The sequence below is a fragment of the Hyphomicrobiales bacterium genome, assembly GCA_017642935.1.
GTDB lineage: Bacteria > Pseudomonadota > Alphaproteobacteria > Rhizobiales > MH13 > MH13.
The window spans coordinates 1,033,477-1,091,147 of the sequence record JAEPOK010000001.1 but is presented as its reverse complement, the minus strand read 5'-3'; the positions used below and the strand labels follow the sequence as shown (position 1 = coordinate 1,091,147).

At 59.5% G+C, this 57,671-nt stretch carries 55 protein-coding genes and 1 tRNA gene (2 of these 56 only partly in view); all 56 read left to right on the top strand.

Going from position 1 to position 57,671, the window contains the following annotated elements:
• Positions 1 to 527, top strand: the 3' portion of a protein-coding gene (cybH, locus tag JJ917_05200; protein MBO6698211.1) for a Ni/Fe-hydrogenase, b-type cytochrome subunit. Its footprint begins 223 nt before the window's first position; only the last 527 of its 750 coding nucleotides appear in the window; its start codon lies beyond the left edge, outside the window; the stop codon is at positions 525 to 527.
• Between the two features lie 287 nt (positions 528 to 814).
• On the top strand, positions 815 to 1,456 hold the full coding sequence (locus tag JJ917_05195; protein ID MBO6698210.1) for a HyaD/HybD family hydrogenase maturation endopeptidase: 642 nt from the start codon (positions 815 to 817) through the stop codon (positions 1,454 to 1,456).
• 3 nt (positions 1,457 to 1,459) lie between these two features.
• Entirely contained in the window at positions 1,460 to 1,816 is a 357-nt protein-coding gene (locus JJ917_05190) for a HypC/HybG/HupF family hydrogenase formation chaperone (GenBank protein MBO6698209.1), read from the top strand.
• On the top strand, positions 1,813 to 2,310 hold the full coding sequence (locus tag JJ917_05185) for a hydrogenase-1 expression HyaE (GenBank protein ID MBO6698208.1): 498 nt from the start codon (positions 1,813 to 1,815) through the stop codon (positions 2,308 to 2,310). Before JJ917_05190 ends, JJ917_05185 begins: the two co-directional genes overlap by 4 nt.
• Positions 2,311 to 2,365: 55 nt before the next feature.
• The gene (locus JJ917_05180; GenBank protein ID MBO6698207.1) at positions 2,366 to 3,211 is read left to right on the top strand and encodes a hydrogenase expression/formation protein; all 846 of its coding nucleotides are present in this window, start codon (positions 2,366 to 2,368) and stop codon (positions 3,209 to 3,211) included.
• On the top strand, positions 3,211 to 3,450 hold the full coding sequence (locus JJ917_05175; GenBank protein MBO6698206.1) for a rubredoxin: 240 nt from the start codon (positions 3,211 to 3,213) through the stop codon (positions 3,448 to 3,450). Before JJ917_05180 ends, JJ917_05175 begins: the two co-directional genes overlap by 1 nt.
• A gap of 2 nt (positions 3,451 to 3,452) precedes the next feature.
• On the top strand, positions 3,453 to 4,046 hold the full coding sequence (gene hybE / locus JJ917_05170; GenBank protein MBO6698205.1) for a [NiFe]-hydrogenase assembly chaperone HybE: 594 nt from the start codon (positions 3,453 to 3,455) through the stop codon (positions 4,044 to 4,046).
• Positions 4,043 to 4,960: a hypothetical protein gene (locus tag JJ917_05165; GenBank protein MBO6698204.1), complete on the top strand. Its 918-nt coding sequence runs from the start codon at positions 4,043 to 4,045 to the stop codon at positions 4,958 to 4,960. The genes hybE and JJ917_05165 overlap by 4 nt, the downstream gene beginning before the upstream one ends.
• Complete coding sequence (gene hypA / locus JJ917_05160; GenBank protein ID MBO6698203.1) at positions 4,953 to 5,294, top strand: hydrogenase maturation nickel metallochaperone HypA; 342 nt, start codon at positions 4,953 to 4,955, stop codon at positions 5,292 to 5,294. Before JJ917_05165 ends, hypA begins: the two co-directional genes overlap by 8 nt.
• Positions 5,294 to 6,148: a hydrogenase nickel incorporation protein HypB gene (gene hypB / locus JJ917_05155; protein MBO6698202.1), complete on the top strand. Its 855-nt coding sequence runs from the start codon at positions 5,294 to 5,296 to the stop codon at positions 6,146 to 6,148. Before hypA ends, hypB begins: the two co-directional genes overlap by 1 nt.
• A 9-nt stretch (positions 6,149 to 6,157) precedes the next feature.
• Entirely contained in the window at positions 6,158 to 6,418 is a 261-nt protein-coding gene (locus JJ917_05150; protein MBO6698201.1) for a HypC/HybG/HupF family hydrogenase formation chaperone, read from the top strand.
• Entirely contained in the window at positions 6,415 to 7,611 is a 1,197-nt protein-coding gene (gene hypD, locus JJ917_05145; GenBank protein MBO6698200.1) for a hydrogenase formation protein HypD, read from the top strand. The genes JJ917_05150 and hypD overlap by 4 nt, the downstream gene beginning before the upstream one ends.
• Positions 7,608 to 8,660, top strand: coding sequence for a hydrogenase expression/formation protein HypE (hypE, locus tag JJ917_05140; protein MBO6698199.1), 1,053 nt, complete (start codon positions 7,608 to 7,610; stop codon positions 8,658 to 8,660). Before hypD ends, hypE begins: the two co-directional genes overlap by 4 nt.
• 3 nt (positions 8,661 to 8,663) lie before the next feature.
• The gene (locus JJ917_05135; protein MBO6698198.1) at positions 8,664 to 10,352 is read left to right on the top strand and encodes a hydrogenase maturation protein; all 1,689 of its coding nucleotides are present in this window, start codon (positions 8,664 to 8,666) and stop codon (positions 10,350 to 10,352) included.
• On the top strand, positions 10,349 to 11,809 hold the full coding sequence (locus JJ917_05130; GenBank protein ID MBO6698197.1) for a sigma-54-dependent Fis family transcriptional regulator: 1,461 nt from the start codon (positions 10,349 to 10,351) through the stop codon (positions 11,807 to 11,809). The genes JJ917_05135 and JJ917_05130 overlap by 4 nt, the downstream gene beginning before the upstream one ends.
• Positions 11,809 to 14,220, top strand: a complete 2,412-nt coding sequence (hypF, locus tag JJ917_05125) for a carbamoyltransferase HypF (GenBank protein ID MBO6698196.1) — start codon at positions 11,809 to 11,811, stop codon at positions 14,218 to 14,220. Before JJ917_05130 ends, hypF begins: the two co-directional genes overlap by 1 nt.
• Before the next feature lie 9 nt (positions 14,221 to 14,229).
• The gene (locus JJ917_05120; GenBank protein ID MBO6698195.1) at positions 14,230 to 15,558 is read left to right on the top strand and encodes a DUF3422 domain-containing protein; all 1,329 of its coding nucleotides are present in this window, start codon (positions 14,230 to 14,232) and stop codon (positions 15,556 to 15,558) included.
• A 118-nt stretch (positions 15,559 to 15,676) separates the two neighbouring features.
• Positions 15,677 to 15,753, top strand: a tRNA-Asp gene (locus JJ917_05115).
• A gap of 170 nt (positions 15,754 to 15,923) precedes the next feature.
• Complete coding sequence (locus tag JJ917_05110) at positions 15,924 to 16,289, top strand: NADH-quinone oxidoreductase subunit A (protein ID MBO6698194.1); 366 nt, start codon at positions 15,924 to 15,926, stop codon at positions 16,287 to 16,289.
• A complete protein-coding gene (locus JJ917_05105; GenBank protein MBO6698193.1) occupies positions 16,280 to 16,891 on the top strand; it encodes an NADH-quinone oxidoreductase subunit B in 612 nt (203 codons plus the stop codon). Before JJ917_05110 ends, JJ917_05105 begins: the two co-directional genes overlap by 10 nt.
• Before the next feature lie 41 nt (positions 16,892 to 16,932).
• Entirely contained in the window at positions 16,933 to 17,568 is a 636-nt protein-coding gene (locus JJ917_05100) for an NADH-quinone oxidoreductase subunit C (protein ID MBO6698192.1), read from the top strand.
• Positions 17,569 to 17,578: 10 nt separating this feature from the next.
• Complete coding sequence (locus JJ917_05095; protein MBO6698191.1) at positions 17,579 to 18,784, top strand: NADH-quinone oxidoreductase subunit D; 1,206 nt, start codon at positions 17,579 to 17,581, stop codon at positions 18,782 to 18,784.
• A 62-nt stretch (positions 18,785 to 18,846) separates the two neighbouring features.
• A complete protein-coding gene (gene nuoE, locus JJ917_05090; protein ID MBO6698190.1) occupies positions 18,847 to 19,986 on the top strand; it encodes an NADH-quinone oxidoreductase subunit NuoE in 1,140 nt (379 codons plus the stop codon).
• Positions 19,987 to 19,991: 5 nt separating this feature from the next.
• Positions 19,992 to 21,293, top strand: a complete 1,302-nt coding sequence (gene nuoF, locus JJ917_05085; protein ID MBO6698189.1) for an NADH-quinone oxidoreductase subunit NuoF — start codon at positions 19,992 to 19,994, stop codon at positions 21,291 to 21,293.
• 57 nt (positions 21,294 to 21,350) lie between these two features.
• Complete coding sequence (locus JJ917_05080; GenBank protein MBO6698188.1) at positions 21,351 to 22,049, top strand: NADH-ubiquinone dehydrogenase; 699 nt, start codon at positions 21,351 to 21,353, stop codon at positions 22,047 to 22,049.
• Positions 22,050 to 22,053: 4 nt separating this feature from the next.
• Positions 22,054 to 22,518, top strand: a complete 465-nt coding sequence (locus tag JJ917_05075) for a DUF3291 domain-containing protein (protein ID MBO6698187.1) — start codon at positions 22,054 to 22,056, stop codon at positions 22,516 to 22,518.
• A gap of 31 nt (positions 22,519 to 22,549) precedes the next feature.
• Positions 22,550 to 24,622 (top strand): NADH-quinone oxidoreductase subunit G, encoded by a 2,073-nt coding sequence (locus tag JJ917_05070; GenBank protein MBO6698186.1) that lies wholly within the window; start codon positions 22,550 to 22,552, stop codon positions 24,620 to 24,622.
• Between the two features lie 5 nt (positions 24,623 to 24,627).
• Complete coding sequence (gene nuoH, locus JJ917_05065; protein ID MBO6698185.1) at positions 24,628 to 25,674, top strand: NADH-quinone oxidoreductase subunit NuoH; 1,047 nt, start codon at positions 24,628 to 24,630, stop codon at positions 25,672 to 25,674.
• A 22-nt stretch (positions 25,675 to 25,696) separates the two neighbouring features.
• Positions 25,697 to 26,185 (top strand): NADH-quinone oxidoreductase subunit NuoI, encoded by a 489-nt coding sequence (nuoI, locus tag JJ917_05060; protein MBO6698184.1) that lies wholly within the window; start codon positions 25,697 to 25,699, stop codon positions 26,183 to 26,185.
• A 226-nt stretch (positions 26,186 to 26,411) separates the two neighbouring features.
• On the top strand, positions 26,412 to 27,026 hold the full coding sequence (locus JJ917_05055; GenBank protein ID MBO6698183.1) for an NADH-quinone oxidoreductase subunit J: 615 nt from the start codon (positions 26,412 to 26,414) through the stop codon (positions 27,024 to 27,026).
• A 51-nt stretch (positions 27,027 to 27,077) separates the two neighbouring features.
• The gene (gene nuoK / locus JJ917_05050; protein MBO6698182.1) at positions 27,078 to 27,386 is read left to right on the top strand and encodes an NADH-quinone oxidoreductase subunit NuoK; all 309 of its coding nucleotides are present in this window, start codon (positions 27,078 to 27,080) and stop codon (positions 27,384 to 27,386) included.
• 6 nt (positions 27,387 to 27,392) lie between these two features.
• A complete protein-coding gene (nuoL, locus tag JJ917_05045) occupies positions 27,393 to 29,333 on the top strand; it encodes an NADH-quinone oxidoreductase subunit L (GenBank protein MBO6698181.1) in 1,941 nt (646 codons plus the stop codon).
• A 3-nt stretch (positions 29,334 to 29,336) separates the two neighbouring features.
• On the top strand, positions 29,337 to 30,848 hold the full coding sequence (locus JJ917_05040; protein MBO6698180.1) for an NADH-quinone oxidoreductase subunit M: 1,512 nt from the start codon (positions 29,337 to 29,339) through the stop codon (positions 30,846 to 30,848).
• Between the two features lie 15 nt (positions 30,849 to 30,863).
• Positions 30,864 to 32,297: an NADH-quinone oxidoreductase subunit NuoN gene (gene nuoN / locus JJ917_05035; protein MBO6698179.1), complete on the top strand. Its 1,434-nt coding sequence runs from the start codon at positions 30,864 to 30,866 to the stop codon at positions 32,295 to 32,297.
• Between the two features lie 16 nt (positions 32,298 to 32,313).
• Positions 32,314 to 33,042 carry a biotin--[acetyl-CoA-carboxylase] ligase gene (locus JJ917_05030; protein ID MBO6698178.1) on the top strand — a complete coding sequence of 243 codons (729 nt, stop codon included), beginning with the start codon at positions 32,314 to 32,316 and terminating at the stop codon, positions 33,040 to 33,042.
• A gap of 41 nt (positions 33,043 to 33,083) precedes the next feature.
• Positions 33,084 to 34,763 (top strand): ribonuclease J, encoded by a 1,680-nt coding sequence (locus JJ917_05025; GenBank protein ID MBO6698177.1) that lies wholly within the window; start codon positions 33,084 to 33,086, stop codon positions 34,761 to 34,763.
• Complete coding sequence (mce, locus tag JJ917_05020; GenBank protein ID MBO6698176.1) at positions 34,763 to 35,167, top strand: methylmalonyl-CoA epimerase; 405 nt, start codon at positions 34,763 to 34,765, stop codon at positions 35,165 to 35,167. Before JJ917_05025 ends, mce begins: the two co-directional genes overlap by 1 nt.
• 3 nt (positions 35,168 to 35,170) lie before the next feature.
• Positions 35,171 to 35,431, top strand: a complete 261-nt coding sequence (locus JJ917_05015) for a DUF1467 family protein (protein MBO6698175.1) — start codon at positions 35,171 to 35,173, stop codon at positions 35,429 to 35,431.
• A 471-nt stretch (positions 35,432 to 35,902) separates the two neighbouring features.
• Positions 35,903 to 36,229 carry a hypothetical protein gene (locus JJ917_05010; protein ID MBO6698174.1) on the top strand — a complete coding sequence of 109 codons (327 nt, stop codon included), beginning with the start codon at positions 35,903 to 35,905 and terminating at the stop codon, positions 36,227 to 36,229.
• Between the two features lie 115 nt (positions 36,230 to 36,344).
• Positions 36,345 to 37,667: a proline--tRNA ligase gene (locus JJ917_05005; protein MBO6698173.1), complete on the top strand. Its 1,323-nt coding sequence runs from the start codon at positions 36,345 to 36,347 to the stop codon at positions 37,665 to 37,667.
• 221 nt (positions 37,668 to 37,888) lie between these two features.
• Positions 37,889 to 39,127, top strand: coding sequence for a lipoprotein-releasing ABC transporter permease subunit (locus JJ917_05000; GenBank protein MBO6698172.1), 1,239 nt, complete (start codon positions 37,889 to 37,891; stop codon positions 39,125 to 39,127).
• Positions 39,120 to 39,824: an ABC transporter ATP-binding protein gene (locus JJ917_04995; protein ID MBO6698171.1), complete on the top strand. Its 705-nt coding sequence runs from the start codon at positions 39,120 to 39,122 to the stop codon at positions 39,822 to 39,824. The genes JJ917_05000 and JJ917_04995 overlap by 8 nt, the downstream gene beginning before the upstream one ends.
• A 330-nt stretch (positions 39,825 to 40,154) precedes the next feature.
• On the top strand, positions 40,155 to 43,694 hold the full coding sequence (gene dnaE, locus JJ917_04990) for a DNA polymerase III subunit alpha (protein MBO6698170.1): 3,540 nt from the start codon (positions 40,155 to 40,157) through the stop codon (positions 43,692 to 43,694).
• A 199-nt stretch (positions 43,695 to 43,893) separates the two neighbouring features.
• Positions 43,894 to 44,766, top strand: a complete 873-nt coding sequence (gene rpsB / locus JJ917_04985) for a 30S ribosomal protein S2 (protein MBO6698169.1) — start codon at positions 43,894 to 43,896, stop codon at positions 44,764 to 44,766.
• Positions 44,767 to 45,012: 246 nt separating this feature from the next.
• On the top strand, positions 45,013 to 45,939 hold the full coding sequence (locus JJ917_04980; protein MBO6698168.1) for an elongation factor Ts: 927 nt from the start codon (positions 45,013 to 45,015) through the stop codon (positions 45,937 to 45,939).
• Between the two features lie 105 nt (positions 45,940 to 46,044).
• Positions 46,045 to 46,761, top strand: a complete 717-nt coding sequence (locus tag JJ917_04975; GenBank protein ID MBO6698167.1) for a UMP kinase — start codon at positions 46,045 to 46,047, stop codon at positions 46,759 to 46,761.
• A gap of 98 nt (positions 46,762 to 46,859) precedes the next feature.
• Entirely contained in the window at positions 46,860 to 47,411 is a 552-nt protein-coding gene (gene frr / locus JJ917_04970) for a ribosome recycling factor (GenBank protein ID MBO6698166.1), read from the top strand.
• A gap of 35 nt (positions 47,412 to 47,446) precedes the next feature.
• A complete protein-coding gene (locus tag JJ917_04965; protein ID MBO6698165.1) occupies positions 47,447 to 48,253 on the top strand; it encodes an isoprenyl transferase in 807 nt (268 codons plus the stop codon).
• A gap of 113 nt (positions 48,254 to 48,366) precedes the next feature.
• The gene (locus tag JJ917_04960; protein ID MBO6698164.1) at positions 48,367 to 49,224 is read left to right on the top strand and encodes a phosphatidate cytidylyltransferase; all 858 of its coding nucleotides are present in this window, start codon (positions 48,367 to 48,369) and stop codon (positions 49,222 to 49,224) included.
• Positions 49,225 to 49,226: 2 nt separating this feature from the next.
• On the top strand, positions 49,227 to 50,435 hold the full coding sequence (locus JJ917_04955) for a 1-deoxy-D-xylulose-5-phosphate reductoisomerase (protein MBO6698163.1): 1,209 nt from the start codon (positions 49,227 to 49,229) through the stop codon (positions 50,433 to 50,435).
• 29 nt (positions 50,436 to 50,464) lie between these two features.
• Positions 50,465 to 51,598 (top strand): RIP metalloprotease RseP, encoded by a 1,134-nt coding sequence (gene rseP, locus JJ917_04950; GenBank protein ID MBO6698162.1) that lies wholly within the window; start codon positions 50,465 to 50,467, stop codon positions 51,596 to 51,598.
• A 184-nt stretch (positions 51,599 to 51,782) separates the two neighbouring features.
• Positions 51,783 to 54,167, top strand: coding sequence for an outer membrane protein assembly factor BamA (bamA, locus tag JJ917_04945; protein MBO6698161.1), 2,385 nt, complete (start codon positions 51,783 to 51,785; stop codon positions 54,165 to 54,167).
• A 204-nt stretch (positions 54,168 to 54,371) separates the two neighbouring features.
• Entirely contained in the window at positions 54,372 to 55,427 is a 1,056-nt protein-coding gene (lpxD, locus tag JJ917_04940; GenBank protein ID MBO6698160.1) for a UDP-3-O-(3-hydroxymyristoyl)glucosamine N-acyltransferase, read from the top strand.
• Between the two features lie 116 nt (positions 55,428 to 55,543).
• On the top strand, positions 55,544 to 56,017 hold the full coding sequence (gene fabZ, locus JJ917_04935) for a 3-hydroxyacyl-ACP dehydratase FabZ (GenBank protein ID MBO6698159.1): 474 nt from the start codon (positions 55,544 to 55,546) through the stop codon (positions 56,015 to 56,017).
• A complete protein-coding gene (gene lpxA / locus JJ917_04930) occupies positions 56,014 to 56,811 on the top strand; it encodes an acyl-ACP--UDP-N-acetylglucosamine O-acyltransferase (GenBank protein ID MBO6698158.1) in 798 nt (265 codons plus the stop codon). Before fabZ ends, lpxA begins: the two co-directional genes overlap by 4 nt.
• A 10-nt stretch (positions 56,812 to 56,821) precedes the next feature.
• On the top strand, positions 56,822 to 57,671 hold the 5' portion of the coding sequence (gene lpxI / locus JJ917_04925; GenBank protein ID MBO6698157.1) for a UDP-2,3-diacylglucosamine diphosphatase LpxI. It continues 41 nt past the right edge of the window; only the first 850 of its 891 coding nucleotides appear in the window; it begins with the start codon at positions 56,822 to 56,824; the stop codon falls past the right edge of the window.

Sequence of the window (57,671 nt, the reverse complement as noted above, 5' to 3'; positions counted from 1 at the left end):
TGGGCTATATTCGTTTTGCCCATTTTGCCGCGGGCTATGTGCTCGCCATCGCGTTCCTCGGCCGCATCTATTGGGCCTTCGTCGGCAACCACCATGCGCGCGAAATCTTCCTGCCGCGCGTCTGGTCCGGTGAGTGGTGGATGGGCGTCGTGCATGAGCTGCGCTGGTATCTGTTCCTCGCCAAAGAGCCGAAAAAGTATGAGGGTCATAACCCGTTAGCGGTACTCGCGATGCACATCATGCTCGTCTGGGGCACGATCTTCATGATCGTCACCGGCATGGCGCTCTACGGCGAAGGCACTGGGATGGACAGCTGGCAATTCCAGGTCTTCACATCCTGGGTCATGCCGCTCTTCGGCAACTCCCAGAACGTCCACACCTATCATCACCTGGTGATGTGGCTGATCATCGTGTTCATCATCGTGCATGTCTATGCGGCCATTCGCGAGGACATCATGTCCCGCCAAACCATCGTTTCTTCGATGATTTCCGGGTGGCGCTCTTTCCGCGATGGGCGCAATGACTGATGGGAAAAGGGCCTAGCCTGCCCGCGAAAGCACGTAAGTAAAAACGGCGTATTTCCTGACCGGGATTACGCCGTTTTTCTGCGCACGATAGGTATTAAGGCTCTGAAAAATATCAAATATTAGCCGGTAATCATAATCGATAGGGCAGGCCAGATACCCACTAAGTCTAGTTAAGTGGTAATACGCTTTCCAGCACCGGCACTGCGCTGGTTAGCTTGCTTCCAACTCTCCAGATCAACGCGCAGCGCCGCCAACCAAGAGCCGCGCACGCAGGGCAGGAAACCGGTATGGAAGACGCCAAATCTCCCAGCATCCTCGTGCTTGGCATCGGCAATCTGCTCTGGGCCGATGAAGGCTTTGGCGTGCGGGTCGTGGAAGAGTTTCATCGCCATTACGAGGTCCCGGAGAACGTCCGTGTCCTCGATGGCGGCACACAAGGCGTCTACCTTGTCCAGCATGTGCGCGAGGCCGATGTGCTCATCGTATTCGACGCGATCGATTACGGACTGGAACCGGGCACGATGAAACGCGTGGAAGGCGACGACGTCCCACGCTTCCTGGGTTGCCGCAAAGTTTCCCTGCATCAGACCGGGTTTCAAGAAGTCATCATGATGGCTGAGATGATGGGCGACCTGCCGCACACTATGGTGCTGATCGGGGTCCAACCGGTTGAGCTGGATGACTTCGGTGGCAGTTTGCGACCAGAGGTGCGTAGCCAGATCGAACCGGCCATCGCGATGGGCATCAAAGAGCTTGAAAAGCTTGGTGTATCCGTTGTGCGTCGTGCTGAACCGCTGCCCGAAGAGCATGGGCTTGCCGGCGAAGAGATGCGTCTCTCGCGCTATGAGGGCGAGCGTCCTGACGAACGCGAAGCCTACCGCCACGGCGATCCGCGCATTGTTTTCTCCCACGCACCAGAATCGGCCTGAACGATGTGCGTCGGCGTCCCCATGCGGGTCCTTGCCCATCAAACTGAAGCACTCATGGCGCCATGCGTGACACGCGAGGGTACGGTTCGCTCCATTGACCTGGCCTTGGTTGGTCCGCAAGGCGAGGGCGCCTGGGTGCTGACCCACCAAGGCGCTGCGCGTGAGGTGATTGACGCGACAATTGCCGATGCCATCGCCGACGCGCTTCAAGCTGTTGAACTGGCGATGCGCGGCGGGCCAGTCGATGCGGCATCCATTGACGATCTCTTCCCCGACCTTGCTGGGCGCGAGCCTGAGCTTCCACCGCATTTGCGCGCGCAACTGAATGCCACCGATCCGTCCTCTGGAGATGCCTCATGATTCAACCTGAACCCGTCGCCGCTCCGCTCATCGAGCGCTTGATCACCCATTATGGCTATGACGAGTTGAAGGCGGACACGCTCGAAGCCTTCGTCAAAGCGCCAGGCGATGCGGTGATCTTCGCTGCGGGTGACTTCAATCGGTTGGACGAGACTGCCGATGTGGCGGTCGTGTTGCCTGAGTTGATCTCGGCCTTTCCTGATACCTTCCGCGTTGGCGTGACACGCGACCGTGAAACCGAGATGGCGGTGCAGCGCATGTACCGGTTCAATGCCTTCCCAGCGCTGGTCTTCACCCGCGACGGTGGCTGGCTCGGCACCATTCAGCGCATGCAGGACTGGTCGGACTATCTGCGCGATGTTCGGGGATTCCTGGCGAGCGAACCACAGGAGCCGCCGCGCTTCGAGTTTCCCGATGGCTGCAATGTGGCGGCGCCAACGCTGGTCAGCGCGCCTGATCCCAATGACACCGCGGCCATCCAGGCGCGAAACTGAATCAAGGACTTTTGCCATGAGCGATGATGCAAACGACGACCGCGAGCACGCCTTGATGTTTCCAGGCCCGGTCGTCGGACCAGGCAGTCAGCCCGAGGAAGATGACGGTGCAGAGCTTGATTACATGGTCATGCCAGAAGGCATGAGCGTCTACTCAGCGCCCTATTTGCCCGAGCCGGACGAGCTGGCCGGGCGCACGGCAACCATGGAGGTTCTCAATCGTGTTGCGGAAGGCCTTGCGGCCTTCAAGGTCGGAGACAAGCCAATCGCCTATGATGTCTCTGACCTGGACGCAGCCAACCGCGAACTGCTGGATCAGATCCTTGGCGAGGGCGAGGTTTCGATGATCGCCGGTGGTTTGGCGCAAGCGCAGGAATCGGTGCTCGCGGGTGTTTGGCGTGTGCGATTGACGAACCCGGATGGCGCGCTGGTCTCCGATAGCATCGAAATTGGCCCATTCCCCAACACGGTGCTGCAATTGGCCTTTCGCGGCGCACGCGATCGCTTGGCGACCGACGCCGAGGTTCTTGAGGGCGTGGCCAACGCGCCGGCGCTGGTCACCGAGATCAATGCTGAATTGGCCGAGCGCGAGCAGGTGTCCAAGGACGAGCCGCATGTGATCAACCTCTCGCTGCTGCCCTTAAGCGAGCAAGATGTGACCTATCTCGGATCACTCCTCGGCTATGGACCGGTCACCGTGCTGTCGCGCGGCTATGGCAATTGTCGCATCCAATCGACCGCCACGCGTGGGGTTTGGGCTGTACAGTTCTTCAACAGCCAGGACACGCTCATCCTCAACACCATCGAAGTGACAGACGTGCCGCTGATGGCCTGCGCCGCGCAGGAGGATATCGACGACAGCGCGCAGCGCCTGGTCGAAATCCTGAAGGTCTATCAGTGATGGACGATGTGCGCGGCCAGAACTTCTTTGCTGGGTCCTACGGCGGCAACGCTGACAAGATTGGCCCGACAACGAAGCTGGAATGCAAGATCTGCTGGCATGTCTACGACCCGGCGATCGGCGATGATTATTGGCAGATTCCGGCCGGTACACCGTTTTCCGCGCTGCCCGACAGCTGGAGCTGCCCCAACTGCGATGGCAAGCGCGAGGAGTTTCTGGTGCTTGAGGACGGCGCCTGAGAATGGAGGAAGTCGCCGCCCTTTACGCTCTGGTCGAAGAAACCTTCGAACACATCCAAAAAGACCGCATGCAGGATGTACCGATCCTCAACACTGACCTATCGGTGGCCGCGGTTGGCTTCCGTGAGCACGTCATGGGCGGGAAACCGGCTTTTGTTGGATGCCTGGTCACGCCCTGGTTCATCAACCTGTTTGCCATTGCGGCAAGCCCTCAGGCCGATGGCGTAACGGGGGATGCGGCGGTGACCGAGACGGTGGAACATCTTTTCCCGTCTGGCAGCTATCCCTTTCTTGTCTGCGAAGAAAAAGCGCTTGGACGTTTTGCCATGTGCTCGCTTTTCTCTCCGGTCCACGAACTTGAGGATCAAGATGCTGCGCTCGCCGTCGCTGAAGCAGCGCTAGACGAACTCTTCGATGGCGATGGGCGAACAGAGCCGTCCAAGGAGGAGGCTGCCGTTGCCACAATGTGGCGCGAAGGGCGCTGGGTGACGCCGCCAGAACCTGAGGCGGCCGGCGTGACTCCGAATAAGGATCCCGTGCCAAGCAGACGGGCGGTCATCACCGCCGGTCTGGCATCCGGCGAGGCAGGCGAATGAACGCGCCAGTTTCCTCCATTGAAGGGTTCATCGAGATCGCGCTCTCGCGCGACATTGATGGCCGGTGTGTTCCCACCATCACCTCGACACGCCCGTTCAATCTCCCGCGCACATTTGTCGGCAAATCGGCGGAGACGGTTGCTGCAAGCGTTGGTTTGCTTTTCAGCCTTTGCGGGCAAGCGCAGCGCGCCGCAAGCCTCGGCGCCCTTGAGGCGGCGATGGGCCTACCCGTGGCCGAAGATGTCTTGAAGACGCGCGCGCAAGCCGTTCGCGCTGAGGCCATCCGCGAAGCCGTCCTGCGCAGCAATCCTGATTTCGGAAGCGCCGTCCGCAAGGTCGTGCAGCAAGCCCATCGCGTCGCTGAAGCGGCAAAACCTGCCTTTGTGCTGGGTAGCCAGACCTCCATCGACCTTTCCGGCGACCTTGATGCCCTGGCCGATTTGGCTCGACCGCTGGTCGGCAGGCGAACAGGCCTGCTCAGTGATCACGGCATCGCCGAACTGACGCCGGACAGCCTCGCCGATGCAGATTTGCTGCCCAACGGCTTGGACGATAGCGGTTTGGCAGACATGCCAACCGTCAATGGCGAGCCTCGCTGGACGCGCGGGGCCATCTCGCAAGGAGACACACCGCTTTATGCCTACCGTCTCGGCGCATTTGGCTGGGGCGTTGCGAGCGTCCTGACCGCGCGTGGGCTGCTGACGCATGCGGCGCGAGTCAACGATGGCGTCGTTACCGCGTATCGCATCACCGCGCCGACGGAATGGAATTTTCACCCCAAGGGTATCGTTGCCAAGGCGCTGGCAATGCTCCCGACTAACACGGATTGGGTCGCCGGCGCGCGCGTGATTGTTGATGCCATCGATCCATGCGTGGAAGCGCATATCCGCTTTGAGGAGCCTAGCCATGCATGAAATGGCGCTCTGCGAGGCGATTGTTCAAACCCTGGAAGACCAAGCGGCGACGCACGCCTACACCAAAGTGAAGCGTGTGCGCCTGTCGGTCGGACCGCTCTCTTGCGTTGAGCCAGAAGCGCTGAAGTTCTCCTTCGATGCCTGCTCACGCGGCACGCTCGCCGACGGCGCGGCGCTCGAAATCCTTCCCGCTGAAGGGGCCGCCTGGTGCTTTGGCTGCTCAGAAAGCTTTCCTGTAACCGCCCACGGCGAAGCCTGCCCAAAATGCGGCGGTCATCAGGTTCAGGTCACCGCGGGCGATGAGTTCAAAATCAAAGACATGGAGGTCGTCTGATGTGCGGCGTATGCGGCTGCGGAAGCGGCCAGAAAACCCTGGATGGCAAGGCGCTGGATCACGACCATGGCGACCATCACCACCATGAACATGGCCACGATCATGTTCATCATCACGCGCATGACCAGCATGGCCATTCCCACGCGCCGGGGCTCGATGGCGCGCGCATGGTGCAGATCGAAATGGACATCATGGCTAAGAATGATGGCTATGCGGCTCAAAACCGCGCCCGCTTCGCCGAGCGTGGTCAATTGGTCCTGAACCTCGTTTCCTCACCGGGGTCCGGCAAGACATCGCTGCTCGTTCGCACCTTGAACGATCTGAAAAACGACATGGCCGTTGGCGTCATCGAAGGCGACCAACAGACGGCCAACGACGCGGACCGCATCCGCGCCACCGGCGTGCCAGCGGTGCAGCTCAACACCGGCAAAGGCTGTCATCTGGATGCGCACATGATCGGTCACGCGCTGGATGATTTGCCGCTGGCTGACGGTGGCGTGCTCTTCATTGAGAATGTCGGCAATCTGGTCTGCCCGGCAGGTTTCGATTTGGGCGAAGCGCACAAAGTCGTCGTGCTCTCGGTCACCGAGGGCGAAGACAAGCCGCTTAAATATCCTGACATGTTTGCCGCAGCCGATCTGATGCTGCTCAACAAGATCGATCTTCTGCCGCATCTGGATTTCGATGTGGACGATGCCATCGCCAACGCCAAGAAAATCAATCCACGAATCCGCGTGCTCCAGGTTTCAGCCCGCTCCTGCGAAGGCATGGACGATTGGTACGCTTTCCTCCGTGCAGCTTCGCAACTCGCCGGCATTGGTCACCACACCCACGCCACCCAGGCAGCTGAATAGGAGCATCCCATGTGCCTTGCCCTGCCTGCTGAAGTGATCACCACCGATGCCGACCAGGAGACCGCGATTGTCTCGCTCGGCGGCGTCAAGAAGACGATCTCCACCGCACTGCTCGATACAGTCGCACCAGGCCAGTTCGTGCTCGTTCATGTGGGATACGCGCTCAACCTGGTCTCGCAGGAAGAGGCCGATGCGACGCTCAAAGCCATGCAGGAAGCGGGGCTGATGGACGAGGCCATCGCCGGAAATCTTCAGGAGGCTCCGCGATGAAATATGTCGACGAATATCGCGACAAAGACACCGCCGCCGCGCTCGCTCGCACCATTGCGTCCGAGGCCGACACGGGCCGCGACTATGCGATCATGGAGTTTTGCGGTGGCCATACGCACGCGATCTTCCGCTATGGCGTGCAGGATCTCATGCCGCAGAATGTCGCGTTCATCCACGGTCCAGGCTGCCCGGTATGCGTGCTGCCCAAGGGGCGCATCGACAATGCCATTGAACTTGCCCGCGACCATGGCGTGATCCTCTGTACCTATGGCGACATGATGCGCGTGCCGGCGACCAAGCGCGTCTCGCTGCTCAAAGCCAAGGCCGAGGGCGCGGACATCCGCATGGTCTATTCCAGCCAGGACGCCCTTCGTATTGCCCGTGAGAACCCGACTCGCGAGGTGGTGTTCTTCGCCATCGGGTTCGAGACCACGACGCCGCCAACAGCAGTCGCCCTGCGTGATGGCAAGCGCGAAAATCTGAAGAACTTCAAGGTGTTCTGCAATCACGTGCTGACCCCTTCGGCCATCCAGCACATTTTGAACTCGCCGGAAGTGCGCACGATGGGCGCGGTCACCATCGACGCGTTTTTGGGGCCAAGTCACGTCTCATCGGTCATTGGCTCGGCGCCGTATGAATACTTCGCGCAAGAGTTTCAGAAGCCTGTTGTGATCGCCGGATTCGAGCCACTCGACGTCATGCAGTCGGCCTTGATGGCGATCCGCCAGCTCAACGAGGGCAGGGCGGAGGTGGAAAACCAATACACCCGCGTCGTCACCCGCGAGGGCAACCTCAAGGCACAAGAGCTGGTGTCGGAAACCTTTGAACTGCGGCCCAGCTTTGAATGGCGCGGCCTGGGTTCGGTCCCATACTCCGCGCTGCGCATCCGCGATGCCTTCGCCGATTTCGATGCCGAGCGTGTCTACGCCATCGAAACCAAACCGACCGCCGATGTGAAGGGGTGCGAGTGTCCATCCATCTTGCGCGGCGCGAAAAAGCCCACCGATTGCAAACTGTTCGGCACGGTTTGCACACCGGAAAATCCAATTGGGTCCTGCATGGTGTCCTCCGAAGGTGCCTGCGCCGCCTATTGGAGCTATGGCCGCTTCCGCGCACCGGAGCATGACGAGACGTGGGAAGTGACACAAGAAGAACTAGCCGAAGAGCTCTCCGAGATGGAGGCCGCCGAATGAACCAGATGAACCAGCCTCAGTTCACGGTCCCGCTCAACCGGCGCAAGGGCACGATTGAGATGAACCATGGCGCCGGTGGCCGGGCGATGGTGCAACTCATCCAGGAACTGTTCCAGACCCACCTGTCCTCGCCGGAGCTGTTGGCCGGCAATGATGGGGCATCACTGGCGATGCCCGCCGGTCGGATGGTCATGGCGTGCGATGCCCATGTGGTCTCGCCGTTGATCTTTCCCGGTGGCGATATTGGCGCGCTCTCGGTTCACGGCACGATCAATGACGTCGCCATGATGGGCGCCAAACCGCTCTATCTATCGGCGGCTTTCATCCTGGAAGAGGGTTTTCCGCTTGCTGACCTTGAAACGATTGTCGCCTCCATGGGTCGCGCGGCACGCGAGGCGGGCGTACCCATCGTCACCGGCGACACCAAGGTCGTTGAACGTGGCAAAGGCGATGGGGTTTTCATCACGACCACCGGCGTCGGCGTTGTGCCGGACGGTATCAACCCTTCCGGCGACAAAGCGCACCCGGGTGATGCTGTCATCGTGTCTGGCACCATTGGCGATCACGGCATTGCCATTCTCTCCAAGCGTGAGAACCTCGATTTTGAGACCGAAATTCGATCCGACAGCGCCGCCCTTCATACTATGGTTTCGGACATCATCGCGACCGGTGCCGAGCTTCACGTCATGCGTGATCCGACGCGTGGCGGCGTGGCAACCACACTGAACGAGATTGCCCAACAGTCCGCCGTTGGTATTCAAATCCGCGAAGCCGATATCCCAGTAAAACCGGAAGTCGCGGCGGCCTGCGAACTGCTTGGCATTGACCCACTGACCATTGCCAACGAAGGCAAGATGCTCGTCCTTTGCCCGGCTGTGGGCGCGGACAAGGTGCTCACCGCGATGCGCGCCCATCCTCTGGGTCAGGATGCGGCAATTATCGGCTCAGTTAGCGATGATCCGCACCATTTCGTCCAAATGGAAACGACTTTTGGCGGCAGCCGCATGATCGATTGGCTCACCGGCGAACAGCTGCCGAGGATCTGCTGAGCGATGCGCATTCTGCTCCTCATTCACGGCTTCAATGCGCTCTCGCAGCGGCTTTATGTCGAGCTGCGCGAGGCTGGCCATGAGGTGACCATCGAGTTTGATGTCAGCGATGCCTCGACCCTTGAGGCTGTTCGGCTCGCCGCGCCCGATCTCATTCTTGCGCCCTATCTGAAGCGCAAAATCCCGGCAGCCGTCTGGAGACACCATCTCTGTTTGGTGCTTCATCCCGGTCCGCCTGGTGATGCGGGTCCAGCGGCGCTCGACTGGGCGATTTTGGACGGTGCGCGCGATTGGGGCGTCACCCTGTTCGAAGCCACTGACGAATATGATTCCGGCCCCATCTGGGCAACGCGGTCTTTCCCGATCCGTGCGGCCACCAAGGCCAGCCTCTATCGCCATGAAGTGACCGAGGCGGCCATCGCCTGTTTCTTCGAGGCCATCGATGTGATCGATGCCGGTCAGCGCTTGCCGCCTCAACAATTGCCCCAAACACAGCGGTTCCGCCACACACCGCGCCAACGTGACCGCGCCATAGACTGGCAGGCTGACACGACCGATGATGTTTTGCGTAAGCTGTACGCATCGGACGGCACACCAGGCGTTCGATCGGTCATAGGCACCGGCATGGTGCATCTGCACGACGGCCACCGGGCCATCGGATTGACCGGTAGACCGGGTGCCATGATCGCGCGTTCTGGGTCAGCCGTGGCAATCGCCACCCGCGATGGGGCGGTTTGGATCGGGCACATGCGCAACGCCGCCAGCAACCATCCGTTTAAGTTGCCTGCCGCTCAAATCGTTGATGCCAGCCATCTGCCCGAGGTGCGGGGGTATGACGACATCACCTATCGCGAAGCCGGTCCGATAGGCTTTTTGAGCTTCGCTTTTCTCAATGGCGCGATGGGGACGCAGGCCTGCGAACGTCTGCTTTACGCCTACGAAAAGGCGTTGGCCCGGCCGACCAAGGTTCTTGTATTGGAAGGTGGGCAAGACGTCTGGTCCAACGGCATGGATCTCAACCTCATCGAGGCCGCACCCAATCCCGGTGATGAATCCTGGCACAACATCAACGCCATGGATGATTTGGCCGAAGCGGTGCTGCGCACCGACGACAAGCTGACGGTCGCTGCTGTGGGTGGAAACGCCGGCGCCGGCGGCGTCTTTCTGGCCCGTGCCTGCGATAAAGTTTGGCTGCGCGCAGGTGTCGTGCTGAACCCGCATTACAAAGATATGGGCAACCTTTTTGGCTCCGAGTTTTGGACCTATTCGTTGCCGCGATTCACCTCACCTGAACAGGCCGATGCCATCGCTTCCAACCGTTTGCCGATGGGCGCGCGTGAGGCGGAGCGTCTAGGACTTGCCGATCTCGTCATCGACGGTTCCCGCGCCGACTTCCACGAAGCCGTCGCACGCCGGGCCGAGCAACTGGCAGGTGGCAAGTGGTCTGACAGGATCGAGGAGAAGAGCGCTTGCCGGAACGATGATGAGGCCGACAAACCGCTTGCGGCCTACCGCGCTGAAGAACTGGCGAAAATGCGCCAAAACTTCTTTGGCTTTGACCCAAGTTACCACATCGCCCGCTCCAACTTCGTGCGCAAAGTGCCCAAGGCCCGAACGCCGCTTAACTTGGCGCAGCATCGCAACATCAATGGTTCCTGGAACACCGGCAGTTCGCTTGAGGAAGCATCATGAGCGATCCGGCGCTGGTCCTGTTTGTCTGCAACCAAGACACCCTGCATGTCCGGTTTCAGACGCTTGCCGCTGGATTGGCGGTCATCGCAACGGCCGCCTCGCTGAACGAGGCCGAGGCATGCCTCGATGAGGAATGGGTGCGGGTGGTCGTCATCGACCGACGTCACGCGCAGGCCGATAAGGTCCGACAGCTGATCGCAGCTCGCTGGCCCGATGTGATCTGCCTTTATGTGCAGCCTCAGGGAACAGCTTTTTCCACCGCTTCATCGCACAACGAGCCAGTACTCGCGCTTCCCTTAAGGCGAACGGCTGTGCGGTCGGCACTGTCTCAAGCGCTCGACGATTATGATACGGACCGCAAGGCCAGCGTCGCCAAGGCACAGGACCTGGTGGAAGCTGCCGCAAGGTCGAAAACGCCAGAAGGATTGCAGGATGACGGGATCGTGCGGGCAGCCGACAGCCCGATGGCCGATGTGTGCGAAAAGCTCGCGCAGATCGCCCATTACGACATTCCCGTTCTCTTGATGGGCGAATCGGGTACCGGCAAAGAACTGGCCGCCCGAGCATTGCACGCGCGCTCGCTGCGCTGGAACAAACCCATCGTCGTTGAGAACTGCGCGGCGCTGCCTGATGAGCTGCTGGAAAGCGAATTGTTCGGCCATGTGCGCGGGGCGTTTACCGGCGCTCTCAATGACCATGAAGGCATGTTTGCGCGCGCCGATGGTGGCACGATCTTCTTGGATGAGATCGGCGAGATCTCACCGGCATTTCAGGTTAAGCTCCTGCGTGTGCTGCAAGAGGGAGAGGTTCGTAAGCTTGGCGGCCAGGAAACCGAGCGTGTGGATGTGCGGGTCATCGCCGCCACCAATCGTGATTTGGAAGAAGATGTGAAAGCCGGACGGTTTCGCGAGGATCTTTACTACCGCCTGACGACCGTCACCATGGCGCTACCGGCGCTGCGCGAACGGGTGATGGACATTCCGGTGCTCGCCAACGCTTTCCTGAAGCAATGCGAGGAGGATTTCGGCAAGTCGCTGGCGGGCTTCTCGCAAACCACAATGGACGCCTTGGAAGCCTATGAGTGGCCCGGCAATGTGCGCGAGCTTCACAATGAAATCAAACACATGGTCGTTATGGCCAAGCCTGAATCCGCCATTGATTCGGAGGCACTTTCGCCGCGCCTGGTAAGCCGGCTGGCCCAAGAAACGGCGATGGAAACGCCAGAACTGCCAAACGCCGAAATTGCCCATTCATTCATGAGCGCTGACGAGGGTAGCCTCAAAGAGCGCATCGAAGCGTTGGAAGCGCGCATCCTTTCCGAGACGCTTGATCGCCATCGCTGGAACAAAAGCCGCGCGGCTCGTGAGTTGGGCCTGTCGCGGGTGGGACTGCGAGCAAAGCTAGACCGCTACGGCATCGCGCCCGCAACGTTGCGGGAAACCGCCAGCGCCTTCTGATGGACGTGCGCTCATCCTTCGCCGCCGAGCGCATCCGGGTGAGGGGCCTTGTGCAGGGCGTTGGGTTTCGCCCGTATGTGTGGCGGCTGGCTTGCGGTCTGGGGTTGGTTGGAACAGTGCGCAACGACAGCGACGGCGTCCTGATCACCGTCGCTGGTGAGCGCGAGGCGATCGAAATCTTCCATGCGCGGCTGCGCGAGGAAGCACCAAAGCTGGCGCGGATCGATGCGGTGGAGGCAAGTCCCTGGCTGCCCGAGACATTTCCCAGCGATTTATCAATCGTTGCCAGCGCTGACGGCATCACCGCCACGGGTATTGTTCCCGATGCCGCGACATGTCCAGAATGCCTGGCAGAAAGTCGCGACTATCGCCCAGTTAGTCGCGACTTTTGGCCCATTGGTCGCGACAAACAGCCCCTTAGTCGCGACAAACAGCCCCTTAGTCGCGACAAACCGACCAGACGGTCTGGCTACCCCTTCACCAATTGCACCCATTGCGGCCCGCGCCTGACGATCGTCAGATCGGTGCCCTATGATCGCGCCACGACCTCCATGGCACCCTTCGAAATGTGTGAGGCCTGCGCAGCGGAGTATGCCGATCCCGCCGACCGACGGTTCCACGCTCAGCCGATCGCATGCCCAAATTGTGGGCCACATTGCTGGGTCGAGTACGCCGATGGCACACACCACCCCACCGACACCCCGATCGAGCATATCGCGACACGCCTGAAGGCAGGCGAGATTGTCGCGATCAAAGGGCTGGGCGGCTTTCACCTCAGCTGCGATGCCGCCAACGCAGAGGCCGTGGATCGCCTGCGCGCGCGCAAACGCCGCGATTCCAAACCGCTGGCCGTGATGGTGCGTGACCTCGACATGGCGAGAAGCTTTGCATCGGTCAACGAACTTGAAGCCGAAGCCCTAGCAAGTTCCGCTGCGCCCATCGTTTTGCTGAAACCCAAGGGCAAATTGCTGGCCAAAAACGTGGCAATGGGTCAGCCAACGATCGGCATTATGCTCGCCTACACGCCATTGCATCACCTGCTGCTCGACGCCTTCAGCGGCCCGTTGGTCATGACCTCGGGCAATGCCAGCGATGAGCCGCAGGCTATCGACAATCAGGAAGCGCGCGACCGGCTTTGCGGCATCGCCGATGCTTTTTTGATGCACAATCGGGATATCGTGAACCGGGTCGATGACAGTGTGGGCCGGGTCGAGCGTGGAGCTTTCCGGATCATCCGGCGGGCGCGGGGGTATGCGCCAGCGCCGCTGCCCTATCCGCCCGGTTTCCCGCAGAATCGCAGGATCCTGGCGATGGGCAGCGAGCTGAAAAACACGTTCGCGCTGACGACGCCCGCCGGCGTCGTGCTCTCACCGCACTGCGGCGATCTCGACCATCCCTTGGCGGCCGGCGCTTATCGCCAGATGATTGCGCTCTTTGAGCAACTTTTTGACGTTGAACCGGACGCCATCGCTGTCGATGCCCATCCTGACTATTTGTCCACGCAGACCGGCCTCAGCAAAGCCGCTGACCTTGGGATTCCGGTCAAAACCACCGATCACCACCACGCCCACATTGCCTCGGCGCTTGGCGAGAACAGGGTCCCGCTTGACACGCAGCCAGTCCTTGGCATCGCGCTGGATGGGTTGGGTCTTGGACCTGACGGCGGCCTGTGGGGTGGAGAGTTCCTTGTTGCCGACTATCGAACCGCGACGAGGGTCGCAGGCCTGCCAGCGGTCGCCATGCCGGGCGGCGAGCGTGCGGCCAAAGAGCCTTGGCGCAACTTGGTCGCCCATCTCCATGCGGCCTGTATCGATCCTCTTGAGAGCGGCGCCGACCCATCCTCGGTGAAGACGCTGGTGGGCATGATCGAGAAGGGTTTGAACGCGCCGCTGGCGTCGTCCGCCGGTCGGCTGTTTGATGCCTTTGCGGCGCTTCTCGGGCTCCATGCGAAACGTGTTGGGTTTGAAGGTCAGGCGGCCATGGCCGTGGAAGCGCTCGCGTCAGAGGCGCTAGCCACCCGGGCAAGTGAACAGCAAACGCCATACCCCATCGCCGTCCAAACCTATGGCGAAAACATCAACACCGATTCGCAGCTATTGGGTCACACCGGCCTTTGGCAGGCGGCACTGCGCGATAGAGCCAAGGGAACCGACCCGGCAGTCATGGCGTGGCGTTTTCACGCAGGCTTGGCCGAGGCCGTGGCGGCGACCACGGTGACACTGGCCAAGAACCGGGGCCTGCAAACGGTTGCGTTTTCCGGCGGCGTTTTTCTCAACCGCCTGCTTAGCGAGATGATCGAAGGCAAGCTCCGGCGCGCCGGGCTCCAGGTGCTTTCCCATCAAGCCGTTCCCTGCAATGATGGCGGCCTCTCCCTGGGACAGGCTCTCATCGCGCTTGCCCGCAGCAAATGATGCACGCACATGGCTGAACCGGCGACCGCCTTGAAAAAACATCCGCAGTTCGAGGCGGCCATGCGGGCGACGCACTCGCGCCCGGCTTTGCCTGTCAAGGCGCCTGCCGAGATCAACCATGCCATCGTGCTGGCCGGAGAGGCCGACCAGGGCAATGATCGCCGCCGTTTTGTCGACGCCGTGGAGGCCATCGGCTGGGAGGTGATTCAGGAAAGCACCGGCGAGGTGCTGGCCGTCAAAGACCGCAGCACGATGAAATGGGAACGGCACACCGAGTTCATCTCGTTGACGGCGGTCGCTGGCGAAAAGCTCGGCAACACCGAAACCTCGCAGGCCTTTGAATCGACGCTGCAAGAACTCGCCGAGGACTATCAGCCAGAAGAGGATCGCGAGGTCGGCATTCTGTCGCGAACCCGCGTCCTGGTCGGCATGCCTGGCGACAGTTTGGCGATCAAGCGCGCGGATACGCCGGTGCAGCGGGTATTGGTCGTTGGCGACAACATTCAGGTCGAAACCACGTTGCTGCACGACAGCGCGAAAATGGTGGAGTACCGCGCGACCCTCATCAACGACGATGCCGCGCCGATGAGTCCGCGCCGCGTTGGGCGTTTTGTACAACGGCTGATTGAAATCGAAGGCTATCGGTTGCTCGCCTATTTGGCGGTTCCGATGATGCAGCGCATCGGCCCTAGAGTCTCCGCACTGGAAGCCCGGGTCAACGAAATTGCCCAACGGGCAGCGCTTGATCCCAAGCCTGATGAAGAAGCGGCCATTTTGACCGAACTCACCAACCTGTCGGCTGAGCTGCAATCCATTGGCTCAGCTTCTGAGTTTCGCTTCGCCGCCTCGCTTGCCTATGCCGCCATTGTCGATGAGCGCCTGGAATCCCTGCGTGAACAACGCATTGAGGGCTCGCAGCGTATATCCACGGCCATCAAGCGCCGGCTTGATCCGGCGATGCGCAGCTGCAATGCGCTGCTCCGCCGCCAGCAAAAAATCGCCGAACGCATTGGCTATGTGACCGAGCTCTTGCGCACACGCGTCGATCTGGCGCTGCAGGACCAGAATGCGGCGGTACTGCAAAGCATAGATCAGCGCGCCCGCGCCCAGCTACGCCTGCAACAGGCGGTGGAAGGCCTGTCGGTCGCGGCCATCACCTATTACACGCTCGGCATCATCTATTATCTGGTGAAGGGCATCCCGATCGAATATGGCGCTCTCTCGAAGGACGCGGTACAGTCCCTGTTCGTGGTACCGGTCGGATTGCTGGTTTACTTCGGTCTGCGCCGGGTTCGTGCGCGCAATGAGGCGGCCGATCGCGATGCGAACGAGGGCTGAAAACTGGCCTGATTTCCCCAAGTCGCTGATGGTGCGAAAAAGGCGGCGCGATCCTGCTTGACTTGCCCCATGCCCTGCCTTATCCCGGCGCATCTCTAACGCATTCACAGCGTTTCGCGCGGCTGTAGCTCAGTTGGTTAGAGTGCCGGCCTGTCACGCCGGAGGTCGCGGGTTCGAGCCCCGTCAGCCGCGCCATTTTCCCGCACCCTGCCGAAACGACCCGGAACCGGTTTCGCCGGCTCGCGTGATGCGCTAGCTTAGATCAGCTCCGCAGATCGACTTTTACAAAAGGCGGGATTGACCTCATCCGCCAGTTGGATAAGCACGGGGCTTGAGGAATAGCGAAGACTCAAAGGAGGCGCGCTGTGGAAGCGTTGCTCGCGGAATACCTGCCGATTCTTGTGTTTTTCGGGCTGTGTTTGGTGATCGGCCTAGCCCTTTTAGTGGCACCTTTCGTGGTCGCCTACAAAAACCCTGATCCGGAAAAACTCTCCGCGTATGAGTGCGGCTTCAACGCCTTTGACGATGCCCGTATGAAGTTCGACGTGCGCTTCTATCTGGTCGCTATTCTCTTCATCATATTCGACCTTGAAGTTGCCTTCCTTTTCCCCTGGGCCGCGACGTTCGGCGACCTTGGCTTGTTCGGTTTCTGGTCCATGATGGTGTTCCTGGCCGTGCTGACCATCGGCTTCATCTATGAGTGGAAGAAGGGTGCGCTGGAATGGGATTGATCGACCAAAAAGGTGAACCTCTTCGCGCTGCCGCTGAAGGTGGCGGCACACTTGTTGCGCCCAAACCGGTCGGCGCCACCGATGCGTCCGGCAAGCCTGTTGGCTGGGATGATCCCTTTTACACCGGCGTGAACGACGAACTGGCCGACAAGGGCTTTCTGGTTACCTCCACCGACAACCTTATTCAGTGGGCGCGCCAAGGCTCGCTGATGTGGATGACGTTCGGCCTTGCCTGCTGCGCCGTTGAAATGATGCAGATGTCGATGCCGCGCTATGATGCGGAACGTTTCGGCTTTGCACCGCGCGCTAGCCCGCGTCAGTCCGATGTGATGATCGTCGCCGGCACGTTGACCAACAAAATGGCACCGGCGCTGCGCAAGGTTTACGACCAGATGCCGGAACCGCGTTATGTGATTTCCATGGGCTCCTGCGCCAATGGCGGCGGCTATTATCACTACTCCTATTCGGTGGTGCGCGGCTGCGACCGCGTGGTGCCAGTGGATATTTATGTGCCGGGCTGCCCACCGACCGCAGAGGCACTGCTCTACGGCGTGTTGCTTTTGCAGAAAAAGCTTCGCCGCACCGGCACCATTGAGCGCTGACCCAGCGCGAACGCGACCCGATAACCGCACCTGAGACCCAAATGGCTGATGTGAATAGCGAACAGGATGATGCGCTCGGCGAACTGGCCGAGACGCTGGCCGCGAGCCTCGACATGGAGGCCGATGAGGTCGGTATCGCCCACGGCCATCTGACGGTGCGCGTCGGGATCAACGATCTGTTTCAGGCGATCCGCACCCTGCGCGATGATCCAAAACTTGCCTTCGTCAACATCATCGACATTTGCGGCGTGGATTACCCGGCCCGCGAGCGCCGTTTCGACGTCGTCTACCATTTCCTGTCGCCGACCCAGAACGCCCGTGCCCGTGTGATCGTCGAGACCGATGAGCGCACGCCCGTGCCCTCGATCACAGAGCTCTTTCCCGGAGCTGAATGGTTCGAGCGCGAGGCTTATGATCTTTATGGCATTCTGTTCTCCGGCCACCCGGATTTGCGTCGCCTGCTGACTGATTATGGGTTTGACGGCCATCCGCTGCGCAAGGACTTCCCGCTGACGGGATTTGTCGAGGTGCGCTACGACGACGAACAGAAGCGCGTTCTTTACGAGCCGGTGCGTCTCAACCAGGAATTTCGCGACTTCGACTTTCTCTCACCCTGGGAGGGCACAGATTACGTGATCCCGGGCGATGAGAAGGCGACCGAAGAGAAGGCTGGCTGATATGAATGTGATGCCAACCAACACGACCGGCGAAACGCAGGTCCGCCAGTTCAACATCAACTTTGGCCCGCAGCATCCTGCGGCCCACGGCGTGCTGCGCCTTGTGTTGGAGTTGGACGGTGAGATCGTTGAGCGCGTTGATCCGCATATCGGGCTGCTCCATCGCGGCACCGAAAAACTGATTGAGCACAAGACCTATCTGCAGGCGATCCCGTATTTCGACCGCCTCGATTACGTTGCGCCAATGAACCAGGAGCACGCATTTGCCCTGGCCGTTGAGCGTCTGATGGGCATTGAAGTGCCGCGCCGCGGTCAGCTGATCCGTGTGCTTTACTCCGAGATCGGCCGCATCCTTTCGCATCTCCTCAACATCACCACGCAGGCGCTCGACGTTGGCGCGCTGACGCCGCCGCTTTGGGGCTTTGAAGAGCGCGAAAAGCTGATGGTGTTTTATGAGCGCGCCTGCGGGGCCCGCCTGCACGCTGCCTATTTCCGCCCTGGCGGTGTGCACCAGGACCTACCGCAGGATTTGATCGACGATATCGACACCTGGTGCGATGAGTTCTTGCCGGTTGTCGACGATATCGATCAACTGCTGACCGGCAACCGCATTTTTAAGCAGCGCAATGTCGATATCGGCGTTGTGACGCTCGATGAATGCTGGGCCTGGGGCTTCTCCGGCGTCATGGTGCGCGGCTCGGGCGCCGCTTGGGATTTGCGCAAAAGCCAGCCTTACGAGAACTATGACGAGTTCGAGTTCGACGTCCCCATCGGTAAGAACGGCGATTGTTACGACCGTTATCTGATCCGTATGGAAGAGATGCGCCAATCAACCTCAATCATGAAGCAGGCGATTGCCAAGCTGAATGCCCCAGAGGGCAAAGGTCCGGTCGCCAACACAGACAACAAGGTGGTGCCGCCCAAGCGCGCCGAGATGAAGAAGTCGATGGAAGCGCTTATCCATCACTTCAAGCTCTACACCGAAGGCTATCACGTGCCCGAGGGCGAAATTTACGCCGCCGTTGAAGCGCCAAAAGGCGAGTTCGGCGTCTATCTCGTCTCTGATGGCTCAAACAAACCTTATCGCTGCAAAATCCGCGCGCCAGGCTTTGCGCATTTGCAGGCGATGGACTTCATCTGCCGTGGGCACCAGCTGGCTGACGTTTCGGCCATTCTTGGCTCGCTCGACATCGTGTTTGGGGAAGTGGACCGCTAGGCCGCTTCACAAGGAATAGGGGCAGGCGCGCGGCGCGTGCCCATCAAGGAAAGACTGACTTCATGGCTGTTCGCCGCCTCCACGAAGAACAACCCGAAAGCTTTGCTTTCACGCCCGACAATGAGAATTGGGCCAAAGAGCAAATCGGCAAGTACCCGGAAGGCCGCCAGGCTTCGGCGGTGATCCCGCTGCTATGGCGTGCGCAGGAGCAGCATGAGGGCTGGCTGCCGGAACCGGCGATCCGTGCCGTCGCTGAAATGCTGGAGATGCCCTATATCCGCGTGCTCGAAGTTGCGACCTTCTACACCATGTTTCAGCTGCAACCGGTGGGCAAAAAGGCCCACATTCAAGTCTGCGGCACGACACCCTGCATGCTGCGCGGGGCCAATGATCTGAAGGATGTGTGCCGCCGCAAGATCGCTGAAAACCAGTTTGAGTTGTCGGAAGACGGCAACTTCTCTTGGGAGGAGATGGAGTGTTTGGGCGCCTGCGTGAACGCGCCGATGCTGCAGATCTTCAAGGACACCTATGAGGATCTGACACCAGAAAAGCTGGAGCAGCTGATCGACGATATTGCGGCGGGCAAACCGATCACGCCCGGGCCGCAAAACGGACGCCATTTCTCGGTGCCGGAAGGTGGATTGACGACGCTGGTTGATTTCGACGGTGGGCCCGAAGGCGGCGTTCCGCAGCCGCAGGTGGTCAATGGCGCGACGGAAACCATTGATTCGGTTGCAGGTTTCGCGCTGAACGGCGGTGGCGACAAACCAGCAGCGGCGAAAAAGGCGCAGCCGAAAGCGCCCGCAAAGTCCGCCAAAGCAACTTCAAAAGCGGCAGCCTCCAAGGCCGCGATGCCGCAAGCCAAGGCGGAAAAAGCCGCCAAGCCGAAACCGACAGGCTCGGCAAGCGAAGCCGCAGCGCGATCGCAACCGGAAGATGCCAGCGACGGCGCGGCCAAAAAGCCGAAAATGCTGAAAAAGGCGCGTGCCGCCGGCGCCGATGATCTGAAACAGATCAAGGGTATCGGCAAAGTCTTGGAAGACAAACTCAACGGGCTCGGCGTCTTCCATTTCGACCAGATCGCCGCCTGGACAATCGAAGAAGTGAACTGGGTGAACGACCACCTGTCCTTTAAGGGGCGCATCCAGCGCGAAGAGTGGATTCCGCAGGCTAAAACGCTTGCTGAGGAGAGCAAAGCATGACCGCCATGCTCGAAGACAAAGATCGCATCTTCACCAACATCTACGGCTTTCACGACTGGGGTCTGGAAGGCGCGATGAAGCGTGGCCATTGGGATGGCACCAAGAGCATCATTGAAAAGGGCCGCGACTGGATCATCGATGAGATGAAAGCCTCCGGTCTGCGTGGTCGTGGCGGCGCTGGTTTCCCGACCGGCCTCAAATGGTCGTTCATGCCGAAGGAATCGGATGGTCGTCCGGCCTACCTCGTCATCAATGCTGATGAGTCCGAGCCCGGCACCTGTAAAGACCGCGAAATCATGCGCCATGATCCGCATACGCTGATCGAAGGCTGCCTGATCGCCGGTTTCGCGATGAATGCGCACGCCTGCTACATCTACATTCGCGGCGAGTACATCCGCGAGCGCGAGCGTCTGCAGGCCGCTATCGATCAGGCCTATGAGGCCAAGCTGATCGGCAAGAACAACAAAAATGGCTGGGACTACGACATCTACGTTCACCACGGGGCAGGGGCCTATATCTGTGGTGAGGAGACGGCGCTTTTGGAATCGCTGGAAGGCAAGAAGGGCCAGCCGCGCCTGAAACCGCCGTTCCCGGCCAATGTCGGCCTTTATGGCTGCCCGACGACCGTTAACAATGTGGAATCGATCGCTGTCGCGCCAACGATCCTGCGCCGCGGCGGCGCCTGGTTTGCAGGCTTTGGCCGTCCCAACAACACTGGCACCAAGCTCTTCTGCGTATCGGGCCATGTGAACCAGCCGGCGACCTTCGAAGAAGCCATGTCGATCTCCTTCAAGGAACTGATCGACAAGCATTGCGGCGGCATTCGCGGCGGGTGGGACAATCTGCTGGCGGTCATTCCCGGCGGGTCGTCTGTGCCCTGCGTACCGGCCGAAGAGATTATCAACACGCCGATGGATTTTGACGCCTTGCGTGAACTGAAATCGGGCCTCGGCACGGCTGCGGTGATCGTGATGGACAAATCCACCGATATCATCCGCGCCATTGCCCGCATTTCCTACTTCTACAAGCATGAAAGCTGCGGCCAGTGCACGCCGTGCCGCGAAGGCACCGGCTGGATGTGGCGCGTGCTGGAGCGCATGGCAAAAGGTGAGGCGCACAAGCGCGAAATCGATATGCTTCTTGATGTGACCTATCAGGTTGAAGGTCACACCATTTGTGCGCTCGGCGATGCGGCAGCATGGCCGGTGCAAGGGCTGATCCGCCACTTCCGACACGAGATCGAAGATCGGATCGACAGCTACACGTACAATTCTAAACCAGGGGAAACGCTCGTTGCTGCTGAGTAAGCCGACACCTTCCGTGAGGGGCGGGGGTCAGGCAACCGCAATGAGAAAGGATGCATCATGTTCGATGCTTGGATGAATTTGTGGACCAAAGGTCCTGAAACGATGGTCAATGGCTGGACGGCGATGAATGACGCCGTGCCAAGCGTCACCGATGGCGACATGCCCATGTGGCTGACGTCCATGTCGACGCCTGTGATGGCGCCAGCCATGGTTGGTGCAGTTGTTGCCAATACGGCGGCTGCAACATGGGCTGGCCTGGTGATGAGTGCGCCGCTTGCTGGCGCTGCTGCCTTTTCCGCGCTCACCGGCGATAGCGCTGCGCGTTCGGCCAAGCCGAAAACCAAGACCGTTGCCAAGGTTACTGTTAAAACGGCAGCCAAGGCGGCCGCGAATTCTGCGACACCGAAGGTTGCGACGCCCAAAACGTCCTCACCAAAACCAGCTGCCAAAGGTTCAGCAAAACCTGCTTCGACCAAGCCGGCCGAGGCCAAGCAAGCTGCGCCTAAGGTGGATGATCGTCCATCGGGTCTTGATGCGCCCAAAGGCGGCAAGGCCGATGATCTGAAGCAGATCTCCGGCGTCGGCCCGAAGCTGGAAAGCGTGCTCAACGACCTTGGTATTTACCATTTCGATCAGATCGCAGTCTGGACGAAAAAAGAAATCGCCTGGGTCGACGATTATCTTCGCTTCAAAGGCCGCATCGACCGCGATGGCTGGATCGGTCAGGCCAAAGCGCTTGCCAAGGAAGCAGCGTAACGCGATGCAACTGGCTGAGCTAAACATTGCCGAATGGAAGATTGATCCGCAAAGCGACGCGGCGCAGCCTTTCATGCGCGCGATCGACACCGTGAATGCGGTTGCCGACCGCTCGCCGGGCTTTGTGTGGCGGCTGAAAGACGAGGCGGGTAACGCCATCCGCCTCGACCATCCTTGGTCGGGCCAGGATGTCATTGTGAACATGAGCGTCTGGGAAGATGCGCATGCGCTTGAGAATTATGTGTGGAACACGGTGCACCGCGCGATCTATCGCCGCAAGGACGACTGGTTTGCGCACATGCGCATGGCCCATTTCGTGATGTGGTGGGTTGATCCGGGCCATCTGCCGACCTTGGACGAGGCGAAGGCACGGCTTGACCACCTGCACGAATACGGCAACACCGACACAGCTTTTGGCTGGGATCACTTGCCTCATGTCAAACTCTGGCAAAGCCAGCAGTGCGGCTGACCAGTGAGCCCGGAGTAAAACGGAAAACCAGATGAGCGATACGCGCAAAATCATCGTTGACGGAACTGAGGTGGAAGTGCCCGAGCACTACACGCTGCTGCAGGCGTGCGAGGAAGCTGGCGCTGAGGTTCCCCGCTTTTGCTACCATGAGCGTCTGTCGGTCGCCGGTAACTGCCGTATGTGCCTGGTTGAACTAAAGGGCGCTCCAAAACCCATCGCGTCCTGTGCCTGGGGCGTGCGCGATTGCCGCCCGGGACCTGAGGGTCAACTGCCGGAAGTCTCTACCCGTTCGCCGAAGGTGAAAAAAGCCCGCGAAGGGGTGATGGAGTTTCTGCTCATCAACCACCCGCTGGATTGCCCGATCTGCGACCAAGGTGGCGAGTGCGACTTGCAAGATCAGGCCATGGCCTATGGCGTCGACAAGAACCGCTTTGAAGAGAACAAGCGCGCCGTCGAAGACAAGAACATCGGCCCGCTGGTGAAAACCATCATGACGCGGTGCATCCACTGCACGCGTTGTGTTCGCTTCACGACCGAGGTTGCCGGTGTATCCGATCTTGGCGCGACCGGTCGCGGCGAAGACATGGAGATCACCACCTACCTGGAAGCGGCGATGGCCTCAGAACTCCAAGGCAATGTGATCGATCTTTGCCCCGTCGGCGCGCTGACCTCTAAACCCTATGCCTTCAAAGCGCGTCCTTGGGAGCTGACCAAGGTGGACAGTGTCGACGTGATGGACGCTGTTGGGTCGGCCATCCGTGTGGACGTGAAGGGCCGCGAAGTGATGCGGATCATGCCGCGGCTGAACGAGTCCATCAACGAAGAGTGGATTTCCGACAAAACCCGCTTCATCTGGGACGGACTGCGCTCGCAGCGCCTTGACCGGCCCTACATCCGCGATGGCGGCAAGCTGCGCCCGGCCAGCTGGGGCGAAGCCTTTGCTGTGATTGCCGACAAGGCCTCGAAGTCCAAGCCAGAAAAAATCGGCGCGCTCGCCGGTGATTTGGCTGGTATCGAAGAGATGTTCGCGCTGAAAGGCCTGATCGAAGCGCTTGGTTCGGCCAACATGGACTGCCGCACCGATGGTACCGCGCTTGATCCTACCCATGGCCGGGCAAGCTACCTGTTCAATTCCACCATTGACGGCATTGAAGACGCTGACGCGATTTTGCTGATCGGCACCAACCCACGCCACGAAGCGCCGATCCTCAACGCGCGTATTCGCAAGCGCTGGCGCGCCGCCCCAACCATGATCGGTCTCATCGGTGAGGCCGTCGATCTGACCTACGATTACACCCATATTGGCGACAGTGTCGAAGCGCTGGCCAAACTGGCCGATCACGCGCCCGCCAAGGCCGAACGTCCGATGATGATAATTGGCCAGGGTGCACTGTCCGGCCCCAATGGGGCAGATGTTCTCGCGCTCGCGGCGAAGGTCGCCAAGAAAATCGGTGTCATCAAGGACGGTTGGAACGGCTTCAATGTGCTTCATACGGCAGCTGGCCGTGTTGGCGGATTGGATATCGGCTTTGTTCCAGGTGAGGGTGGCAAGGACGCTGGCGCAATTGCCGGCGGCGAGATAGATCTGCTTTTCAATCTCGGCGCCGACGAACTTGAAATCGCTGACGGGGCTTTCACCGTCTATATCGGGACCCATGGCGATCGTGGCGCCCATGGCGCGGACGTTATTCTGCCCGGCGCAGCTTACACAGAGAAATCAGCGACCTATGTGAACACCGAGGGCCGCCCGCAGCAGACGCAGCGCGGCGCCTTCCCACCGGGCGAAGCCAAGGAAGACTGGGCGATAATCCGCGCGCTGTCGGAAAAACTTGGCAAAACGCTGCCCTACAACACGTTGGAGCAGTTGCGCGCCGCGCTTTACGCCGAGCATCCGCATCTGGCTGAACTAGAGCAGACCGCCGAGGCCGATGCGTCGGTGCTCGCGGATCTTGCGAAAAAGGCCCCCAAGAGCGCGGGCAAGGCGAAGTTTGCCCGTGCCTTTGACGATTTCTACCTGACCAACCCGATTGCCCGCGCCTCCAAGGTGATGGCCGAGTGCTCGGCGACATTGAACCGGCCCGATATGGCCGTGGCGGCGGAGTAAGCCCGATGGAAGCCTTCTGGTCCACCTATGCCTGGCCGTTCATCATCATGCTCGCGCAGAGCCTGTTGCTGCTGGTGATCCTCCTGATCACCATCGCCTATGTGCTTTATGCCGACCGCAAGATCTGGGCGGCGGTTCAACTGCGCCGCGGGCCGAACGTGGTAGGACCCTGGGGTCTGCTGCAATCCTTTGCCGACCTTCTGAAATTCGTGCTCAAAGAGCCGGTGATCCCATCGGGCGCCGACAAACCGGTGTTCCTGCTTGCGCCGCTCGTCACCGTGTCGCTGGCGCTGCTGGCTTGGGCCGTTATTCCGGTCGCAGAAGGTTGGGTGATTGCCGACATCAATGTCGGCATTCTCTACATCCTCGCGATCTCCTCGCTCGGCGTCTACGGCGTCATCATGGCTGGCTGGGCGTCGAACTCGAAATATCCGTTCCTCGGCGCTCTGCGCTCGGCCGCACAGATGGTGTCCTATGAGGTCTCTATTGGTTTCGTGATCATCACCGTGCTTCTGGTGGTCGGCTCGCTCAACCTGTCGGAAATCGTGCTCGCACAAAACACCGGTATCGGCACGTCGATTGGTCTGCCGCCATCGTTCTTAGATTGGCACTGGCTGCCGCTCTTCCCGATGTTCATCGTGTTCTTCATCTCAGCGCTTGCTGAGACGAACCGTCCGCCTTTCGATCTGCCAGAGGCCGAATCGGAACTGGTTGCCGGTTTCATGGTGGAATATGGCTCCACGCCCTACATGATGTTCATGCTGGGCGAATATGTCGCCATCGCCATGATGTGCGCGCTCACAACCATCCTGTTCCTGGGTGGCTGGTTGCCGATCATCGACATTCCACCGCTTTCCTGGGTGCCGGGCATTGTCTGGTTCTCACTCAAGGCTTTCGGTGTTTTCTTCATGTTTTCCATGGTGAAGGCCTTCGTGCCGCGCTATCGCTACGACCAACTGATGCGTCTTGGCTGGAAGGTGTTCCTGCCGCTTTCGCTGGCAATGGTTGTGCTCGTGGCGGCTTTCCTTCAGTTCACCGGCACTGCGCCCTAACCCCAAGTTCAAGGAGACCAGCATGCAGCTCGATCAAGCCGCCAAATCGCTCCTTCTCAAGGAGTTTGTGGGCGCCTTTGCCTTGTCGATGAAGTATTTCTTCAAACCCAAGGCGACGCTGAATTACCCGTTTGAAAAAGGCTATGTCAGCCCGCGTTTTCGCGGCGAACATGCGCTGCGCCGCTACCCCAATGGCGAAGAGCGTTGCATCGCGTGCAAGCTGTGCGAAGCTATCTGCCCAGCGCAGGCGATCACCATCGAAGCTGGACCGCGCCGCAACGATGGTACGCGGCGCACAACCCGCTACGACATCGACATGGTCAAATGCATCTATTGCGGCCTCTGCCAAGAAGCCTGCCCGGTGGATGCGATCGTTGAGGGTCCGAACTTCGAGTTCGCCACCGAGACGCGTGAAGAGCTCTACTACAACAAGGAAAAGCTGCTGGAGAACGGCGAGCGCTGGGAGCGTGACATCGCCAAATCGCTGGAGATGGACGCCGACTACCGCTAGGGCCACAAGCACGCGTCGAACCCTACAAAGTTGGGCTAGACGACCAGCATGGCTTTGGCTAACACGCCACCCAGTTGAGCCCCGATTGAGTGGGCTTACGGGCTGGCAAACCTGAGTTGAACAGAGGCGCGTTCTGCGTCGACAAGTGAAATGACATCGCTCTCAAGCAGCGATGATGTGATGAAAAGGTAGGACCGCTGATTGCAGCGGCAAAACAGGCGTTTAGATGGTTCTGACCAGCTTCTTTTTCTATCTGTTTGCCGCCATCACAGTTGCATCAGCTTTTCTGGTCATCGCCTCGCGCCAGCCGGTGCATTCGGTGCTGTTTCTGATCCTGGCCTTCTTCAATTCCGCTGGGCTTTTCATGCTGGTTGGCGCCGAGTTCCTCGCGCTGCTTTTGGTCGTGGTTTATGTCGGCGCGGTGGCCGTACTCTTCCTCTTCGTCGTGATGATGCTCGACGTCGATTTTGCCGAGCTGCGCCAGGGCTTCCTGCAATATCTGCCCATCGGCGCGCTGGTCGCGGTGATCTTGGTGTTGGAGTTGATCCTAGTGCTCGGCGCCTCGGTGTTCGATGCTGAGGTTGCGCTCGACACGGGCATGCCGATGCCGCCTCTGGAAGAGATTTCCAACATCGAGGCGATCGGCCTCGTGCTCTACACCGATTATGTCTATTTCTTCCAAGCCGCTGGCCTGGTGCTGTTGGTCGCGATGGTGGGGGCCATCGTGCTCACGCTGCGCCACCGCGAAGGCGTCAAGCGGCAGGATATCAATGTTCAAAACGCACGCACGCCTGAGGCCGCCATTGAGGTGGTCAAGGTGAAGTCGGGCCAAGGTCTTTAAGAGTTTGCCGCCGCGGGTCCTTCCACGGCGTTCAGGGGGTTAGATACGCACATGTCCATCGGACTTGGCCACTATCTCACGGTCGGGGCGATCCTATTCACGCTTGGTGTGTTCGGGATCTTCATCAACCGCAAGAACGTCATCATCATCCTGATGTCGGTGGAGTTGATCCTGCTCGCGGTAAATCTCAATCTCGTGGCGTTCTCCTTCTATCTGAATGATCTGGCGGGTCAGATTTTCGCGCTCTTTATCCTGACCGTCGCCGCCGCCGAGGCGGCCATCGGCCTTGCCATTCTCGTTGTCTTCTTCCGCAACCGCGGGTCCATCGCGGTCGAAGACATCAACATGATGAAGGGTTGATCGCTCATGCTGTCGGCAGTCGTCTTTCTACCTCTCATCGGTTTCCTGATCGCCGGGCTTTTCGGCAAGCTTCTTGGCCACCGCCCGGTGGAGATCATCACGACCAGCCTGGTCGGCATCGCAGCCGTCCTGTCTTGGATCATCTTTATCCAAACTGGCTTCGGTGATGTGCATGGCCATGAGCGCGTGCAGGTGCTGCACTGGATTTCATCGGGTGATTTCACCGTCGATTGGGCCTTCCGCCTCGACACGCTGACCGCGGTCATGCTGGTCGTTGTGAACTCGGTATCAGCGCTCGTTCACCTCTACTCGATTGGCTATATGAGCCATGACGAGCACCGGGCGCGTTTCTTCGCCTATCTCTCGCTCTTCACCTTCGCCATGCTGATGCTGGTGACCGCCGACAATCTGCTTCAGATGTTCTTCGGCTGGGAAGGCGTGGGTGTCGCGTCCTACTTGCTCATCGGCTTCTGGTACAAAAAGGCCTCGGCCAATTCGGCGGCGATGAAGGCGTTCATCGTCAACCGTGTCGGCGATTTCGGCTATCTGCTCGGCATCTTCGGCGTGTTCGTGCTGTTCGGCTCGGCCGAGTTTGACGTGATCTTCGAAACAGCCGGCGACTATGCTGACACCACGTTCAACTTCCTAGGCATGGAAGTGCATGCGCTGACCACGATCTGTCTGCTGCTTTTTATGGGCGCGATGGGCAAATCGGCCCAGTTCCTACTGCACACCTGGCTTCCGGACGCGATGGAAGGCCCGACACCTGTTTCCGCGCTTATCCACGCCGCGACCATGGTCACCGCCGGTGTTTTCCTGGTCGCGCGTATGTCGCCAATCTTCGAATATGCCCCGAGCGCGCTAGCTTTTGTTACCTTCATCGGCGGCACGACGGCAATTTTCGCCGCAACTGTCGGCCTGGTGCAGAACGACATCAAACGGGTGATCGCCTACTCAACCTGCTCGCAGCTTGGCTACATGTTCGTCGCTCTGGGTGTCGGGGCGTATTCGGTCGGCATCTTCCACCTGTTCACCCACGCCTTCTTTAAGGCGCTGCTCTTCCTTGGCGCTGGCTCGGTGATCCACGCGGTTTCCAACGAACAAGACATGCGGCGCATGGGTGGGCTCTGGAAGCACATCCCGTTCACCTATGCGATGATGATCATCGGCACGATCGCGCTGACCGGCTTCCCTTACACTGCCGGATACTTCTCCAAAGATGCGGTGATCGAGGCCGCCTTCGCCGCAGGCGACGGCATTGCCCGCTACGCGTTCTGGATGACCGTACTCGCAGCAATGCTCACCAGCTTCTATTCCTGGCGCCTTATCTTCCTGACCTTCCATGGCACGCCACGCGCGTCCGCCGATGTGATGAGCCATGTCCATGAGAGCCCTTATGTGATGACGGTGCCGCTGGCGCTGTTGGCCGTTGGCGCGCTGTTCTCTGGTATCGTGTTCGAGCATTCCTTCGCCTACGAGGATGGGTTTGCACACTTCTTCCGCGAGAGCATCTTCATGCTCCCGACCAATGAGATCCTGCACGATCTGCACTATGTGCCGCAGTGGGTGATCCGCTCGCCGTTGGTGATGATGATCCTTGGCTTCCTGCTGGCCTACTGGATGTATATCCGCAGCCCGCATCTGCCGGGACAGCTCGCCGCGCGGCACGACATTCTCTACCGGTTCCTGCTCAACAAATGGTACTTTGACGAACTCTACGACATGATCTTCGTGCGCCCTGCGCAGTGGCTCGGCCGCCTGTTCTGGAAGGGTGGCGACGGCAAGGTCATTGATGGCGTTGGCCCCGACGGCATCGCCGCGCGCGTCGTGGATGTCACCAACCGGGTCGTCAAGCTGCAAACCGGCTTCGTCTACCACTACGCCTTTGCCATGCTGATCGGTGTGGCGGCGCTCATCACCTATTTTGTCTTTGCGTCAGGCGTCTAACCAATGATCGATTGGCCCATCCTTTCCATCGTCACGTTCCTGCCGCTTGTCGGGGTCGCGCTGATCCTTTTGATCCGCGGTGATGATGACATCGCACAGCGCAACATCCGTAACATCGCGCTGTTCACGACCATCGTGACGTTCATCGTCTCGCTGTTCATCTGGGGCGGGTTCGATAGCTCCAACCCGGGCTTCCAGATGGTCGAAGAGAGCGAATGGCTCGGCGGCCTAGTCACTTACAAGATGGGCGTGGACGGCATTTCGATGCTGTTCGTCATACTAACCACCTTCCTGATGCCGGCCTGTATTCTGGCGAGCGCAGCGATCAAGACGCGCCTGAAAGAATATATGATCGCGTTTCTGGTGCTCGAAACGCTGATGATCGGCGTCTTCTGCGCGCTCGATATCGTCGTCTTCTACATCTTCTTCGAAGGCGGCCTCATTCCGATGTTCATCATCATCGGTGTGTGGGGCGGCAAGCGGCGCATCTATGCGTCCTTCAAGTTTTTCCTCTACACGCTGCTCGGCTCGGTGCTGATGCTGCTGGCCATCATGGCCATGTACTGGAGCGCTGGCACGACCGATATCGAACAGCTCCTGGCCCATGATTTCCCGGCCAACATGGAATTCTGGCTGTGGCTTGCCTTCTTCGCGTCCTTCGCGGTGAAGATGCCGATGTGGCCGTTCCACACCTGGCTTCCGGATGCGCACGTGGAAGCGCCGACAGCAGGGTCGGTGATCCTGGCCGGTATCCTGTTGAAGATGGGCGGCTACGGCTTCCTGCGCTTCTCGCTGCCCATGTTCCCCGAGGCGAGCGAGCTGTTCGCCCCGCTGGTCTTTGCCATGTCGGTGATTGCGATCATCTACACCTCGCTGGTGGCGATGGTGCAGGAGGACATTAAGAAGCTCATCGCCTATTCCTCGGTGGCCCATATGGGCTTCGTGACCATGGGCATCTTCGCGCTCAACGAGCAGGGCATTCAGGGCGCGCTGTTCCAGATGATTTCGCACGGCATCGTTTCAGGCGCGCTCTTCTTGTGCGTCGGCGTTGTCTACGACCGCATGCACACCCGCGAGATCAAGGCCTATGGCGGCTTGGTCCACCGCATGCCGCTTTATGCGGCGATCTTTATGGTCTTCACCATGGCCAATGTCGGTCTGCCGGGCACGTCCGGGTTCGTCGGCGAGTTCCTGACGCTGATGGGCGCGTTCCAGGCCAATACCTGGGTGGCGCTGTTTGCCACCACCGGCGTCATTCTGTCGGCAGGTTACGCGCTTTGGCTCTACCGTCAGGTGATCTTTGGTCCGCTGGAAAAAGAGAATTTGAAAACCATCACCGATGTGAACGCCCGCGAACTAATCGTGCTTGTTCCCCTGGTGCTTCTTACGATTTTCTTCGGCGTCTATCCCTCGCCGATCAATGATGTCACAGCGGCATCGGTCGCCAACATGGTCACCGGCGTTGAGCAGGCTCTGCAGGCGGCAGACGCGCTCAACATGGCCGCCACACAATAGATCTTCGAGAACCCCATGCTTCAGCCTGATCTTCCAAACCTGATGCCAGCGCTGCCGGAAATTATTCTGGCCATCGGTGCCATGGTGATGCTGATGCTTGGCGCGTTCCGCAAAGCCGACAGCACCAATTTGATCACCGGGCTTGCCATCGGTCTGTTCATCGTGGCGCTGGTGCTGACGATCTTGGCGCCGGCCGGCATGACCATGAATGGCGCGTTCGTGATGGATGAGTTCGCGCGCACCATGAAGATCCTGATCTTCGCGGCGGCGGCCATCGCGCTGTCGCTGGGCGTCGATTTCGTCCAGCGCGAAGGCTATGGCCGGTTTGAGCTGCCAGTATTGATCGTGCTCGCCACGCTTGGCATGGGCATGATGGTCTCGGCCACCACGCTCATCGCGCTCTACCTTGGCCTGGAACTGATGTCGTTGGCGCTCTACGTCACGGCCGCCATCAACCGCGATTCCACCCGCGCCTCTGAGGCTGGCCTCAAATATTTCGTGCTCGGCGCGCTGTCGTCGGGCATGCTGCTCTACGGTGCCTCGCTGGTCTACGGCTTCACCGGCCACACCGAGTTCGGCCCAATCGCCGACACGTTGCAAGCAGGCGGTGTCTCGACGGGCGTGATCTTTGGCCTGGTGTTTATCCTCGCTGGCCTCGTCTTCAAGATTTCTGCCGTGCCATTCCACATGTGGACGCCGGACGTTTATGAAGGCTCGCCGACACCGATCACGGCCTTCTTCGCCGCAGCACCAAAAATCGCCGCCATGGCGCTGCTGGTGCGCATCGCCGTCGATGCCTTCGAACCGGCAACCCGCGAGTGGCAGCAGGTTCTGACCTTCGTTGCCATCGCATCGATGGTGCTCGGTGCTTTTGCCGCCATCGGTCAGCGCAACATCAAGCGCCTGATGGCCTACTCCTCCATCGGTCACATGGGCTTTGCGTTGGTTGGCCTTGCCGCCGGGACGCAAGCTGGGGTGCAAGGCGTCGTGATCTATATGGCGATCTACGCCGCGATGACGCTCGGCGCCTTTGCGATCATCCTGTCCATGCGACGGGCAGGCGGCATGGTCGAAGAGATCGATGAACTCGCTGGCCTTTCCAAGACCAACCCGCTGCAGGCCTTCTTCCTCGCGATGCTTCTGTTCTCGCTGGCCGGTATTCCGCCGCTCGCCGGCTTCTTTGCCAAATATTTCGTGTTCCTGGCCGCCATCGAAGCGGAGCTTTACGTGCTTGCCGTCATCGGTGTGCTCGCTAGCGTTGTCGGCGCGGTCTATTATCTGCGCATCATCAAGATCATGTATTTCGATGAGCCCGTGGAAGGCTTTATCCCGGCAGCGATTGAACTGCGCACGGTGACCTGGGCATCGGGCCTGTTCGTGATCTTCTTCGTGTTCGTCGCTGGTCCCTTGACGACCTGGGCAGACCGCGCAGCAGCAAGCCTGTTCTAGCGCTCGTCCCTGGACCTTGCCCACCACGCCGCATTTTCATCTCGCCAGCGTTGGCTCAACGCTCAGTGAAGCATGGTCCATGGTCGGTCAGGGCGAAGCTGCGCCCTTCTGGCTGACAGCCGACGAGCAAACGCAAGGGCGCGGGCGCATGGACCGCCACTGGGTGTCCAAGCCCGGCAACCTCTATTCCACCTACGTCACGCCGCCACCGGCTGATCTGCAGCTCCTGCCGTTCGCGGTTTCACTGGCAGTCTATCAGGCGATTGCCAGGTTGTTGCCGGAAGACCGTCGCGTGGCGATCAGCCTGAAATGGCCCAACGATGTGCTGATCGGTGGGGCCAAGACATCTGGCATTCTCATTGAGCAGAAGACCCAAACCGGTCAGGCACCGCTGATTGCCATCGGCATCGGCATCAATGTCGAGCACGCGCCAGAAATCGCTGGGCGCGCGGTCGCCCATCTTGCCGGTCAGGGGGCAATCGCGACTCCTGGTGAGGTGTTTGCCGCTTTGCGAGAAACCTTGTCGGGAACGCTCATGCAATTGGAGCGCACGCCTCAGGCCATCATCCCGGCATGGACCCAGCGCGCAACCGGGGTCGGATCGCCAATTTCGGTGCGGATGGGCGAGGAAACGTTGCACGGAACCTTCGACCATCTGGCAACCGACGGTGCCTTGATGGTACGGCTGGATTCAGGCGCCATGCGCGCCATCCGCACCGGCGATATCGTCATCAAGCCCCAATAAGCCGCCAGTCCCGCGCGCCTGGCCGCAAACAAAGAGCCATCATGAGCAAAGCTCCCTCCTTCACATTCATGCCGCTGGGCGGCGTGGGCGAAATCGGCATGAATTTGGCCCTTTACGGCTATGGGTCTGGCAAAGGTCGCCGCTTCATCATGGTCGATTGCGGCGTGTCGTTCGCCGGGCCGGATCTGCCGGGCATCGATCTGATCACGCCCGACATCAGCTACATCGAGACGCGCCGCGATAAGCTGGATGGGATCATCATCACCCATGGGCACGAGGATCACATCGGTGCGCTGTTGACGCTGTGGCCGCACTTGCAAGCACCGGTCTATATCAGCCAATTCGCCGAGGCGCTGCTGGAGGCCAAGAATCCGTCTGATCAGGTTTTCAAGGCCATCGACTTCAAACGCTTTGAGCCGCGCGCGCCGTTCACTGTCGGTGATTTCACGATCACGGCGGTGCCGGTTTCGCACTCGATCCCGGAAAGCCACTCGCTTATGATTGAGGCCGGCGACCGCCGCGTTGTGCACACCGGCGATTGGAAACTCGACGCCGAGCCGATCATTGGCGAACCGACGTCTTTGGCCGATTTCAAGGCTTTCCGCGACGCCGGACCTATCGATGCGGTGATGGGCGACAGCACCAACGCCATGCGCGACGGTGAAAGCCCAACTGAAGCCGAAGTCGGCAAGGCGCTCGCCAAAGTGATCAAGGAAGCCGAGCAGCGCGTTTGCGTGACGCTCTTCTCCTCCAATATGGCGCGCATCAAATCCATTCTGGATGGCGCCCGCGACGCTGGCCGCACGGTGGTGCTCGCGGGCAGGGCGCTTCAACGGGTGATTGGTGTCGGCGTTGATCTTGGCATCCTCACCGACCTGCCGCCGATTGAGGATATGCGCAGCTTTGACCGGATCGCCCGCAACAAGGCGTTGATCCTGCTGACCGGGTCACAGGGCGAGGAGCGCGCCGCTCTGTCGCGTACCGCTGAACACGATCATCCGCATCTCTCGCTGACGCGTGGCGACACAGTGGTGTTTTCCTCGCGCATCATCCCGGGCAATGAGCGCGGCGTGCTGCGCATCATGAACAAGCTGGCGGCTACCGGCATCAAGATCATCACGGATGCCGACGCCCCCATCCACGTTTCTGGCCATCCGCGACGCGGCGAGCTTGTGCATCTCTATTCGGCGCTGAAACCGACAACCATTGTGCCGGTGCATGGTGAGGCCCGTCATATGAACGCCCATGCCAAGCTTGCCAAAGAGCACGGTTATGGCGTGACCATCATCAATGATGGCGACATTCTGGAGATCCGCGCCGATGGTGCCGATATCGTCGATGGAATTGAGCAGGGCTTCTACGTCAAGGACGGCAATCTGCTCACCTTGCCAGGCGACAGCGGCGTCTATGAGCGCCGCACCCTGGCCGAGGTCGGCGTGATCACCATCGCCCTCGGCCTATCGGGCGCAGGTAAGCTGGTGAGCGATATTGAAGTGATCGTCGATGGTCTGCCCGATCAACTCGATGATGAGGACGCCGACAGCTTCGTCCTTAACGCCACAAGCCAAGCGCTGCGCGCGCTGCCCATGGCCCGGCGGCGTGATGTCGACAGCGTGTCGGAGAGCTTGCGCAAATCAGTGCGCGGCAAAGTGCGCGAAGCCTGGGGTAAACGCCCTGTGGTACATGTGCACGCACTGTTGATCGATAAGGACGCGACCTGATGATCGGACGCCTGAATCATGTTGCCATTGCTGTGCCGAACCTTGCCGCCGCGACCGCGCTCTACCGCGATCAGCTTGGCGCGACGGTGTCCGAGCCACAGGCCGAGCCCGATCACGGCGTGACCGTGGTCTTCATCGAACTGCCCAACACCAAGGTGGAGCTGTTGGAGCCGCTTGGTGAGAATTCACCCATTCAAGCATTTCTCGATCGAAGCCCATCGGGCGGCATTCACCACATGTGTTTCGAGGTCGATGACATCATGGCCGCGCGCGACAAGCTGAAGGCCGATGGGGCGAGGGTGCTTGGCTCCGGCGAGCCAAAAATCGGCGCGCACGGCAAGCCGGTGCTTTTCCTGCATCCGAAGGATTTCAACGGAACCTTGATCGAACTGGAAGAGGTCTGAGCGATGAGCCTTGGCAGCGCCATTGCGATCTATTTCGTTGTCTGGTGGGTAACGCTGTTTGCCGTCTTACCATTCGGCGTGCGCACGCAAGCGGAAGCAGGTGACGTGGTTCCGGGCGCTCCGGCGAGCGCTCCTGAGAAGACGTCGTTCTTGAAAATTGCGATCCGCAACACAGTCCTGGCCAGCCTGGTCTTCGCCTTCATTTACTGGCTGCTGGTCTATTCGGGCCTATCGATCATGGATGTTCCACTGCCGAACGTTTAATATCAATAAGTTACGGCAATTTCTTCATGTAAAGAATGAGATGAGGCAGCGCATTGCCATTAGGCGAGCGTGCGCTGTTGGCGCCTCGAAACCGCTTTCAGAGATTATGATAAGGTTTTGATCTGCCAAATAAAAAGGCAGGATCTTTCGATCCTGCCTGCAGTAATCCAATAAACCCCGCGTCTCCCCCCGAGACTTGAGCCACTGGCATTGTTTTGTGCGGTTTGGCACCGCTTATGGCCACTTTGTAGGCGTTTTTCCCGTTGGGTGTCACGTAAAAAATGTGCTGCGCTGCACAACAAATACGCGACATGCCGTTGATTACTCGTAACGCCTGTAGACCTTGCGTAAATTTACGTAGCTAACCATGAGTCAACGGACAAAATCGGGTCTATGTTTGCCGTCTGCGCAACGTTTACCGCGTTGCAAACGCATCCACGCAATCGGTTTGGGCTATGCTAGAAAAGGACCATGGCTCAAAGTTTCCGAAAATTTCCGATCTCCCTTTCGATCATGACCGCGATGCTTATGGCATCGGCTGGAATCAGCGCCGCTGATTCGCTCAGCAACCGCCACCATCTATCTTGCACCAACCAGAGTGCACCGGTTGTGATTCCGCACGCCACAGTGCGAACGGTGCGTCTTGGTCTGCCAGCTGATGTGGGTGCGTTGGCGCATATCCAAGAGGTTTATGGCTGGGAGGAAGAAACCAGGCTGCGTCTGCGCCGCCAGGGGCTTTCGATCCAAACGGAGAGCGGCGGCGCCACTCTGACGATAACGCAGAACCATCCCTGCTAGCCTTCGTCGGCCCACTGCAGCATATCTGGCCTTGCCATAGCTGCCGCCTTTCATGCACATGCGCAAGCGCACCTAAGCGTCCAATGCCCTAATTCCCAGACTGATGAGGCCTGCCATGCGCCTGTCGCGCTATTTTCTGCCGACATTGAAAGAAACGCCCCGTGAAGCGGAGATCGTTTCGCACCGTCTGATGCTGCGCGCCGGCATGATCCGCCAAGAGGCCGCTGGCATCTACTCGTGGCTGCCACTCGGCAAGCGTGTGCTCGATAAGATCTGCACGATCGTCCGCGAGGAGCAGGATCGCTCCGGCGCCATCGAAGTGCTGATGCCGACGCTTCAGCCTGCCGATCTTTGGATCGAATCCGGGCGCTACGATGCCTATGGGCAAGAAATGCTGCGTATCACCGATCGCCATGATCGCCCGATGCTCTATGGCCCGACAAATGAAGAGATGATAACCGCGATCTTCAAATCCGGTGTGCGCTCCTACAAGGATTTGCCGCTTAACCTCTACCACATCCAATGGAAGGTGCGTGACGAGGTGCGGCCGCGCTTCGGCACCATGCGCTCGCGCGAGTTCCTGATGAAGGATGCCTATTCGTTCGATCTGGATCCTGAGGCTGCACGACGCGCCTATTACCGCATGTTTGTCGCTTATCTGCGCACCTTCTCGCGGATGGGACTGACAAGCGTCCCGATGCGGGCCGACACTGGGCCGATCGGCGGTGATCTCAGCCACGAGTTTATCATTCTGGCCGACACCGGCGAGAGCGAAGTGTTCTGCGACAAGGCGATGCTTGAACTGCCGATTCCCGCCGAGGACACAGACTTCTCCGGCGATCTTTCCGGCCTGGTTGCGCCGTTCCTTGAGCCCTACGCGGCCACTGACGAAATGCACGACCAGGCCGCTTTTGAAGCCAAGGTTCCTGAGGATCGACGCGTTTCAGCGCGCGGCATCGAGGTCGGACACATCTTCTATTTCGGCACCAAATATTCTGCGCCCATGGGCGCGGTTGTCACCGGCCCCGATGGCAAGGACGTGCCGGTGGAAATGGGGTCTTACGGTATCGGCCCAAGCCGCCTTGTGCCTGCTATCATTGAAGCCTCGCACGATGATGATGGCATCATCTGGCCGGCCTCCGTCGCGCCTTTCGATGTCGGTTTGATCAATATGCGCGCCGGCGATGAGGCCTGCGATGCGGCTTGTGCTGATCTGGAAGCGCAGCTCGGCAAGGCCGGCGTCGACGTGCTTTACGACGACACCGATGCGCGCGGCGGCGCCAAATTCGCCCAGATGGATCTGATTGGACTGCCCAAACAGATCATCGTCGGCCCCAAAGGGCTGAAATCAGGCGAGATAGAGGTCAAGGACCGGAGGACCGGCGAGCGCTCCATGATGGGCCCAGATGCGGCGGTGAACGCGCTCACGGCATCCTGATCGAAAACCGCTTCTTTTCACCTCACTTTGGCCTTGGTTTCCCACGCTAAGGACAGAACCGAAAGGGTCCGGCGGGCGCGCTCGCCGACCGGTGGCGAATCGTGCCACACCTCGCGCAGGAGGAGAGAGACTTGGTGAGTGTGACCGATCAAAGCGGTGTGACCAGCGATGGCGCGGCTGACAAGCCCCCAAAAACCGGGCCATTCTCCCGCTTTGAACGGATGATCGCGCTGCGCTACCTGCGCGCCCGGCGCAAGGAAACCTTCATCTCCGTCATTGCCGGCTTCTCGTTCCTTGGCATCATGCTCGGCGTTGCGACGCTCATCGTCGTAATGGCGGTGATGAACGGCTTTCGTGCTGAGCTTTTGGACAAGATTCTCGGCATCAACGGCCATCTGGTTTTGCAGGCCGTGGACCGGCCTTTCGACGATTATCGTGACGTCCAGACCCGTGTGACCGGTGTTGATGGCGTTGAGATCGCGGTTCCATTCGTCGAGGGCCAGGCGCTGGCCTCGGGCGCCAACGCCAGCAATGGCGTCGTGGTGCGTGGGATGAGTGAGAATGATTTGCTCTCACTGCCGGCTCTGGCGCAATCACTGCGCGGCGGCACTCTGGACGGTTTTGATCCGCCCGAAGGCGAGACCGGCGAGACAATCATCATCGGTTCGCGCTTGGCGTCCCAACTCGGCGTGGCCGTCGGCGACAGCGTCACCATCGTAACCCCGCGCGGCTCGGTGACGCCGTTTGGCGTCACGCCGCGCATCAAGGCCTATGAGGTCCAGGCGATCTTTGAGATCGGCATGTCGGAATATGATCTGGTGTTCGTGTTCATGCCGCTCAACGAGGCGCAGGCTTATTTCAACATGGGCACCACGGTGTCGGGCGTCGATGTCTATGTTGAAGACCCTGATGCCATTGGCGAGATGCGCGCGACCATCGAGGCGGCTGCCGAGCGTTCGCTGTTCAGCGTCGATTGGCGCCAGCGCAACCTGACCTTTTTCGCCGCGCTCGAGGTGGAGCGCAACGTGATGTTCCTCATCCTCACCATGATCGTGCTCGTCGCGGCACTCAATGTGGTGTCCGGCATGATCATGCTGGTGAAGGATAAGGGCCGCGACATCGCGATCCTGCGCACCATGGGCGCCTCGCGCGGTGCGATCATGCGCGTGTTCGTTATGACCGGCGCAAGCATCGGGCTTGTCGGCACAGCCTGCGGCTTTGTGCTGGGCACGATCATTTGCCTCAATGCAGAAAACATCCGCCAATTGATCTCAACGCTGACGCGCACCGAGCTGTTTTCGCCGGAGCTTTACTATCTCTCGCGGCTGCCCGCCGATATGGACCCGATGGAAACGGTCGCCATTCTCTTGATCGCGCTCGCACTGTCGCTGTTGGCAACGCTCTACCCCGCCTGGCGCGCCGCCAAACTCGATCCGGTCGAGGCGCTGCGCTATGAGTGATGTGCCCCGACTTCAATTGCACAGTGTCTCGCGCGGCTTTCAGACCGGCGAAGCGCGCCTTGATATTCTGACGAACACCGATTTTGCCGTGCATCCAGGCGAGCTGGTTGCGCTCGTCGCGCCATCCGGTGCTGGGAAATCGACGCTGCTGCACATTTGCGGCCTGCTGGACCGTCCTGACAGCGGCACGGTGCTGATCAACGGGCAAGACACCACCGGCCTCGATGATACGGGCCTTTCCAGTCTGCGCGGCCAGGAGATCGGCTTTGTCTACCAATTTCATCATCTGTTGCCAGAGTTCGATGCGCTGGAAAACGTGATGATGCCGCAGCTTATCGCGGGCCTCGACAAAGCAACTGCCCGTGATCGCGCGATGGAGCTTCTCGACTATTTGCATATTGGTCCGCGTGCGACGCATCGCCCGGCAGAGCTTTCCGGCGGTGAGCAACAGCGCGTCGCCATCGCCCGCGCCATGGCCAATGCGCCGGGTTTGCTTTTGGCCGACGAACCAACTGGCAATCTCGACCCCGGCACCTCGGATCACGTTTTTCAGGTTCTTTTGGCGCTTGTTCGTGCAGCGGGCGTCTCGGCGCTGATCGCGACCCACAATCTGGCGCTGGCCGCGCGGGCCGATCGTATCATCACGCTAGATCAGGGCAGGGTCGTGCCCAAAGAACCCATCGAATCAGCCGCTTAGCGCCCGCAGCTCCTTCATTGCGATTCAACACTTGACGTAAGAACAAAAGAGGAACTAAGTTCCCTTCATGTTCTTGTGTAGGGAGTTGAACATGATCGTCTTGAAAGAAAGCTGCGCGCTATTGGTCATCGCTCTGCTGGTGGTTTCGGTCGGCATTATCGCTTGAGTTTGGCCAATCGACAGACTTGGCCGGAGACCGACCCGTGCGCTTGGGTAAGCACGTCACTCGGGCCTGTGCATAACCAAGCCTTACGCACGTGCCCCCTTTCGCCACCACTTCGCTGTCCTTAGCGTGAGAGGCTGAGTCCCAACAGCGAGAGGCGAGGGCGCATGAGCTTCGCGGCAGCCGACCAGCCCTTCATCCATTTACGATCCCATTCGGCCTATTCGCTGCTTGAGGGTGCGTTGCAGGTGCCCAAGCTCATTGCGCTTGCCAAGGCCGATGGACAGCCTGCCGTCGCCATCACCGACACCAACAATCTGTTCGGCGCCCTCGAATTCTCCGAAAAAGCGGCCAAGGCGGGCATGCAGCCGATCATCGGTTTGCAAATTCCAGTGCTCTTCGACGGTGAGGAGGAAAGCGGCGGTGGTCGCATGGGTGGCAAGCCGGCCGGCAAGGGCCATGCCGCACACACATTGCCCGCCATTGTCCTGATCGCCATGAACGAAGCAGGGTTCGGCAATCTGCTGGCGCTTGCCTCGCTCGCCTATGAGGACGTGGCCAATGGCGGTCCTTCGCTGACCGTCGACCAACTGTCAGACGCCCATCACGGATTGATCGCGCTCACCGGAGGAGCCCACGGACCTATTGGCGAGGCGCTTTGGCAAGACGACAAGGAAGCGGCCGAGCGGCGCCTTGATCAGTTGCAGGGTGTCTTTGGAGACCGACTTTACGTCGAGCTTCAACGCCACGGCATGGAGCAGGAAAAAGCGACCGAAGCCGGACTCATCGCGCTCGCCTATGCGCGCAATCTGCCATTGGTTGCCACCAATGAGAATTTTTTCCCGAGCAAAGAGGATTACGAAGCGCACGATGCGCTGCTCGCCATCGCCGAAGGCCGGCTGGTTTCCGAAGATGATCGCCGCCGGCTGACGCCGAGCCATGCCTTTGCCAGCCAAGAGGAAATGCGCAAGCGTTTCGCCGATTGCCCTGAGGCCATCGCCAACACGCTGGAGATCGCCCAACGGGTCTCCTTCCGCCCGAAAGAATCACCACCGCTTCTGCCGCATTTCACCACCGGCAACGACGCAGATGGCGAAGAAACGGAAACCGAAGCACTGGTGCGCATGGCCAAGGCGGGCCTCGATGCCCGCCTGGAAGCCAACGGTCTGGCGCCGAATACGACCCGAGAGGACTACGACAAGCGTCTGGAATTCGAGCTCTCGACCATCGCAAGCATGAAGTTTCCGGGGTACTTCTTGATCGTTGCTGACTTTATTCAGTGGGCCAAACAGCATGATATTCCAGTCGGCCCGGGGCGCGGGTCGGGCGCTGGGTCCGTGGTGGCCTGGGCGCTGACGATCACCGATCTGGACCCGCTGCGGTTCGGCCTGCTTTTCGAGCGGTTCTTGAATCCCGAGCGCGTGTCGATGCCCGATTTCGACATCGATTTCTGTCAGGACCGGCGCGATGAAGTGATAACCTATGTGCAGGACCGCTACGGGCATGATCGCGTCGCGCAGATCATCACCTTTGGAACGCTGCAGGCCCGCGCGGTGCTGCGCGACGTCGGCCGCGTGCTCGAAATGCCCTACGGCCAAGTCGATCGTCTGTGCAAGATGGTGCCGGCCAACCCTGCCGATCCTTATACGCTCGACCGAGCCCTGAAAGAGGTCGATACGCTGCGCGCCGCCGCGCAGGATGAGCCGATTGTTGCCAAGCTGCTGGATCTCGCGCAGCGCTTAGAAGGCTTGTTCCGCCACGCCTCAACCCACGCGGCCGGCGTCGTGATTGGCGATCGTCCGCTCGACAAGCTGGTGCCGATCTATCGAGAGCCCGGCACACCCATGCCGGTCACGCAATATTCCATGAAATGGGTGGAGCCGGCGGGGCTGGTCAAGTTCGATTTCCTTGGCCTTAAAACCCTCTCCATCATTCAAGAAACGCTGCGCTTGCTGGAAGGACGCGGCGTTGAGATCGACTTGGAAACCATCCCGCTCGATGATCCTGCCGCCTACGAGCTTTACGCCAAGGCCGACACCGTCGGTGTGTTCCAGGTGGAATCGGCGGGCATGCGGCGCACGCTGCTCTCCATCAAACCAGACCGTTTTGAGGACATTATCGCGCTGGTCGCGCTGTTCCGTCCGGGACCAATGAGCAACATTCCGCGCTTCGCCGCCATCAAGCATGGCCATGAAGAGCCGGATTATATGCACCCGCTGCTGGAACCGGTGCTCAAAGAAACCCACGGCATCATTGTCTACCAGGAGCAGGTGATGGAAATCGCCCGCGTCCTATCAGGCTTTTCGCTCGCCGAAGCCGACATGCTGCGCCGCGCGATGGGCAAGAAAATCCGCTCGGAGATGGACAAGCAAAAGTCACGCTTTCTGCAGGGCGCCGAAGAGCGCGGTCTGGATGCGCGGGTCGTCAGCGACATATTCGAAAAAGTGGCAAAATTTGCCGACTATGGCTTCAACAAGTCCCACGCCGCCGCCTATGCGCTGGTCTCCTACCAAACGGCCTATTTGAAGGCGAATTACCCCGTTGAGTTCCTCGCCGCGTCGATGACCTACGATCTCACCAATACCGAAAAACTGGCTGACTTTCGCCAGGACGCGATCAAACGTGGCATCACCGTCAACCCGCCATCGATCAATCATGGTTTGGCGCGTTTCTCGGTGCGTGATGGCGCCATCGATTATGCGCTTTGCGCCATCAAGGGCGTTGGTGAGGGCGTTGCCGACCACATCGCCGAAATTCGCCAGACCAACGGAACGTTCGCCTCCCTGGACGATGTGGTGGCCCGCATCAATCCGCGCATCATCAACAAGCGCTCATTGGAAAACATGATCGCCGCTGGCGTTTTCGACAGCTTGCACGGATCGCGCGCGCGCCTCACCCATTCCGTTGATCGGTTGATGGCCGAAGCGGCCAGTCGCCATGAGGATCGTGCCTCAGGGCAGGGCGGCTTGTTCGGCGATGCACCAGCCGACCAGACCGATTTGGTCGTGGCGGGCAATGAATGGCCGTTGGCCGAGCGCCTGCAGAACGAACTCAATGCCCTGGGCTTCTTCTTTTCCGCCCATCCGCTGGACGATTACGAACAGGTGCTCAAGCGACTGCGCATTCAGACCTATGGCGAGTTTTTGGCCGGCGTGAGCAATGCCAGCCCCGATGACGATGAGATGCCGGTCGCCAGTACCAATGGTCGCGAACGCAAAGGCCCGATGCATGCCACCCGCCTCGCGGGCACCGTCTCAGACAGTTATGAGCGTCGCACCCGCGATGGCCGGGCCATGGCGATCATCAAACTCACCGATCATTCCGGGCTTTACGAGGTGGCCGCCTATGAGGAGCAGATTGGCGACGTACGCGCCCATGTGAAGGTTGGGCGGTCCTTATTGCTCAGCGTTGCCGGGCGGATGAATGATGGCGATTTGCGCTTGCGCATCACCGCCATCGAGCTTCTGGAGGACATCGCGAAATCCAGTGTGCAGCGATTGCAGGTTTTTGTGCGTGAGCCGCAGACAGTCACTTCGCTGGCGACCTATCTCAAGCCTGGGCCGCGCGGCGAGGTGAGCGTGATTGTCATGGATGGCGAAGCCGCGCAGGAGATCGAAATTGCCCTGCCGGGCTCCTATGCCGTAACCCCGGCACTCGCCGGAGCTATTCGCGCCTTGCAAGGCGTCGAGCACGCCGAGCTGGTTTAGCCAAGCAGGTGTTTGCCGCCATTCGTCCCTGCCAGCCGGTTATGCTTGCTTTGCACTGCAAAACCCGCTAAGCGCCCCTTCATTCCACACGCACCGACCGGTCGATGGCAGTTGATCGACCATCCGGTGGGCTTCAGGTTCTTGCCTGAGTGATGGCCCAACGGTGCGCTAGGTTAAACCGGAAAAGAGGATATTCCGCATGGCACTTCCTGCCTTCACCATGCGTCAGCTTCTGGAAGCTGGCGCCCATTTTGGACACCAAACCCACCGCTGGAACCCACGTATGGGGACCTACATTTTCGGTGAGCGTAACGGCGTCCACATTCTCGATCTTGGTCAGACCGCTCCGATGTTGCAGCGCGCGCTGCAGGCGGTTTCCGATGTGCTGGCCGATGGTGGCCGCATTCTTTTCGTCGGCACCAAGCGCCAGGCTGCTGAGCCGATCGCTGAAGCGGCGCGCAATTGCGCTCAGTATTATGTAAATTCCCGCTGGCTCGGCGGCATGCTGACCAACTGGAACACGATTTCCAATTCGATCAAGCGCTTGAAGCATCTGGAAGAGATTCTGGCCAACCCTGAGTCGGGTCTTACCAAGAAAGAGCGCCTGCTGCGCACCCGTGAGCGCGACAAACTTGAGCGCGCGCTTGGTGGTATCAAGAACATGCCGGGCCTGCCCTCCATGATGTTTGTGATCGACACCAACAAAGAGTCGATTGCTATCAAGGAAGCCAATCGCTTGGGTATCCCGGTGGTTGCCGTTGTTGACACCAACTGCAACCCCGACGGCATCACCTTCCCGATCCCCGGCAATGATGATGCGGGCCGATCGGTGGCGCTGTTTTGCGATCTGATTTCGCGCGCCGCACTTGACGGCATCGGTCGCAACAAAACCGGCATGGGCATCGATCTGGGCGCGACGGAAGAAACGCCGGTTGAGCCGGCTTTGGAAGAAGTAGCTGCTGAAGAAGCGCCAGCTGAGGCTGCCGCTGAAGAGGCCGCACCCGTGGCTGAGGAAGCTGCTGCGGCTGAAGCCACAGCCGAAGCGCCCGCTGAAGAAAAGCCCAGCGCTTAGTTCAGCGCTGAACGCATGGCAGAGGCCCGTTTGGCCAACGCTTGAAGGTTGTGAGCTGCATACCCATACATGCTGCTCACGCCGCAAAACCCAGCCAAATCGCGAGATGGTGCATGCCCCCGCGTTGACACTGATGTGTCATCGTTGATCGGCAAGTCCACCCGCACAGGAATGCGGCTCGGCGCAAAGGTTCCACTGGAGCCGTGTACCAGCCAGCAACGACACAGTTGATAGGAGATCAGACCAATGGCCGCAATCACCGCAGCCGCCGTGAAAGAACTGCGCGAAACCACAGGCGCAGGCATGATGGATTGTAAGGCCGCGTTGGTGGAAACCGGCGGCGACATGGAAGCCGCTGTTGATTACCTGCGCACCAAAGGCCTTGCCCGCGCTGCCAAGAAGGCAAGCCGCGTTGCGGCCGAAGGTCTTGTTGGTTTGTTTGCCGATGGCAAGCAGGCTGCGATGATCGAGCTCAACTCCGAAACCGACTTTGTTGCCCGCAACGAGCAGTTTCAGGGCCTGGTGATGGGCGTTGCTAAAACGGCCCTCGGCACCGACGGTTCGGTTGATGCTGTGCAGGCAGCAACGCTCGATGGTTCGGACAAAACGGTCGAAGCCAGCATCAAGGATGCCGTTGCCACCATTGGCGAGAACATGAACCTGCGCCGTGTCGCCAAGCTTTCGGTGAACGAAGGCGTGGTCGCAAGTTACGTGCACTCCGCTGTCGCGCCGGGACTTGGCAAGATCGGTGTGCTGGTCGCGATGGAGTCGTCAGGCAACCAGGAAGCGCTGGCCGGCATCGGTCGTCAGGTTGCGATGCACGTCGCCGCCACCACGCCATTGTCGCTGTCGGTTGACGACATGGACCCAGCGGTCGTGGAGCGCGAGCGTCACGTGTTTTCCGAGCAGGCACGCGAGTCGGGCAAGCCGGAAAACATCATCGAGAAGATGGTCGAAGGCCGCATCCGTAAGTTCTTCGAAGAAAGCGTTCTCCTGAACCAGTCCTTCGTCATGAACCCGGACGTGACTGTTGCCCAGGCGATCAAAGATGCCGAGGGCGATGTCGGCGCGCCGATCAATATGACCGCGTTCGCGCTCTTCAAGCTTGGTGATGGTATCGAGAAGGAAGAAGCCAACTTCGCCGCTGAAGTGGCAGCCGTCGCTCAAGGCTAACCAGCGGGGCGACGTGTCGTTACGGCCGTAAGCTTGAACTAATGGGGTGCCGCGTGACAGCGCGGCACCCTTGCTGTATCCGGAGCGCGCTTATGAAAAGGGTCAATGGTGGCTGATTCTGCTCCCCGTTATCTGCTGAAATTGTCCGGCGAGGCGCTGGCCGGCTCGCAAGGCTTTGGCCATGATGCAGCGACGATGAAGCGCATTGCCGGTGAAATAGCCGATTGCGCCAGCAAAGGTGCGCAGCTGGCGATCGTTGTCGGTGGCGGCAACATCATTCGCGGCGCACGCATGGCCGCCGAAGGCGGAGACCGTGTTGCCGGCGACCATATGGGCATGCTTGGCACGCTCATTAACGGCATTGCGATGCGCGAGGCGATCCGCGAGGCGGGCGCAAAGGCCAACCTTTTCTCTGGTTTCCCTGCGCCCACTATGTGCGAGACCTTTTCCCAGCGCGCCGTCACCGCCGCCCTTGATGCCGGCGAAGTCGTTGTCTTGGCCGGTGGCACGGGTAGTCCGTTTTTCACCACCGACACGGGCGCCGCCTTGCGAGCGGCTGAGATTGGTGCCGATGCCGTGTTGAAGGCGACACAGGTTGACGGTGTTTACAGCGCCGATCCGAAAAAGGACCCGAGCGCTACGCGCTATGCCAAACTGACCCTCGATGAGGCCTTAGCCAAAGGGTTGCAGGTGATGGACACCGCTGCCCTTGCCCTGGCGCGCGATAACGCTCTACCCATTGTCGTGTTTTCGATTCATCAGCCAGGTGCGCTCAGCGGCGTTGTGGCAGGTGAAGATGTTGGCTCGCGGATCACGCCTTAATGGCGTGACACGGAGCAGAAAAAAGCGTTACAGCGTGCCCGGCGGTTGTCCTGCCCCTCCACCGCCTGTCTATCAAACCCTGCGTATAGGTGAAAACGATGAGTGAAGAGATCGATCTTGGCGACCTTGAACGGCGCATGCAGGGGGCGGTGGCAAGCCTCAAATCTGAGTTTGGTGGTTTGCGCACCGGTCGAGCGTCTTCCAGCTTGGTCGAACCAATCATGGTCGAGGCCTATGGCAGCATGATGCCGATGACCCAGGTGGCTACGGTCAGCGTGCCAGAACCGCGCATGATTTCGATCAACGTTTGGGACAAAGGCACCTTAATTGCGGTCGAAAAGGCCATACGGCAGTCGAATCTAGGCCTCAATCCGGTGGTGGATGGCACCAATATTCGCCTTCCCATCCCCGAGCTCAACGAAGAACGTCGGACCGAATTGACCAAGGTCGCCCAAAAATATGCCGAGCAGGCTCGGATCGCCATCCGCCACGTTCGCCGCGACGGTTTGGACAGCATTAAGAAAGCTGACGGACTTTCCGAGGATGATGTCCGCAGCAAATCTGATCAGGTGCAAAAACTGACGGATCGTTTTGTTGGCGAGGTCGACAAGATGCTCGCATCCAAAGAAACGGAGATCATGCAGATCTAGATGCCTGCCATCTGGTCGATGCCTGATAGAACGCCATGAACCCACCGTCATCCGCCGCACGTCTTCAGGACTTTGACGAGGACACGTTCGCTGTTCCCTCGGCGACCGATGGTCTCGGTTATGTGCCGGCGCATATCGGTATCATCATGGATGGCAATGGACGCTGGGCCGAACGTAAGGGCTTGCCACGTGTCGAGGGCCATCGGCGCGGCGTCGAAGCGCTGCGCCAGGCGGTGCGCGATGTTGGCGAGCGCGGGGTGAAGTATCTCACGCTTTTCGCGTTCTCGTCAGAAAACTGGAAGCGCCCAAAGGCCGAAGTCCGTGACCTGCTCATGCTTTTGCGCGTGTTCATCAAACGCGACCTTGGCGAGCTCAAAGCCAATGGCGTCAAGGTTCGGGTCATCGGCGAGCGCGAAGACCTGGCGCCTGACATTCGCGAACTGCTTGAGCATGCCGAGACCGTGACTCGCGATGGCCGCAACCTTTTTCTCAACATTGCCTTCAATTATGGCGGGCGTGATGAAATCGTCCGTGCGGCGCGCAAGCTGGCTGAACAGGCGGCAAAAGGCGTTCTTGATGCAGACGCCATCACATCGGACCTTTTTGAGCGCGCGCTTGATACCTGCGGATCACCGGACCCTGATTTGATCATCCGCACCAGCGGTGAAATGCGCCTTTCCAATTTTCTGCTCTGGCAGGCCGCCTATGCTGAGTTCGTATTCACTGAAACGCTTTGGCCCGATTTCAATGCCGTGGCGCTGGACGGTGCCTTGGAAGAATTTCGACGTCGCGACCGGCGTTTTGGTGGCCGGGCAAGCGCCGTCCAAGTGGCTGCTGAGTAAGCGGCAAACCGCCGCCAATGGCGATCTGGCCAAACGTGGCCAGACGCCCTATGCCAAGGTGCATGACCGCCCCCAATTCCCCAACACCTGACAAATCGACCGTGAGTCGCCCAATGTCTGAACTGACAAAGCGCGTGCTCTCCGGCGTCGTCTTGATGGCGGTCGCGTTGGTGACGACATGGACCGGCGGTTTGGTCCTCGTCGTTGCCTTTTCGGTGCTTAGCTTTTTCGTCTTGAGCGAGTGGGAACGATTGACGGGGCCGAACTCCCAGCGCCGCCTCGTGCTTGGCATGATGGTTGTCGCCGTGGCCGCCTCGGTCGCCTTCTTTTTCGGCCCTGTCGCGGCAATGGCCGTCGGTATCGGCTCTCTGTTCGTCGCGCTGGGTGCTGCTCTTCTGGAAAGCCCCAAACGGTGGTCGCTGACCGGGGTTTCTTACGCGACTTGGTTGGTGGTGAGCCTTGTCAGCCTGCGCGGCCATGACAGCGTCGGCCTTTCGGCCATTCTGTTTGTGTTTGCGGCCGTTTGGGCAACCGACATCGCCGCTTATTTCGGCGGGCGCACCATTGGTGGCCCAAAGCTGATGCCCTCGGTCTCACCCAATAAAACCTGGTCCGGCGCCATTTCAGGAGCGTTGGCGGCCATGATCATTTGCGTTGGCTACATCGCCTGGGCGGATGTCCATGTTTCGGCCCGCACCACCGGTCATGCCATGACCTGGGTCTCTGTAGCCTATATTGGTCTTATGGCATTGGTCTTAAGCGTTGCATCGCAAGCCGGTGATCTTTTTGAGTCGGGGCTGAAACGTCGTTTTGGCGCAAAAGACTCCGGTACGCTGCTTCCAGGTCATGGAGGGTTCATGGATCGCGTCGATGGGCTGGTGTTTGCCAGCGCTGCTGCGTTCTTGATCGGGCTATCCCTGAAAGGGCAGGGCACAGTGGCCGAAGGCCTGCTCACGCTGGGGGCAGTCTGACCATGCCAAACAGCAACACGACCCGCTCGATTGCCATCCTTGGCGCCACCGGTTCGATCGGTGACAGCACCACCGACATCATCTTGGCCAACCGCGAGCGGTTCCGTGTGACGACGCTGGTCGGCCATTCCAATGTCGATAAGCTCGCAGAACGCGCCATAAAGCTTAATGCGGAGCGCGCCGTTGTCGCCGATGAGCAGCACTATCAGGCCTTGAAAGAGCGCCTAGCTGGAACGCCGATCGATGTAGCGGCCGGGCGGGGCGCTGTTATCGACGCCGCCGCTGAGTCGGCTGACTTGGTCGTCTGCGCCATGGTGGGTTCGCCTGGCATTGAGCCTGCGATGGCGGCCATCCAGGCGGGCAACACGGTGGCGCTCGCTAACAAGGAGGCCTTGGTGTGTGCCGGACCCGTGATGATGAAGCTTGCCGCCGACAAAGGCGTGAGGATCCTGCCGCTCGACTCCGAGCACAGCGCGCTGTTTCAGGTCTTTGAAGAAAAAAATCATACGCAGATCGAAGCAATCACTGTCACAGCGTCCGGTGGGCCATTTCGTACATGGGACAAGAAGCGAATCCGCTTTGCCACCCTCACGGACGCGCTGAATCACCCCAACTGGACGATGGGTCAGAAGGTGACCATCGACTCAGCCACTTTGGCCAATAAGGGCCTGGAAGTGATTGAGGCGCATCACCTTTTCGCCGTTGGCCCGGATGCCATCAAGGTTGTCGTACACCCCCAATCGATCGTCCATGGTATGGTCCATTACACCGATGGATCGGTCCTGGCGCAGCTTGGCATGCCCGATATGCGCACGCCCATTGCGGCGGCGCTGGCTTGGCCCAATCGGTATCCCGCGCCGCAGGTTGATCGGCTTGATTTAGCGATGCTTGGTCAACTGGATTTCGAACCGCCAGACTTGGACCGCTTTCCGATGCTGGGTCTTGCCTTTGATGCAATGCGCGAAGGCGGCCCGGCCCCGGCCCTGTTCAACGCCGCCAATGAGGTGGCGGTGAGGGCGTTTGTGGATGGCCGCTGCGCGTTCCACGAAATCGCCACCATTGTCGCGATGACCATGGACAAGGCCCTGGGTGACCTGTCGGCAGGGGCATTTGCCTCGCTCGATGACGTGCTGTCGGCGGATCAGCATGGTCAACACCTTGCTAACGCTATCGTCGAGGACCAATTGCACCGGATAAGCGCGCCAAGCTAAGTGATGCTTGGGAAAAAGGGATAGCGGGAATGGAACTCATCGCAGGCAGCGGATCGTTTCTCATTGGAACGATCGTGCCATTCTTGTTTGTGTTGACCATCGTGGTGTTCTTCCACGAGCTGGGTCACTTCGCTGTTGCGCGGTGGTGCGGCGTTGGCGTGCGGACCTTTTCGGTCGGTTTTGGCCCGGAGATATTGGGCACTACCGACAAACACGGCACGCGCTGGAAACTCTCGGCGATTCCGCTGGGCGGCTATGTGAAGTTCGCTGGCGATGAAAACGTAGCCAGCGTGCCCGACAATGCCGAGCTGGCCCAGATGAATGAACAAGAAAGGCAAAAGGCCTTTCATTTGAAACCATTATGGCAACGTGCTGCTGTGGTCGTGGCTGGTCCGCTCGCTAATTTCATTCTTGCCATCGTGATTTTCGCCGGCGTATTCATGACGCTCGGCGAGACCGTGACGGTGCCACGAATCGATACCGTGCAGGAAAACTCTGCTGCCGAAGCAGCAGGCGTCGAAGCAGGTGACATCGTTGTTGCCATTGAGGGCAACGCGATTGAGACCTTTGCCGATGTTCAGCGCGTGGTGACTTTGTCTGCCGAGCGGCCCTTGCTTTTCACACTCGACCGGGCCGGAACGCTGCTTGATCTCACCATCGTACCGGAACGCCGGGAAATCGATGACGGTTTCGGCAACAGGCAGCGGGTTGGCGTGATTGGTGTTGTCCATGAGGCCGATGAGGATGACGTAACTGTCATTGAGTATGGCCCATTGGCAGCTACGGGCCGTGCCGTGGAACAGACCGGTCTCGTGATCACTCAATCATTGACCTATATCGGGCGGATACTGGTCGGTCAGGAATCACCCGATCAACTCTCGGGCCCCGTGCGGGTTGCTAAGATTTCAGGCGATGTGGCCACACTCGGCTTTCTTGCGCTTCTGCAACTAACCGCCGTGATTTCCGTCTCTATTGGCATGGTCAACTTGTTCCCTATTCCCATGCTCGACGGCGGCCATTTGGCGTTCTACGCCGCTGAAGCAATCCGTGGAAAACCTTTGAGCGACCGCAGCCAGGAAATCGGATTCCGCATTGGCCTGGCTATGGTGATGTTTCTTATGGTGTTTGCGACGTGGAACGACATCGTCAATCTGATGCGGTGATGTACGGTTGCGAAAGGTTAAGTGACCGTTGCGCGCGTGCAACTAAGTGCCGCAAAGGACCATAAATGGATCACTCAACGCCGCCAACGGCTTGCGTCTTACGGTAGCCTCGATAGAAGACTGAGTGCGATGCCGAACTGACTCGGCTGGTTTGGTATGCCCTCGCAAGGGGTAAAGGATTAATATGACTATGAACCGTTTGGGTATTTCGTTCGTGTTTGCGATGATGATGGCGGCTCTGCCGCTGTCGATTTCAGCAGGACATGGCGCCTTGAGCCTTGTGCCCGCCTCCGCCCAAGCCGCCACGGTTTCCTCCATCCAGGTTGAAGGCAATCGTCGGATCGAATCCTCAACAATCATTTCCTATGTCACGGTCGTGCCAGGCCGCAGCTTCGGCGCTCGTGACCTCAATGAATCCTTGCAGTCGCTGTTTGCGACCGGTCTGTTTTCCGATGTGTCCCTTGAGCGCCGTGGGTCGGTGCTCTTGGTCCAGGTTGTTGAGAACCCGGTCGTGCGGCAGGTGGTTTTCGAGGGCAATCGCCGCATTGATGATTCCGCGCTGAACACGGTGGTGCAGCTTGAGCCGCGCCGCGTTTTGACCGAGTCGGCGGTTCAGTCCGATACGCAGCGTATTTTGGAAGCTTACCGCCGCAATGGCCGCTTTGCCGCTCGGGTTGAGCCAAAGCTCATCGACGTTGGCGACAACCGCGTCGATTTGGTTTTCGAGATCGAAGAGGACGAGCGGTCTGGCGTTTCGCGCATCACATTCATTGGCAACCAAGCCTTTAGTGACGGAAAGTTGCGCGACACGATCACGACCACGCAGTCTGGATTGCTGTCCTTCCTGTCATCATCCGATGTCTACGATCCAGATCGTTTGGATGCTGACCGCGAGCGCCTGCGTCGCTTCTACTTGAGTGAAGGCTATGCTGACTTCCGCGTTGTTTCGGCTGTGGCTGAACTCGACCGCGAGCAAAACGTCTTTTTCATCACTTTCACCGTTGATGAAGGTCCCCGTTACCAGTTCGGTAATGTTGAGATTGACTCGACCTTACGCGAGCTTGATCCGGAAGACTTGTATTCGGTCCTCGAAACTCGACCAGGTGACACCTACGATGCCACAGCCGTGGATCGGTCAATCGAGGCATTGACGATCGAGGTTGCGAGCTTTGGCTACGCCTTCGTCCAGGTGCGGCCACGCGGCGATCGCAATGCTGCCGATAACACGATCGACCTGACATATTTCGTCGATGAAGGCGTGCGGGCCTATGTCGAGCGGATCAACATTTCCGGCAACACACGCACCCGGGATTACGTCATCCGGCGCGAGTTTGACTTTGCTGAGGGTGATGCGTTCAACCGTGTTCTGGTGGACCGCGCCCAGCGTCGTTTGGAAGCTCTCGGTTTTTTTCAATCTGTTCGTGTCACGACGGCCCAGGGCTCGTCGGCCGACCGTATTGTGTTGAATGTGGCCGTGGTCGAGCAATCGACTGGCGACTTCTCTTTCGGTGTCGGCTACTCAACGACGTCCGGAGTGACTTTGGAACTTTCGGTTACCGAGCGCAACTTCCTTGGCCGTGGACAGTTTGTCCGTGCCGCTGTTGGCGGGGGGCTTGACGAGAATCGGACATTCGATTTCTCATTCACAGAACCATATTTCTTGGGTCGTCGGTTGGCCGCTGGGTTTGATCTATACCGTCGTGAGTCGGGTGACTCTGATGACAATGCCTTTACTACAATAGCAACGGGCGGCGCATTGCGAATTGTTGCTCCGATCACCAATGATTTGGACTTCGGCCTGAGTTATGGATTAGACGTGTCTGAGTATGAACTGGATGCGGGCACAACAGCTTCGAGGGCGATTGAGCAGCTTGTGGGAGCGACTGTCGATGGCATTGCTGACGCGGTCGACCGGTCTAACGATCGCGTTACCTCCAGCCTGACCTGGACGTTGGTCTATGACACGGTCGACAATCGGACGACGCCTCGTGACGGATACTTCGCGCGGTTACGTCAGACCGTTGCAGGCTTGGGTGGTGACGTAGAATTTGTCAAAACTACGTTGGACGCCCGCGCATATCACACACTTTCGACGGATCTCGACCTTGTAGCATCGGTTCGCGTCCAAGCTGGGAATGTCTGGTCATGGGACGATGGTGGCCTGCTCATTACCGATGGGTTTTTCCAAGGCGCTGGTCTAGTCCGCGGGTTTGACAGTCTGGGTCCCCGTGATGCGGCGACCGGCGACGCGCTCGGCGGCACAACCTATGCTGGAATTTCTGGTGAGTTGAATTTCGCATTGCCCTATGTGACTGAGGCTGTCGGTATTCGTGGCGCCGTCTTCGCCGATGCTGGAACACTGTTTGACCCGGTTGGTAGCGTCAACAATTTGGTCGCGACGAGCGGATTGGTCGTCAACGATGATAATTCGATCCGCGCATCCGTTGGCGGGAGCTTGATTTGGAACTCGCCATTTGGTCCCCTTCGGGCAGACTATGCCTATGTTTTGGCATCCGAGACTTACGATGATGAGCAGGCATTCCGCTTCAGTGCGGGTGCGCGGTTCTAGGAAATCTGAACCGCCGGTCTCTACGACATCTTCAAAGGCCGTGGCTTATGAAAGCCACGGCCTTTTCTGTTTCTTTGGCAAGAACTCGGCTGCAGGCACGTTCGGAAAGTGCGACCGAAACAGGTTCTGTTGACCGTAGCCAAGGCGCGAGGATCCACGCTAAGGATCAGGTGCAGAACCAAATTTTCGCGTGACTCGTTTCCAATGACCAGCCCAGCCTTTTTTCCGCCGCTCGTGCCGCATTCAGCTGAAAGCCTCGCTAAGGCACTTGGCTTGGAACTGGTTGGAGGCGACGTCGGCTCCAGCGGGCGGGAGTTGGTAGGCGTTGCGCCTATTGAACAGGCCGACAAAGGTACGTTGTCGTTTCTCGATAACGCCAAGTATGCCGGGCATCTGGAGACGACAGACGCCAGCTGCGTCATCCTCGCTGACCGTTTTAAGGACCGACTGAAGCCGGGCGTCGTCGGCCTGGTGTCCAAAGAACCCTATCGCGATTTCGCGCGCGCTGCGGCGTTGATGGTGCCCTCAGGCGTCAAGCTGCAAGGCACAGTACTCAGCGAGGGTATTTCTCCAGCGGCGCATATCGATCCCTCTGCCACGCTGGAAGAGGGTGTAACGATTGAATCCGGGGCGGTTATTGGCGCCCATGCGGCTGTTGGAGCTGGAACGACGGTTTGTGCCGGCGCGGTGATTGCGCATCATGTTCAGATTGGCCGTGACGGATATGTTGGCGCCCAGGCGGTCGTCCAACACGCACTGATCGGTGATCGCGTGATCCTCCACAGCGGCGTCAATATTGGCCAAGATGGTTTTGGATTTGCTATGAGCCCGATGGGCCATTTGAAAGTGCCGCAGCTTGGCCGCGTGATCATTCAAGACGATGTGGAGATCGGCGCCGGGTCCTGTATCGACAGAGGCACGACGCGTGACACGATCATCGGCGAAGGCACCAAGATCGATAACCTCGTTCAGATCGGTCACAACGTCGAGATAGGCCGCCATTGCGTTCTGGTCGGTCAGGTCGGCATTGCCGGCTCATCGGTGTTGGAAGATTTTGTCGCCATTGGTGGGCACTCGGGCGTGGCTGGCCATCTTCGTATCGGCATGGGCGCGCAGATCGCTGCGGCATCCAACGTCAAAGATGACGTCCCGCCGGGCGCGCGCTGGGCGGGAACGCCCGCCAAGTCTGCCAGAACAGTGTTCCGCGAGCTGGCCGCCATCAAGCGATTGGGCGAACAGGGCACTAAGCCCATGGACTAAACCCTCGATCTCTCGAAGACGATCCCCGGTTTTCGACCTCCGGCCATTTGAACCAACACCGTGAACATGCTGTAAGGGCTGAGCTTTCTACGCAGACCTAAAGGCCCGTGATGGATATGACAGAAACACCCACCGTACTGAACAGCGTCGATATTCAGCAGCTGCTGGAGTTTTTGCCCCATCGCTACCCGTTTCTATTGGTCGACAAGATCGTCGATATGGACGGCGACAATTACGGTGTCGGCATCAAGAACGTCACTATGAACGAGCCGCATTTCCAGGGGCATTTTCCGGGGCATCCGATTATGCCCGGTGTTCTGATCATTGAAGGGATTGCGCAGACCGCCGGCGCACTTTGCATTGCCGCCAGTCCCAAACGCCCAATTCAACCGCTGGTCTATTTCATGACCATCGACAACGCGAAATTCCGCAAGCCCGTCATTCCTGGCGATGTACTGCACTATGAGGTCACCAAAGTGCGCCAACGCGCCAACATCTGGAAGTTTGCCGCTGTCGCGAAAGTCGATGGCGCCAAGGCGGCCGAAGCTGAAATCAGTGCGATGATCGTCCATCCGGAGGCGACAGCTTGAGCACCTCCATCCATGCAACGGCTCTGATCGAGTCAGGCGCCGAACTGGGTGAGGGGGTGTCCATCGGGCCGTTCTGCCATGTTGGTGGCGATGTTAAGCTTGGCGATCACACCAAGCTGGAAAGCCACGTTGTCGTGGCCGGGCGAACGACGATTGGTGCCGGGTGCCATCTGTTTCCGTTTGCCTCTATCGGCCATAGACCGCAGGATTTGAAGTATCACGGCGAACCATCGACGCTTGAGATAGGCAACAACACGACCATGCGCGAATATGTGACCGTGCAACCGGGCACCGAGCATGGCGGCATGATCACCAAGGTCGGCGATAGCTGTCTGCTCATGGCGTCGGCGCATGTGGCGCATGACTGCATGATCGGCAATCAGGTCATCCTCGGCAACAATGTGATGATGGCGGGTCACTGCACCGTGGAAAGCCACGTCATCGTTTCTGGCGGCTCGGCGGCGCATCAGTTCGTGCGAATTGGTGAACATGCCTTTGTCGGCGGGTTAACAGGCGTGGAGAACGATGTCATTCCTTATGGCATGGTGATCGGCAACCGTGCCTCGCTCAGCGGCCTGAATATCGTCGGCCTGCGCCGTCGTGGTTTCGACCGTGAGGAAGTGCACACCATCCGCCAAGCCTACCGCCTTTTGTTCTCCGATGAAGGCACGCTTGCTGAGCGGGTTGAGGACGTCGCCAACATGTTCACCGAAAGCCCGGGCGTGCAGCGCATCATCGACTTCATCCGCTCGCGATCCGACAGAGCGCTCTGCCTGCCGCACGCTGGCGACTAGCGGCGCGCCGATGGCGAGCCTTCCAAACCTTACGATTCTAGCAGGCGGCGGGCATCTGCCGGTCGAGGTGGCGCATGCCGCACGCACACGCGGCCACGATGTGCTGGTGATCGGCATCGCCGACGAGGCCGACCTTCCGAACATCGATACCGAGATACGCCAAGAATGTGTTGGCTGGGGCCAGTTCGGCGCGCTTCAGCGACACCTGAAAGACCATGAGACCGAAAAACTGGTGATCATCGGCAGCATCGCGCGCAGGCCCGACCACAAGACCGTCAAGCTCGATTGGGGCGCGGTGCAGCTTCTGCCGCAGCTTCTGACGACGCTTTTGGCAGGCGGTGACGCATCGGTGCTCGACAAGCTCGCCAAGCTATTCGCTGACCTTGGATTTGATTTGGTCGGCGCGCAGGACGTGGCGCCGTCCCTTCTTGCTGAGGAAGGGCATTTGGCAGGGCCTAAACTCACCGATGCAGGCCGCATCGATGTTATGAAGGCGATGCGCACAGCTTGGACCGCCGGCCACCTCGATATGGGCCAAGGCGGCATCTCTGTGGGCGGGCGTATCGTCGCCATGGAAGGCGCTGAGGGCACCGATGGCCTGTTGGAGCGGGTAGGAACCATGCGCGCCGCCAAGCGCTTTTCTGCCAAGATGCGCGAAGGCGCGTTGGCCAAATGCACACGCCCGTCGCAGGATTTGCGGCTTGATATGCCGACCATTGGGCCGCGCACCATCGAGAACGCTGCCAATGCCGGGCTTTCGGCCATTGTCTTGGAGGCTGGCCATGTTCTTGTCAGCCAGCGCAAGGACGTCGTGGCTTTGTGCAAAAAACACAAGGTCACGCTGATAGCTGAGCCGCGAT

Coding starts and splice junctions, on each gene's coding strand:
- JJ917_05195 (MBO6698210.1), top strand. CDS start 815: ATGGAAGACGCCAAATCTCCCAGCATCCTCGTGCTTGGCATCGGCAAT.
- JJ917_05190 (MBO6698209.1), top strand. CDS start 1,460: ATGTGCGTCGGCGTCCCCATGCGGGTCCTTGCCCATCAAACTGAAGCA.
- JJ917_05185 (MBO6698208.1), top strand. CDS start 1,813: ATGATTCAACCTGAACCCGTCGCCGCTCCGCTCATCGAGCGCTTGATC.
- JJ917_05180 (MBO6698207.1), top strand. CDS start 2,366: ATGTTTCCAGGCCCGGTCGTCGGACCAGGCAGTCAGCCCGAGGAAGAT.
- JJ917_05175 (MBO6698206.1), top strand. CDS start 3,211: ATGGACGATGTGCGCGGCCAGAACTTCTTTGCTGGGTCCTACGGCGGC.
- hybE (MBO6698205.1), top strand. CDS start 3,453: ATGGAGGAAGTCGCCGCCCTTTACGCTCTGGTCGAAGAAACCTTCGAA.
- JJ917_05165 (MBO6698204.1), top strand. CDS start 4,043: ATGAACGCGCCAGTTTCCTCCATTGAAGGGTTCATCGAGATCGCGCTC.
- hypA (MBO6698203.1), top strand. CDS start 4,953: ATGCATGAAATGGCGCTCTGCGAGGCGATTGTTCAAACCCTGGAAGAC.
- hypB (MBO6698202.1), top strand. CDS start 5,294: ATGTGCGGCGTATGCGGCTGCGGAAGCGGCCAGAAAACCCTGGATGGC.
- JJ917_05150 (MBO6698201.1), top strand. CDS start 6,158: ATGTGCCTTGCCCTGCCTGCTGAAGTGATCACCACCGATGCCGACCAG.
- hypD (MBO6698200.1), top strand. CDS start 6,415: ATGAAATATGTCGACGAATATCGCGACAAAGACACCGCCGCCGCGCTC.
- hypE (MBO6698199.1), top strand. CDS start 7,608: ATGAACCAGATGAACCAGCCTCAGTTCACGGTCCCGCTCAACCGGCGC.
- JJ917_05135 (MBO6698198.1), top strand. CDS start 8,664: ATGCGCATTCTGCTCCTCATTCACGGCTTCAATGCGCTCTCGCAGCGG.
- JJ917_05130 (MBO6698197.1), top strand. CDS start 10,349: ATGAGCGATCCGGCGCTGGTCCTGTTTGTCTGCAACCAAGACACCCTG.
- hypF (MBO6698196.1), top strand. CDS start 11,809: ATGGACGTGCGCTCATCCTTCGCCGCCGAGCGCATCCGGGTGAGGGGC.
- JJ917_05120 (MBO6698195.1), top strand. CDS start 14,230: ATGGCTGAACCGGCGACCGCCTTGAAAAAACATCCGCAGTTCGAGGCG.
- JJ917_05105 (MBO6698193.1), top strand. CDS start 16,280: ATGGGATTGATCGACCAAAAAGGTGAACCTCTTCGCGCTGCCGCTGAA.
- JJ917_05100 (MBO6698192.1), top strand. CDS start 16,933: ATGGCTGATGTGAATAGCGAACAGGATGATGCGCTCGGCGAACTGGCC.
- JJ917_05095 (MBO6698191.1), top strand. CDS start 17,579: ATGCCAACCAACACGACCGGCGAAACGCAGGTCCGCCAGTTCAACATC.
- nuoE (MBO6698190.1), top strand. CDS start 18,847: ATGGCTGTTCGCCGCCTCCACGAAGAACAACCCGAAAGCTTTGCTTTC.
- nuoF (MBO6698189.1), top strand. CDS start 19,992: ATGCTCGAAGACAAAGATCGCATCTTCACCAACATCTACGGCTTTCAC.
- JJ917_05080 (MBO6698188.1), top strand. CDS start 21,351: ATGTTCGATGCTTGGATGAATTTGTGGACCAAAGGTCCTGAAACGATG.
- JJ917_05075 (MBO6698187.1), top strand. CDS start 22,054: ATGCAACTGGCTGAGCTAAACATTGCCGAATGGAAGATTGATCCGCAA.
- JJ917_05070 (MBO6698186.1), top strand. CDS start 22,550: ATGAGCGATACGCGCAAAATCATCGTTGACGGAACTGAGGTGGAAGTG.
- nuoH (MBO6698185.1), top strand. CDS start 24,628: ATGGAAGCCTTCTGGTCCACCTATGCCTGGCCGTTCATCATCATGCTC.
- nuoI (MBO6698184.1), top strand. CDS start 25,697: ATGCAGCTCGATCAAGCCGCCAAATCGCTCCTTCTCAAGGAGTTTGTG.
- JJ917_05055 (MBO6698183.1), top strand. CDS start 26,412: ATGGTTCTGACCAGCTTCTTTTTCTATCTGTTTGCCGCCATCACAGTT.
- nuoK (MBO6698182.1), top strand. CDS start 27,078: ATGTCCATCGGACTTGGCCACTATCTCACGGTCGGGGCGATCCTATTC.
- nuoL (MBO6698181.1), top strand. CDS start 27,393: ATGCTGTCGGCAGTCGTCTTTCTACCTCTCATCGGTTTCCTGATCGCC.
- JJ917_05040 (MBO6698180.1), top strand. CDS start 29,337: ATGATCGATTGGCCCATCCTTTCCATCGTCACGTTCCTGCCGCTTGTC.
- nuoN (MBO6698179.1), top strand. CDS start 30,864: ATGCTTCAGCCTGATCTTCCAAACCTGATGCCAGCGCTGCCGGAAATT.
- JJ917_05025 (MBO6698177.1), top strand. CDS start 33,084: ATGAGCAAAGCTCCCTCCTTCACATTCATGCCGCTGGGCGGCGTGGGC.
- mce (MBO6698176.1), top strand. CDS start 34,763: ATGATCGGACGCCTGAATCATGTTGCCATTGCTGTGCCGAACCTTGCC.
- JJ917_05015 (MBO6698175.1), top strand. CDS start 35,171: ATGAGCCTTGGCAGCGCCATTGCGATCTATTTCGTTGTCTGGTGGGTA.
- JJ917_05010 (MBO6698174.1), top strand. CDS start 35,903: ATGGCTCAAAGTTTCCGAAAATTTCCGATCTCCCTTTCGATCATGACC.
- JJ917_05005 (MBO6698173.1), top strand. CDS start 36,345: ATGCGCCTGTCGCGCTATTTTCTGCCGACATTGAAAGAAACGCCCCGT.
- JJ917_05000 (MBO6698172.1), top strand. CDS start 37,889: ATGATCGCGCTGCGCTACCTGCGCGCCCGGCGCAAGGAAACCTTCATC.
- JJ917_04995 (MBO6698171.1), top strand. CDS start 39,120: ATGAGTGATGTGCCCCGACTTCAATTGCACAGTGTCTCGCGCGGCTTT.
- dnaE (MBO6698170.1), top strand. CDS start 40,155: ATGAGCTTCGCGGCAGCCGACCAGCCCTTCATCCATTTACGATCCCAT.
- rpsB (MBO6698169.1), top strand. CDS start 43,894: ATGGCACTTCCTGCCTTCACCATGCGTCAGCTTCTGGAAGCTGGCGCC.
- JJ917_04980 (MBO6698168.1), top strand. CDS start 45,013: ATGGCCGCAATCACCGCAGCCGCCGTGAAAGAACTGCGCGAAACCACA.
- JJ917_04975 (MBO6698167.1), top strand. CDS start 46,045: ATGGTGGCTGATTCTGCTCCCCGTTATCTGCTGAAATTGTCCGGCGAG.
- frr (MBO6698166.1), top strand. CDS start 46,860: ATGAGTGAAGAGATCGATCTTGGCGACCTTGAACGGCGCATGCAGGGG.
- JJ917_04965 (MBO6698165.1), top strand. CDS start 47,447: ATGAACCCACCGTCATCCGCCGCACGTCTTCAGGACTTTGACGAGGAC.
- JJ917_04960 (MBO6698164.1), top strand. CDS start 48,367: ATGTCTGAACTGACAAAGCGCGTGCTCTCCGGCGTCGTCTTGATGGCG.
- JJ917_04955 (MBO6698163.1), top strand. CDS start 49,227: ATGCCAAACAGCAACACGACCCGCTCGATTGCCATCCTTGGCGCCACC.
- rseP (MBO6698162.1), top strand. CDS start 50,465: ATGGAACTCATCGCAGGCAGCGGATCGTTTCTCATTGGAACGATCGTG.
- bamA (MBO6698161.1), top strand. CDS start 51,783: ATGACTATGAACCGTTTGGGTATTTCGTTCGTGTTTGCGATGATGATG.
- lpxD (MBO6698160.1), top strand. CDS start 54,372: ATGACCAGCCCAGCCTTTTTTCCGCCGCTCGTGCCGCATTCAGCTGAA.
- fabZ (MBO6698159.1), top strand. CDS start 55,544: ATGACAGAAACACCCACCGTACTGAACAGCGTCGATATTCAGCAGCTG.